Source organism: Larkinella ripae (assembly GCF_054780775.1).
Genome location: NZ_BAAGVR010000022.1, coordinates 288,358 through 346,028, shown reverse-complemented (window position 1 = coordinate 346,028; position 57,671 = coordinate 288,358). Strand labels below are relative to the sequence as shown.

At 53.6% G+C, this 57,671-nt stretch carries 51 protein-coding genes and 1 tRNA gene (2 of these 52 only partly in view); 30 read left to right on the top strand and 22 right to left on the bottom strand.

Annotated features, from left to right (window positions below; translation table 11 throughout):
• Positions 1-3,036, top strand: partial view of an amino acid adenylation domain-containing protein gene (locus ACYVHX_RS14270; protein ID WP_460672324.1) — the 3' portion only. Its footprint begins 2,949 nt before the window's first position; only the last 3,036 of its 5,985 coding nucleotides appear in the window; its start codon lies off the left edge, out of view; the stop codon is at positions 3,034-3,036.
• Positions 3,037-3,081: 45 nt separating this feature from the next.
• Positions 3,082-4,752, top strand: coding sequence for a non-ribosomal peptide synthetase (locus ACYVHX_RS14265; RefSeq protein WP_460672323.1), 1,671 nt, complete (start codon positions 3,082-3,084; stop codon positions 4,750-4,752).
• Between the two features lie 52 nt (positions 4,753-4,804).
• On the opposite strand, the gene ACYVHX_RS14260 is transcribed toward ACYVHX_RS14265, so the two are convergent.
• The 5 genes from ACYVHX_RS14260 to ubiE all read right to left on the bottom strand — a co-directional run bounded on the left by ACYVHX_RS14260 (position 4,805) and on the right by ubiE (position 9,053).
• On the bottom strand, positions 4,805-5,245 hold the full coding sequence (locus tag ACYVHX_RS14260; protein WP_460672322.1) for a MauE/DoxX family redox-associated membrane protein: 441 nt from the start codon (positions 5,243-5,245) through the stop codon (positions 4,805-4,807).
• Between the two features lie 30 nt (positions 5,246-5,275).
• A complete protein-coding gene (locus tag ACYVHX_RS14255) occupies positions 5,276-6,544 on the bottom strand; it encodes a WD40/YVTN/BNR-like repeat-containing protein (RefSeq protein WP_460672321.1) in 1,269 nt (422 codons plus the stop codon).
• Between the two features lie 861 nt (positions 6,545-7,405).
• Positions 7,406-7,480, bottom strand: a tRNA-Val gene (locus tag ACYVHX_RS14250).
• A 161-nt stretch (positions 7,481-7,641) separates the two neighbouring features.
• Positions 7,642-8,382 (bottom strand): type IX secretion/gliding motility protein PorT/SprT, encoded by a 741-nt coding sequence (gene porT, locus ACYVHX_RS14245; protein ID WP_460672320.1) that lies wholly within the window; start codon positions 8,380-8,382, stop codon positions 7,642-7,644.
• Positions 8,325-9,053 carry a bifunctional demethylmenaquinone methyltransferase/2-methoxy-6-polyprenyl-1,4-benzoquinol methylase UbiE gene (gene ubiE, locus ACYVHX_RS14240; RefSeq protein ID WP_460672319.1) on the bottom strand — a complete coding sequence of 243 codons (729 nt, stop codon included), beginning with the start codon at positions 9,051-9,053 and terminating at the stop codon, positions 8,325-8,327. The genes porT and ubiE overlap by 58 nt, the downstream gene beginning before the upstream one ends.
• Before the next feature lie 208 nt (positions 9,054-9,261).
• Here ubiE and ACYVHX_RS14235 point away from each other — a divergent pair, with 208 nt between their 5' ends.
• From ACYVHX_RS14235 to ACYVHX_RS14220, 4 genes are all read left to right on the top strand, one after another.
• Entirely contained in the window at positions 9,262-10,560 is a 1,299-nt protein-coding gene (locus tag ACYVHX_RS14235; RefSeq protein WP_460672318.1) for a Gfo/Idh/MocA family protein, read from the top strand.
• 124 nt (positions 10,561-10,684) lie between these two features.
• Positions 10,685-11,788, top strand: a complete 1,104-nt coding sequence (locus tag ACYVHX_RS14230; protein WP_460672317.1) for an LBF_2804 family protein — start codon at positions 10,685-10,687, stop codon at positions 11,786-11,788.
• Between the two features lie 33 nt (positions 11,789-11,821).
• Positions 11,822-12,826, top strand: a complete 1,005-nt coding sequence (locus ACYVHX_RS14225) for a nucleoside hydrolase (protein WP_460672316.1) — start codon at positions 11,822-11,824, stop codon at positions 12,824-12,826.
• A 90-nt stretch (positions 12,827-12,916) separates the two neighbouring features.
• A complete protein-coding gene (locus tag ACYVHX_RS14220; protein ID WP_460672315.1) occupies positions 12,917-13,243 on the top strand; it encodes a hypothetical protein in 327 nt (108 codons plus the stop codon).
• Positions 13,244-13,281: 38 nt separating this feature from the next.
• Here ACYVHX_RS14220 and ACYVHX_RS14215 read toward each other — a convergent pair whose 3' ends face one another.
• The 5 genes from ACYVHX_RS14215 to mutY form a co-directional block, all read right to left on the bottom strand.
• Complete coding sequence (locus tag ACYVHX_RS14215; protein ID WP_460672314.1) at positions 13,282-14,832, bottom strand: M20/M25/M40 family metallo-hydrolase; 1,551 nt, start codon at positions 14,830-14,832, stop codon at positions 13,282-13,284.
• A 318-nt stretch (positions 14,833-15,150) separates the two neighbouring features.
• Complete coding sequence (locus tag ACYVHX_RS14210) at positions 15,151-16,503, bottom strand: PrsW family glutamic-type intramembrane protease (RefSeq protein WP_460672313.1); 1,353 nt, start codon at positions 16,501-16,503, stop codon at positions 15,151-15,153.
• A gap of 30 nt (positions 16,504-16,533) precedes the next feature.
• Positions 16,534-17,874, bottom strand: a complete 1,341-nt coding sequence (gene gldE, locus ACYVHX_RS14205; RefSeq protein ID WP_460672312.1) for a gliding motility-associated protein GldE — start codon at positions 17,872-17,874, stop codon at positions 16,534-16,536.
• Positions 17,875-17,906: 32 nt separating this feature from the next.
• Positions 17,907-18,452, bottom strand: a complete 546-nt coding sequence (locus ACYVHX_RS14200) for a single-stranded DNA-binding protein (RefSeq protein ID WP_460672311.1) — start codon at positions 18,450-18,452, stop codon at positions 17,907-17,909.
• Positions 18,453-18,505: 53 nt separating this feature from the next.
• The gene (gene mutY / locus ACYVHX_RS14195) at positions 18,506-19,594 is read right to left on the bottom strand and encodes an A/G-specific adenine glycosylase (RefSeq protein ID WP_460672310.1); all 1,089 of its coding nucleotides are present in this window, start codon (positions 19,592-19,594) and stop codon (positions 18,506-18,508) included.
• A 142-nt stretch (positions 19,595-19,736) separates the two neighbouring features.
• Between mutY and ACYVHX_RS14190 the strand changes: the two genes are divergently transcribed.
• The 4 genes from ACYVHX_RS14190 (at position 19,737) to ACYVHX_RS14175 (ending at position 23,795) form a co-directional block, all read left to right on the top strand.
• Complete coding sequence (locus tag ACYVHX_RS14190) at positions 19,737-20,042, top strand: HU family DNA-binding protein (RefSeq protein ID WP_124875949.1); 306 nt, start codon at positions 19,737-19,739, stop codon at positions 20,040-20,042.
• 82 nt (positions 20,043-20,124) lie between these two features.
• Positions 20,125-20,967: a tetratricopeptide repeat protein gene (locus tag ACYVHX_RS14185; RefSeq protein ID WP_460672309.1), complete on the top strand. Its 843-nt coding sequence runs from the start codon at positions 20,125-20,127 to the stop codon at positions 20,965-20,967.
• A 391-nt stretch (positions 20,968-21,358) separates the two neighbouring features.
• Positions 21,359-22,921 carry an Rne/Rng family ribonuclease gene (locus tag ACYVHX_RS14180; RefSeq protein WP_460672308.1) on the top strand — a complete coding sequence of 521 codons (1,563 nt, stop codon included), beginning with the start codon at positions 21,359-21,361 and terminating at the stop codon, positions 22,919-22,921.
• 142 nt (positions 22,922-23,063) lie between these two features.
• Positions 23,064-23,795: a TVP38/TMEM64 family protein gene (locus ACYVHX_RS14175; RefSeq protein ID WP_460672307.1), complete on the top strand. Its 732-nt coding sequence runs from the start codon at positions 23,064-23,066 to the stop codon at positions 23,793-23,795.
• Here the strand turns inward: ACYVHX_RS14175 and ACYVHX_RS14170 are convergent.
• The 3 genes from ACYVHX_RS14170 to ACYVHX_RS14160 all read right to left on the bottom strand — a co-directional run bounded on the left by ACYVHX_RS14170 (position 23,788) and on the right by ACYVHX_RS14160 (position 28,359).
• Entirely contained in the window at positions 23,788-24,849 is a 1,062-nt protein-coding gene (locus ACYVHX_RS14170) for an NAD-dependent epimerase/dehydratase family protein (protein ID WP_460672306.1), read from the bottom strand. The two genes, ACYVHX_RS14175 and ACYVHX_RS14170, sit on opposite strands and share 8 nt — an antisense overlap.
• Before the next feature lie 68 nt (positions 24,850-24,917).
• Positions 24,918-26,861 carry a KUP/HAK/KT family potassium transporter gene (locus tag ACYVHX_RS14165; protein ID WP_460672305.1) on the bottom strand — a complete coding sequence of 648 codons (1,944 nt, stop codon included), beginning with the start codon at positions 26,859-26,861 and terminating at the stop codon, positions 24,918-24,920.
• A gap of 184 nt (positions 26,862-27,045) precedes the next feature.
• Positions 27,046-28,359, bottom strand: a complete 1,314-nt coding sequence (locus tag ACYVHX_RS14160; RefSeq protein WP_460672952.1) for an Nramp family divalent metal transporter — start codon at positions 28,357-28,359, stop codon at positions 27,046-27,048.
• 233 nt (positions 28,360-28,592) lie between these two features.
• On the opposite strand from ACYVHX_RS14160, the gene ACYVHX_RS14155 reads away from it, so the two are divergent.
• The 9 genes from ACYVHX_RS14155 (at position 28,593) to ACYVHX_RS14115 (ending at position 39,471) form a co-directional block, all read left to right on the top strand.
• Positions 28,593-29,246 (top strand): metal-dependent transcriptional regulator, encoded by a 654-nt coding sequence (locus ACYVHX_RS14155; protein WP_460672304.1) that lies wholly within the window; start codon positions 28,593-28,595, stop codon positions 29,244-29,246.
• Positions 29,247-29,276: 30 nt separating this feature from the next.
• On the top strand, positions 29,277-30,353 hold the full coding sequence (locus ACYVHX_RS14150) for an LptF/LptG family permease (protein ID WP_460672303.1): 1,077 nt from the start codon (positions 29,277-29,279) through the stop codon (positions 30,351-30,353).
• A gap of 82 nt (positions 30,354-30,435) precedes the next feature.
• Positions 30,436-31,356, top strand: coding sequence for a DMT family transporter (locus ACYVHX_RS14145; RefSeq protein WP_460672302.1), 921 nt, complete (start codon positions 30,436-30,438; stop codon positions 31,354-31,356).
• Between the two features lie 21 nt (positions 31,357-31,377).
• The gene (locus ACYVHX_RS14140; protein ID WP_460672301.1) at positions 31,378-32,817 is read left to right on the top strand and encodes a DUF6056 family protein; all 1,440 of its coding nucleotides are present in this window, start codon (positions 31,378-31,380) and stop codon (positions 32,815-32,817) included.
• A gap of 5 nt (positions 32,818-32,822) precedes the next feature.
• Complete coding sequence (locus tag ACYVHX_RS14135; RefSeq protein WP_460672300.1) at positions 32,823-33,572, top strand: glycosyltransferase; 750 nt, start codon at positions 32,823-32,825, stop codon at positions 33,570-33,572.
• Between the two features lie 6 nt (positions 33,573-33,578).
• Complete coding sequence (locus ACYVHX_RS14130; RefSeq protein WP_460672299.1) at positions 33,579-35,312, top strand: hypothetical protein; 1,734 nt, start codon at positions 33,579-33,581, stop codon at positions 35,310-35,312.
• Positions 35,313-35,360: 48 nt separating this feature from the next.
• Positions 35,361-36,308 (top strand): glycosyltransferase family 2 protein, encoded by a 948-nt coding sequence (locus ACYVHX_RS14125; RefSeq protein ID WP_460672298.1) that lies wholly within the window; start codon positions 35,361-35,363, stop codon positions 36,306-36,308.
• Positions 36,309-36,378: 70 nt separating this feature from the next.
• Positions 36,379-37,884, top strand: coding sequence for an MBOAT family O-acyltransferase (locus tag ACYVHX_RS14120; RefSeq protein ID WP_460672297.1), 1,506 nt, complete (start codon positions 36,379-36,381; stop codon positions 37,882-37,884).
• A gap of 108 nt (positions 37,885-37,992) precedes the next feature.
• Positions 37,993-39,471 (top strand): GDSL-type esterase/lipase family protein, encoded by a 1,479-nt coding sequence (locus ACYVHX_RS14115; protein ID WP_460672296.1) that lies wholly within the window; start codon positions 37,993-37,995, stop codon positions 39,469-39,471.
• A gap of 11 nt (positions 39,472-39,482) precedes the next feature.
• Here ACYVHX_RS14115 and ACYVHX_RS14110 read toward each other — a convergent pair whose 3' ends face one another.
• Both ACYVHX_RS14110 and prmC read right to left on the bottom strand, forming a co-directional pair.
• Complete coding sequence (locus ACYVHX_RS14110; protein WP_460672295.1) at positions 39,483-40,454, bottom strand: AAA family ATPase; 972 nt, start codon at positions 40,452-40,454, stop codon at positions 39,483-39,485.
• A 90-nt stretch (positions 40,455-40,544) separates the two neighbouring features.
• Positions 40,545-41,390 (bottom strand): peptide chain release factor N(5)-glutamine methyltransferase, encoded by an 846-nt coding sequence (prmC, locus tag ACYVHX_RS14105; RefSeq protein WP_460672294.1) that lies wholly within the window; start codon positions 41,388-41,390, stop codon positions 40,545-40,547.
• Between the two features lie 123 nt (positions 41,391-41,513).
• Here prmC and ribD point away from each other — a divergent pair, with 123 nt between their 5' ends.
• The gene (gene ribD / locus ACYVHX_RS14100) at positions 41,514-42,524 is read left to right on the top strand and encodes a bifunctional diaminohydroxyphosphoribosylaminopyrimidine deaminase/5-amino-6-(5-phosphoribosylamino)uracil reductase RibD (RefSeq protein ID WP_460672951.1); all 1,011 of its coding nucleotides are present in this window, start codon (positions 41,514-41,516) and stop codon (positions 42,522-42,524) included.
• A gap of 48 nt (positions 42,525-42,572) precedes the next feature.
• Here ribD and nagA read toward each other — a convergent pair whose 3' ends face one another.
• From nagA to ACYVHX_RS14085, 3 genes are all read right to left on the bottom strand, one after another.
• Positions 42,573-43,715, bottom strand: a complete 1,143-nt coding sequence (gene nagA, locus ACYVHX_RS14095) for an N-acetylglucosamine-6-phosphate deacetylase (protein WP_460672293.1) — start codon at positions 43,713-43,715, stop codon at positions 42,573-42,575.
• 11 nt (positions 43,716-43,726) lie between these two features.
• Positions 43,727-44,482 (bottom strand): shikimate dehydrogenase family protein, encoded by a 756-nt coding sequence (locus ACYVHX_RS14090; protein ID WP_460672292.1) that lies wholly within the window; start codon positions 44,480-44,482, stop codon positions 43,727-43,729.
• A 64-nt stretch (positions 44,483-44,546) separates the two neighbouring features.
• A complete protein-coding gene (locus ACYVHX_RS14085) occupies positions 44,547-45,095 on the bottom strand; it encodes a hypothetical protein (protein WP_460672291.1) in 549 nt (182 codons plus the stop codon).
• A gap of 158 nt (positions 45,096-45,253) precedes the next feature.
• Between ACYVHX_RS14085 and ACYVHX_RS14080 the strand changes: the two genes are divergently transcribed.
• The 7 genes from ACYVHX_RS14080 (at position 45,254) to ACYVHX_RS14050 (ending at position 51,390) form a co-directional block, all read left to right on the top strand.
• Entirely contained in the window at positions 45,254-46,474 is a 1,221-nt protein-coding gene (locus ACYVHX_RS14080) for a putative sugar nucleotidyl transferase (protein WP_460672290.1), read from the top strand.
• 66 nt (positions 46,475-46,540) lie between these two features.
• Positions 46,541-47,686, top strand: coding sequence for a DNA polymerase III subunit (locus tag ACYVHX_RS14075; RefSeq protein WP_460672289.1), 1,146 nt, complete (start codon positions 46,541-46,543; stop codon positions 47,684-47,686).
• A gap of 3 nt (positions 47,687-47,689) precedes the next feature.
• A complete protein-coding gene (gene hemC, locus ACYVHX_RS14070) occupies positions 47,690-48,613 on the top strand; it encodes a hydroxymethylbilane synthase (protein ID WP_460672288.1) in 924 nt (307 codons plus the stop codon).
• A 33-nt stretch (positions 48,614-48,646) separates the two neighbouring features.
• Complete coding sequence (locus ACYVHX_RS14065) at positions 48,647-49,090, top strand: GNAT family N-acetyltransferase (RefSeq protein WP_460672287.1); 444 nt, start codon at positions 48,647-48,649, stop codon at positions 49,088-49,090.
• Positions 49,091-49,105: 15 nt separating this feature from the next.
• A complete protein-coding gene (locus ACYVHX_RS14060) occupies positions 49,106-49,873 on the top strand; it encodes a peptidylprolyl isomerase (RefSeq protein ID WP_460672286.1) in 768 nt (255 codons plus the stop codon).
• Positions 49,874-49,892: 19 nt separating this feature from the next.
• A complete protein-coding gene (locus tag ACYVHX_RS14055; protein ID WP_460672285.1) occupies positions 49,893-50,795 on the top strand; it encodes an SDR family oxidoreductase in 903 nt (300 codons plus the stop codon).
• A gap of 154 nt (positions 50,796-50,949) precedes the next feature.
• Positions 50,950-51,390 carry a hypothetical protein gene (locus ACYVHX_RS14050; RefSeq protein ID WP_460672284.1) on the top strand — a complete coding sequence of 147 codons (441 nt, stop codon included), beginning with the start codon at positions 50,950-50,952 and terminating at the stop codon, positions 51,388-51,390.
• An 11-nt stretch (positions 51,391-51,401) separates the two neighbouring features.
• Here the strand turns inward: ACYVHX_RS14050 and ACYVHX_RS14045 are convergent, their stop codons facing one another.
• Positions 51,402-52,100, bottom strand: a complete 699-nt coding sequence (locus tag ACYVHX_RS14045; protein ID WP_460672283.1) for a TapB family protein — start codon at positions 52,098-52,100, stop codon at positions 51,402-51,404.
• A gap of 77 nt (positions 52,101-52,177) precedes the next feature.
• Positions 52,178-53,077, bottom strand: coding sequence for a geranylgeranylglycerol-phosphate geranylgeranyltransferase (locus tag ACYVHX_RS14040; RefSeq protein ID WP_460672950.1), 900 nt, complete (start codon positions 53,075-53,077; stop codon positions 52,178-52,180).
• Positions 53,078-53,292: 215 nt separating this feature from the next.
• Between ACYVHX_RS14040 and bshA the strand changes: the two genes are divergently transcribed.
• The 3 genes from bshA to ACYVHX_RS14025 all read left to right on the top strand — a co-directional run bounded on the left by bshA (position 53,293) and on the right by ACYVHX_RS14025 (position 56,723).
• Positions 53,293-54,429 carry an N-acetyl-alpha-D-glucosaminyl L-malate synthase BshA gene (gene bshA / locus ACYVHX_RS14035; protein WP_460672282.1) on the top strand — a complete coding sequence of 379 codons (1,137 nt, stop codon included), beginning with the start codon at positions 53,293-53,295 and terminating at the stop codon, positions 54,427-54,429.
• Positions 54,430-54,492: 63 nt separating this feature from the next.
• Complete coding sequence (gene purQ / locus ACYVHX_RS14030) at positions 54,493-55,182, top strand: phosphoribosylformylglycinamidine synthase subunit PurQ (RefSeq protein WP_460672281.1); 690 nt, start codon at positions 54,493-54,495, stop codon at positions 55,180-55,182.
• 167 nt (positions 55,183-55,349) lie between these two features.
• Complete coding sequence (locus ACYVHX_RS14025) at positions 55,350-56,723, top strand: DUF418 domain-containing protein (RefSeq protein WP_460672280.1); 1,374 nt, start codon at positions 55,350-55,352, stop codon at positions 56,721-56,723.
• Between the two features lie 7 nt (positions 56,724-56,730).
• On the opposite strand, the gene ACYVHX_RS14020 is transcribed toward ACYVHX_RS14025, so the two are convergent.
• On the bottom strand, positions 56,731-57,360 hold the full coding sequence (locus ACYVHX_RS14020) for a LolA family protein (protein ID WP_460672279.1): 630 nt from the start codon (positions 57,358-57,360) through the stop codon (positions 56,731-56,733).
• 190 nt (positions 57,361-57,550) lie between these two features.
• A protein-coding gene (locus ACYVHX_RS14015) for an FtsK/SpoIIIE family DNA translocase (protein WP_460672278.1) crosses the window boundary here: on the bottom strand, positions 57,551-57,671 show its end. The gene runs 2,384 nt beyond the window's last position; the window shows 121 of its 2,505 coding nt (coding positions 2,385-2,505); its start codon lies beyond the right edge, outside the window; the stop codon is at positions 57,551-57,553.

Here is a 57,671-nt window from a genome sequence, read left to right as displayed (position 1 = left end):
CCGGGGGAAGTTGAGTTCGCCCTCGGCCAGCATCCGGCCGTGAAGGAGACTTTTGTCGTGGTGGCAGAAACGCCTTCGGGCCAAAAAGAACTGGTGGCCTACCTGGTTCCCCAACCCCATGCCCGGGTTGTACCGGATGACGTACGGGCGTTTCTTCAGACCCGCCTACCCCAGCACCTGATTCCGGCGGCCTTGGTCCCGCTGGAATCTCTGCCACTGACCGCCAATGGTAAAGTGGCAAAAAATGGGTTGCCACCGGCATTTCCCCGCAGCCAAGCCGGAGGAGATGAGGTACTGACCGCAACGGAGCAGGTCCTTTTGCCCTTATGGAAGGCCTTGCTGAACTATCCGGATTTGAGCAGGGAAGATGATTTTTTTGAAACCGGCGGCAACTCACTATTAGCCATGCAGTTAGTTGCCCGCATTCAGCGGCAATTCGGTCGACCGCTGTCGGTGAAGGATGTCTTTGAGCACCCGACCCTGCGCCGGTTGAGTGCGCGCCTGGACCAGAATCCGGAGACCAGTCTGACGTTTCCGGCTGCGCAAAAACCGGCGTCGGAACACGAGCCCGGGCGGGGTGGTCCGTTGTCTTTCGCCCAGAACCGGCTGTGGATCATTCACCAGCTCCATGATTTGCGGGGCACCTATAACGTGCAGGTCATCCTCAAAATCCGGGGACCGCTCAACCTGCTGGCGTTACAGCAAAGTCTGGAAGAGGTTGTCCGTCGGCACCAGGTGTTACGAACTACCTTCGGTCATTCGAACGGCATCCCGTTTCAACAGCTTGTTTCGGATTTCTCCCTGCCTTTTGAGGTGACTGAACTTAACGACCGGAAAGAGGGGGCGGAGCGGGACTGGTCGCACTGGCTGCAAACCGAAGCCTACCGGCCCTTTAAGCTCGAAGACGGCCCATTGATGCGGTTTCGGGTGGCCCACCGGGGGCCGGATTCGTGGGTTTTGATGCTAGTTTTCCACCACCTGATTTACGACGGCTGGTCCAGTCGGGTGCTGGCCCGGGAGTTGAGTCAGCTATATACCTCGTTCGTGCGGCATCAGCCGGTTTCTCTCCCGCCTTTACCCATTCAGTACGCGGACTATGCCCGCTGGCAATTGGAACAGTTTACCCCTTCCGCGTTGCAACGGGATTTAACGTACTGGAAAAACCGCCTGACTGGCGCCCCCAGCTCGGTAAACCTGCCCATTGACAAACCCCGGCCGGCGGCTCAATCATTTGAAGGTGCTGATTACACCTTTCCCATCGCCGATGGCTGCTGGCAACAAATCCAGACGGGAGTGCACGAACCGGGGACAACGGTATTTCTCCGGCTTTTAACGGCATTTTCGGTCTGGCTCAGCCGGGTTACCCAGTCCGCTGACCTCGTAGTGGGCATACCCATTGCGGGGCGCAGCCGGGCGGATGTGGTGGACAGCATTGGTTTTTTTGTCAATACCCTGGCCTTACGCATTACTGTTTCCGGGGATTGGACGTTTCGGCAATTACTGCAACAGGTTCGTCAGTGGACACTCGAAGCGTATGACCACCAGGATCTGCCTTTCGAGCAGGTGGTGGAAGGGCTCCGGCTTCCCCGTACCCTGGCGTATGCGCCGTTGGTCCAGGTGATGTTCGATTTTCACGAAGATCAGACGAAAGACTGGCAACTCGATGAACTGGTTGTTGATACCCTGCTGCTTGACCAACAGGTGGCTAAATTTGATCTCCACGTTTCGTTTCGCGAAACAAATGGGGGCGTCAACGTAACGTTCAATTACCGGCCGGACCTTTTTTCTGCCACAGCCATCGTTCAGATGGCCGACGACTTTGTAGCGGTATTGAAGGCCCTAGTAGCCCATCCCGATCAACCAATCCTAAACGTGCTCGGGCTGGACCAGATTCAACCCACCCTACCCGCACTAAACCGTGATGCTTCGGAGATTGAAGCCAACAGTTTGGATGAACTTTGGGCGCCACAGTCCGTCGATGCTCCCCTGATCGACTGGCTGCAGACCACCTGGTGTTGGTTACTGGAGGTGCCCTCTCTGGGGCTGGATGATGATTTTTTTGAAATGGGTGGGCATTCTCTGCTGGCCTTCCAGATGATCGCCGAATTGCAGAAGAAGATTGGCCGTACCCTTCCTGTCGGTAGTGTTTTCGCTAATCCAACGATCCGAAAACTGGCCGCGTACCTAAAAACCAGGCATGCCGATCTGGTTTGGGAGTCACTGGTGGCGGTGAAACCCCAAGGGCGACGGGCCCCTCTTTATCTGGTCCACCCGGTTTCGGGTGATGTGGGTTATGCGTACCAACTCGCCCCCTACCTACCCGACGACCAACCGGTATTCGCCCTGCGCGCGGTGGGTCTGGATGGCATCGGCACTCCGTTCACAACCATTGAAGCGATGGCGGCCTATTACGTTAAATTAATCCTTGAAAAACAACCGGATGGGCCTTACGCCCTGGGGGGGTATTCGCTGGGCGGGATTGTCGCTTATGAAATGGCCCGTCAACTAAAACAGAGGGGGAAAGAGGTAAGCCTACTGGCCATTATTGATAGCTATCCGGTGAGCCCGACCCGGTCCCATTCCCATCCGATTCCCATGGGTCGGCTCCTCCATTATTATTACGACGTTTGGCGTTCACTGCCAAAACAACCCGGTTTTATTATGCGAACCATTCGGAATAAGGCACCCTTCGTGCGGGGCTATCTGATAAACCGGCTTCAGCAATCGTTTCGGCGCTACCCACCCAGCACCCATTCCGTCCAGACGGGAGCCGCTCAACCGGAAACGGCGATCGTAACCATCAACCAGATGGCCTACAGTGCGTATGTTTTTCAACCCTACGACGGAAAAATGGTCTTTCTACGCGCCGTTGGTCAAAATACCGGCAGCCGCACAACGGTAACCTTCGGCTGGAATCGGTACGCCCGGCGGGGCGTAGAGGTGTATCCCTTACCGGGTGATCATTATTCTCTTTTTAAACACGAAGCAACCATTTCAAACATTGCCGGTATTCTGACGGCCCATCTCCCCATCTAATTCCTGGGGGTGCTCCGCCCGGAATGCTTTACCATCTTTGCCTTTATGGTACAAAAAAAACCGTATATAGGTAGTTCCCCAACGGATTATCCCCGCGCCACCCCACTCCATGAACTGATTGCCCGCCAGGCCATGGAATCAGCCGATAAAGTGGCCTTGCTGGCGGGTGGCCGGGAGCTGAACTACCGCGAGCTGGACGAAACGGCCAATCAATTAAGTCATTACCTGATCCGGCAGGGCGTCAAACCGGGGGATCTTGTGGGCGTTGCGCTGGACCGTTCGCCCGAATTGATCTTGATGCTGCTGGCCATTATGAAAGCCGGAGCGGCTTACCTGCCCATCGACCCAACCTTTCCCCCGCAGCGGATTGAGTTCATGCTGACGGATTCGGCGGCTCAGGTGCTGGTTACCTCCAAAACCGTTCAGGGAAAACCGCCCGTCCAGGTTACCCCGCTATTGGTGGAAGACGCCCTGGTGGAATCAACCTCGTTAGGCAAATACGCCCCGACGCTTTCGGTTACCGGAGACGATTTGGTGTATGTGCTCTATACATCCGGCTCAACCGGCCAACCCAAAGGTGTATTGATTGAGCACCACAACCTGGTTAACCTGTTGACGAGCATGGTGCATCAGCCCGGAATTACGAACGCGGACCGCCTGTTGGCAGTTACCACCGTTTCCTTTGATATTGCAGCCCTTGAATTGTTTCTGCCTTTGTTGGCGGGAGCAACCCTGGTTCTGGCCGATACGTCCTCGACCCGCGATGGAAACGCGTTGCTGGGCCTTATTCAGGAACAGCGCATCACCATCCTGCAGGCTACGCCCATCACCTTTCGAATGCTGTTGGCGGCTGGTTGGCAACAGCCGCTTCCATTGAAAATCCTGTGCTGTGGAGAACCGCTACCGGAGAACCTGGCGCAGCAGTTAACGGCCCGGTGTGAGACCCTGTGGAATCTGTACGGCCCGACCGAAACCACCATCTATTCAACGGGAAAACAGATTCTGCCAACGGACCAGCTCATCACCATCGGAAAGCCCATTCAAAATACGCAGGTCCATCTGCTGGATGAAAATCAAAAACCGGTACCGGAAGGGCAGCCGGGTGAAATTTGTATTGCAGGTGAGGGGGTTGCGCGGGGGTATTTCAACCGACCCGAGCTGACGCAGGAAAAATTCTTGCCCAACCCCTTTGCTCCAACCGAACTCTTGTACCGGACCGGTGATTTGGGGCGATTAACACCGGAAGGCGAAATTCAATTTTTGGGGCGCATCGATCAGCAGATAAAAATCAGGGGATACCGCGTCGAGCCCGGTGAGATCGAACACGCCCTGGTCAGCCAGCCCGGGATTCGGGAAGCCGTTGTGGTTGCCCGGGAAGATCGCTCGGGAACGGCCCGTTTGGTGGCCTATCTGGTATTGGCCCATCCCTTGTCCAGTACGGAGTTTGCAGACTCGGCCCAGCGCTGGAAAGCGAGCCTGAAAAACACCTTGCCCGGTTACATGATTCCCGTGATGTTCATTCAGACCGCACAATTCCCCATCACGCTCAATGGCAAGGTGGATCGCAAAGCGTTGGCGGCCGGAACGGGCCCAGGCGGTGACCAATCTCCGGAACCCGTCCCGCAAAAAACGCCTTCACAAACCGGTGCGTCCAGTTCGAGTTGGCGAAACGTATTCTCCTGGTTGATGCCGGGTAGCCGGAAGAACAAACCGTGAACGGGTATCAATGGGCCCTGGCCAATCCGTTACGATTTGAATCGTAGTTAGCTTAGTTGCTGGTTCCCAGGAATAGTTGTTTCTCTTTTAGAAGTAACCAGCACATGCCTACTACGGCCAGATTAATGAACACATGCTGACCAATGGATAGCTGGTCAAAAAGTCCGTTGCATGGGCAGGGAACGTACTGTGAGCGCCGTACAATATACAAGCAATAGCCCGTAAACACGATGAGTAAAGCAATTGCCAGTTGGATTGCTTTTACTTTTGTTTGTTTAAAAAGAAGTAATATGGGAATTGATAATTCACAAATTGGTATTCCATAACTAATTAAAGAGAGGCTATATCCCGCCATTAAAGGAAGGGCATCAAGTTTAAGTACCCATCCATTGTAATCAGTAAATTTGACCATTCCTGCATAAGCGAACAGGGTACTGATCAGAAGTTCGGCCATAAAAAGACCCTGAGATTTTATGTGCTGAGCGGTGCTCATAGAAATCAAAATTTATTAAAAGCTAATTGGCTACTTTAATGTATGGTACAGAAGACCTTCATTCGTTCTAAGTACTACACAACTGGCAGGGTCTTCCACTTTTAAAGGAACCTCAAATCGATATTCACCTGCCTTTACATTATACTGTTTATACTTCTTTAAAAGAACGCCGGATTTATTGTAAATGTCAACCAAGACGTGCGTTTGCTGCTTGATAGAAAGCAAAACCGAAGCGATACCGTCTTTTTTATGATGTATTGATGACACCTTGTGAACAGGCTGAAAATGAGTTGTACTTTTTACCTCATTCTGCTGGGTTGAATATTTATAAATCTTATTTCCCGAAATAAAAGCGGTCGAATCATTGATTTTAACAAACCTGTTGTAAGCGTTGCCAATGCAGTGTCGATGCCAGGATTGGCCCCCATCTTTTGTTTCAAATAAACTCGAAGTTCCTCCTATCCAACCCTGCTGAGCGTTTAAAAAACCAATGGCCTGCGTATATTCATATGTATCATCGACTAATAACGTACGCCATTTTTGGCCTCCATCATTGGATAGCGCCATTCTGACATTATCAGAACCCGGCAAACCAGCAATGGAAGCATAAAGCATCCTGGGGCTTAAAGCCTGAATTTTCCAGACAAAATCGCCAGCGACGTTAGTTTGGTAAAACTGTTTCCATGTTTTTCCACCGTCGCTCGTGTGCAAGATAATTCCTCCATTAGCTTCCGGGTTACTTTTACCAACGGCAAATCCAGTTGTAGCATTAAAAAAATGGATGTCAACCAGTGCCGTAGCATATTGACTCATATCGATGTATTTCCAGGTTGCTCCTGCATCAACGGACTTTATTATGAAAGCCGGCCCGGTAAAAACGCCACATCCATAAATTGTTTTTTGATCCGGGGTTGCTAAACCGCATATGCCTACTGGCCTAGGAGAAATTTTGTGGCTAATATCTATCCAAGTTATTCCACCATCATTGGTTCGATAGAGCGAAGAATCTAATGACCCTGAAAAGCCGAGTGTATCATTCAGAAATTCAACGCTACGCAAGTACTTTTTGCTTTTAAATTGGAGAGACCAGGAGTCTCCACCATTTACTGTCTTATAAATTTCGCCAGAAGGACCACCGGCAGCCCATCCGGTTGCATCATTTACGAAATAGACATCATCATATCTTAAACCGGTAGGGATATTTTGTGCTTTCCAGTGAGATTCAGGCTTTACTAATGTCTTTACAACTAAAAAGCAGGGCAGAATAAACCATATACTTTTAAGCCATTTCTTATTCATATCTTACTGATATTTGCAACTAGGGTAGACCATCATTGATCTGTGAATTAGTTATGGATGAAAACCGCCCCTTTAATGTTGAAAAACCGTTTCGGATGGGTTCAACGGCTGTCCGATCAGAGCTGTAAGTGGCAAGCATTCCAACGAAATCCGGCCGGTTAAGGGCCTGGTTATGACCAATAGCGGGTCCATCTGTATCGACGGCCCGATCAGTAAATCCCGCTTCCGATATCGTCCACAGCGTTGGCTTAAAAATGGACTAAGTCATCACCCGTGAAGGGCCGATCTTGCCGGCCACTGTGAATAGATCCTTCAAGATTACCTATAGCCAGATCAGCTTACATCCGTCCGGGAGGTGGCTTCAGAAATGCCATATTCCCGACAAATTGCCCTTGTAAGAGTGCCATTCTCCTGCTATTTGAGGACCTTGATAATGACCTGGGTAACCCCGTTGAGATTTGGTGAATTAGAACGGTCGGCTATTGCCACCCTTTTCATAGGAATCAGTTTAAAATTAGCATTTTTCTCTGATTCTAAACTGGTCGAATTTTAGGGATATTTATAATGCCTCACTCAAAGTCGTTCAGCCTATCTAGCTTAGGCTGTCGTTTTCTATTTTACCTCACAAGAGGCAATCTTAATATTTAATCAGGTATTAGGGCCTTATTTTTTTGTAAAAGCTGCGTTAATCAAAAAGCCACCAATTATATGGATAAATGCTCCTGGTACGATAAATATGAAAAGAATGGGGAACGGTCTCGAACTTTCGACCTAAAGTTTGAAAAATTACATCCTCGTAAGCTGTGTATACCAAAAACAAAAAAGCACCTACCATTTCTAGTAAGTGCTTGATTTAAAGGGTGGGAGTTGACGGGTTCGAACCGCCGACCCTCTGCTTGTAAGGCAGATGCTCTGAACCAGCTGAGCTAAACTCCCCTTTGGATATGTTCCCATCGCCTATTTTCCGTCGTTTGGGAGTGCAAATATAGCCGCTTGAATCCGCATTCTGCAAGCTTTGCGACGAAAAAAAACAACTTATTTTGCAAATGGTTCAGCCTCAGGTGCTTTAATTGGCCCCTAAGAGCCATTTCGCCGGTTTATTCAAAGTTCAGGTACAACGTCACCGTATGGGTTCGGAGTTTCTGAAGGCCAATGTTAGCCGTGTTGCCCTGAACGGGTTCGAACAGGTTGACCAAACCGTGTGAAAACCGGATCTCGGGGGCAAACTTGAAAAATTCAAAAAACTGCTCGAAGCCGATGCCGTATTCCACCGAAAGATCCCGGTTTTTGGTCAGCAAGCGGCTCGACCCCGCCACTTCGCGCCGACGGACGTTGGCTTCCAGCCCGAGCGACCCGCCACCCACCACGTACATCCGCGAATTGGCGCGCCGTTTGGATTTGTATTTCAGCAAAACCGGAAACTCGACCCAGGTCGATTCGCGGATCTCTTTTTTAATGGTGCCGCCCGGGTAGTTGGCCTCCACCGACCGCGCATACAGCGACACGGCGGGCGTCACCCGAACGTCAAAATGCGGTCCCAGAATGGTATTCATAATGAAGCCTACCCGAAAACCGACTTTGTTGGGCGAATAAAGCTGGTAAGCCGAATCAGAACTGACGTAGGCATCGCTGTACTTGATGTTGAAGCGCGTAATGGGAGCCGCAAACAGAAAACCGTACCGGATGAGTTTGTCGTCGTAATCTTCGAGGTGAATCCGGCGGTAGCGCATCGACGACTGCGCCCGCAAGTCGGGGCAGAGCAGCGCTAGCAACAGACCAATCAGGATGCTTTTTTTCCGATGTAAATTGAGCAAATGCCAAATGTGAGCGGTATCCATTGTGTTTGCGTAAATCCTGCCTGTTCGAGAACCCGGATGAAATCAGGGCCGTCCGGAAACGCCTGCATCGATTCGGGCAGATACGTATAGGCCGAAGTATCTTTCGAAACCAACCGGCCAATCAACGGCAGCAGGCGGTTCGTGTAAAAACTAAAAAACTGTTTGAACGGAAACTTACGCGGTTTCGAAAATTCCAGCACCAGACAGGTGCCACCCGGCCGCGTTACGCGGTGCATGTCGGTTAACCCGTTCAGGAGGTTTTCGAAATTGCGTACACCAAACGAAACGATCACGGCGTCGAAAACATTGTCTGCGAAAGGCAATCTTTCCGAGTCGCCGGAGCGCAGTTCAATTTTATCCGCCAGCCCCAGCTTCCGGATTTTCTCCCGGCCAATTTTCAGCATCCCTTCCGAAATATCGACACCGGTTATTTTTTCGGGGTTCAGCTTGAGCGCTTCAATGGCAAAATCGCCCGTACCGGTAGCAATGTCCAGGACGGTTTTCGGCTTGACCGGTTGCAGGAGCCGAATGGCCTTTTTTCGCCAGGATATATCGATTCCGGCGCTGAGCAGGTGGTTCAGCAAGTCGTATTTCGGCGAGATGGAGTCGAACATTTCCTCAACCTGCTCGCGCTTGCTGGTATTTTTATCTTTATAAGGAACAACGGCCATAAGCGTGAAGAATGGTGGAATGGCTTTGATGGTTAAAATAGTGGCAGGGCTTTGAGGGTTGATCGATTACCCACCTTTAATCCTTTAACCCCTTCAGCCATTCAAACCGTCCATCCGGTTTTTACAAAGGTACGGCCCTTTGCCAGAAAGTTTGTGATTCCCTGTCAGATTCCGTAGTTTTCGCGGACTATTTCGTCCCTTTATTGTTATGAACCGTTCTGATTTTTTGAAAACATCGGCGCTTGCCGGTGCTGCGGTCATGAGCCGTCCGTTAATTACCCTCGCTCAGCAATCAACCTACCGCACGGCCCTGATCGGTGCGGGCTGGTGGGGAAATAACATTCTGCGCTGCGCCATGCAGTCCGGCCAGTCGAAACTGGTGGCCCTATGCGACGTCGATCAGCGCCAGCTCACCAAAACCGCCGAAGAATTTTCCAAGCTCACCAGCGACAAACCCAAAATATACCGGGATTTCCGGGAATTGCTTGCCCGCGAAAAACCGGAGATCGTCATTGTGGCCACGCCCGACCACTGGCACCCGCTCATCGCCATTGAAGCCATGAAACAGGGCGCGCACGTTTACGTCGAAAAACCGATTGGCCACACCATCAACGAAGGCCGGGCAATGGTCAAAACCGCCCGCCAAACCGGCAAAGTCTGTCAGGTCGGGACGCACCGGCGGGTTTCTCCGCACAACGTGTCCGGCATGGAATTTCTGAAATCAGGAAAAGCGGGCAAAATCGGAATGGCGCGGGCGTTTGTGCATTACGCCGGCGGGCCCGGTCAGATGGTTCCCGACGAGGAGGCACCGAAAGAGATGGACTGGAATTTCTGGTGCGGACCGGCCCCCCTGCGGGCCTACAACCGGACCATGCACCCGCGCGGTTTCCGGCAATACCTGGATTATGCCAATGGAACGCTGGGCGACTGGGGCATCCACTGGATGGACCAGATTTTGTGGTGGACCGAAGAAAAATACCCGAAAAAGGTCTTTACCGCCGGTGGCCGATCCATCAAAAAAGACAATACCGACGCGCCTGACCATCAGGTGACCAGCTTCGAGTTCGAGGACTTCACGGCGGTTTGGGAACACCGGACTTTTGCGGGCAATACGGCCGAAAAAACGCACCCGCAGCAGGCCGTCGGCGTTTACTTTTACGGCACCGAAGGCACGTTTCACATGGGCTGGCTCGACGGCTGGACATTTTATCCGGCCGATTCCAAAAAACCGGTCATTCACCAGGATGCGAAGTTGAACAAACCCGACGACCAGAATATTGCCCAGCTTTGGGACGATTTCCTGAAGGCCATCAAATCCAAAAGCCTGCCGACCAGCGACATCGAAATCGGGCACCGCTCCACCAACATGGCGTTGCTGGGCATGTTGTCGTACAAACTGGGTCGGAGTGTTGAATGGGATGGCGAAAAAGAGCAGATCAAAAACGACCCCGAAGCCAACAAGCTCCTGAGCCGCGAATACCGGGGCGAATGGAAATATCCGGTTTAAGGCGCCCCCGGACTCAAGGCCGTTGTCCTTTCAAATGGATTAAACGAACACGGACTAAAGTCCGGAAATACATAAACAGCTTGCCCCTCTATTCAGTTATAGGATAAGCAAGCTGTTTATGTTCATGTCCGACTCCACCGATTCCACTGGCGATTTCGACCAGGCCACCGCAGGCCGGACTACGCTTCGTTATCTGGCCCGTGCCATGCACACCGATCACCCCTCCGATGAGCCTTTTGTATTGAACAGCAGCGAACGACACGCCATCAATCGGATAAAAGGGGCTACGATGCTGGTGTCTTCGGCACTGGGTGTGCTGGCAATCTGGGTGTTTTACCTGCCGCACGTTCTATGGGCCGACTGGTTTGCTAAAACACATACCGCCCTGGGCGATTGGCCCCTGATCAGCCTTTTGTTCGGTCTTCTGATTATTTACCTGCTTTTACACGCCTTAATTCTGACGCATTCCGGCGCCATTCGACTGATCGAAATGACGTGCCAGTTCCCCCGGTTTCATGATTCGTCCTACAATCGGCATTTGAATGTGCTAGCCGATAACGGCCGCCGGCAGGGCCAGTTCCGCCCCCGGATGAGCCCCCGGCCTTTGTTGCCCTGGACCTTGTCGGGGTATCTGGTAACGGTATTGCTGCTGGCGTTCGTCAGCGGAGGATTGGTTCAACTGGCGCTCCGGCTCTGGAACGGTCAGCCGGTTTCGCCGATGGTGACGGTTTTGAGCAGCACCCTGGTGCTGGCCGTCTGGAATAGCTGGGCCACCTACCGGATTCTGCAACAGGCCCAGATTCGGGTGATGGTGCCACTAACTGTCCGGCAATTCATCAACGAGCTGGCCGAGGAGTTTGGCCGGGAACCGCACTTCCGCCAGGCCTCGCCCGGCATTTTGCAACAGGCCGGTATTTCCGCCAAACCGGATAATTATCCGCATTTGCTGCTAATGGAAGCGATGATTTCCCGGTTTTCCATCGAATCCGAAACCGTCACCAAATCGCCGTCCGAAACCGGGCCGGAACACTGGACAAGCTGCCCCAAACCGGTTCGGCAGGGACTGGAGCGGCTTTTTGTTTTCAGCCTGCTTATCGACGGGCATTTGTCATCCCCGGAAAAAAAAAGACTCCGGCAGTTGCAACAGACGGGGGGCTTCCGGACGTCCGTAGCGGATGCGGAAACAATGCGCAGAAATTTTGTGCGGGGAGAGGGGTTGTGGGTGTAATTTCGGAAATTGGTCCGTAAATCACCTCATCCTATGAAATCCCTTCTAACCGTTTGCCTATTAGCCTGTACCCTTGTCTCCTCCGCTCAAAACCGCCCCAAATCACCCGTTTCTATTATTTTAGATACCGACATTGGCCCCGATTACGACGATGTGGGGGCTATGGCGGTTTTGCACGCGCTGGCCGATAGGGGGGAAGCCCGCCCGCTGGCCGTCATTGCTTCCAACAAACACGAACTGGTGGTGCCGACCATCGACGTGCTGAACACGTACTTTGGACGTCCGAACCTGCCGACGGGGATGCCGAAAGGCCCGGGCGTGGTGGACGGGGCCTGGCAGAAATGGCCCGAAAAACTGGTGGCCACCTATCCCCACTCGATTCGTTCCAGCCAGGAGGCTCCCGACGCCGTTACAACCTACCGCCAGCTTCTGGCCAAAGAACCCGACGGCAGCGTGACCATCGTGACCGTGGGTTTTCTGACCAATATGGCGGATTTGCTGACCTCAAAACCGGACCACTATTCTCAACTGGATGGGCAGGCGCTGGTTAAACGGAAAGTGAAAGAACTGGTATCGATGGCGGGTGCTTTTCCGAAAGGGCGCGAATTCAACGTGTTTAAAGATTCGCTGGCTTCCGAAAAGGCGTTTACCAACTGGCCGACCCCCGTTATTTTCAGCGGGTTTGAGATCGGGAAACAAATCAAAACCGGTCCGCGTCTGGTGGCCGATCCAACCCTGAAAAGCCCGGTGAAAGAGGTCTTTGCGCATTGTATGCCACTGGCAAAAGAGGACCACGACGGGCGAATGAGCTGGGACCAGACCGCCGTCCTGGTGGCCATTCGGGGCGTCGAACCGTATTATGGACTGAAACGAGGGCGGTTTTTGTTGAACGGCGGTACGAATTCGTGGCAGGACGATCCCAACGGCCCGCATTATTACCTGACCGAAAAAAGACCCGTGGCGCAGGTGACCGAAGAAATTGAAACGCTGATGATGCACCAGCCGGGAAAAAGAACGATGAAAACCGGCGAAAAATAAAATGCAGGTAGTTGGATTTTTTTGCGAAGAGAATCTGGAATTTTAGCATGATGTTTGCTAAATTTGAGTTGCCCATCGTACCACTCAGCTATGTTCCGACAACTTTTTACCAATCTCGCTGGCCGTGTTCAGCTCCGAATCACCCGTTTTGGCCTTAAAGAATGGATTTTATTGATCTATTTTTTTCTTCAACCGATCGTATGGGAACAATGTATCGACGGTTTTGATTATGCCTGGCACCTGCTTCAGATCGCCAGTTTGTTTGCCACCGCCGATCTGGCTGAACACATCATTGGTACATTTCAAAGCCAGGTCGAGCGCAAACAGTTGATGACCCGCATCAAGGAGTGGGGGCTGATTATTTCGGCGGCCGCGTTTGTGATCCTGTTTGTCGAAAGCGTAACCGTCGGGTTGTAACGCAACGTCACAACCCGAACTCCGGTTTTAGCAAATCCTTACCGGCCCGACTCGGCGGTGGCGGTTTTTAACGGTATTTTCTGGTCCCGCATGGCGGCATTGTAAACGAACGACGCCACAATTGTCGATGCCTGTTTCAGATCGTCGGCAATCAGGTGGTCGTACGTGTCCATGTTCGTGTGGTGCGTGCGGGTGCTGTATTCGATGCCGTCCTGAATAAAGCCAAAACCGGCCAGACCGACCCGGTCGAACGAAACGTGATCGGTGCCTCCGCTGCTTTTGGGCGCGATGGTGGCGGCTCCCAAATCGTGGAACGGCTCGAGCCACTGGCTGAAAATCGGGCCGGCGGCTGTGTTGTTCTGGAGATAAATGCCCCGGATTTTACCGGTTCCGTTGTCCACGTTGAAGTAAGCCGCCAGTTGTTCTCCTTCCTTCGTGAGTTTGTTGGTGGCCGGATCGACAAAATGCTTCGTGACGTAATTTTTAGACCCGTGTAAGCCCTGTTCTTCGCCACTCCAGAGGGCAATCCGGATCGTCCGCCGGGGTTTCAGACCCAGCGTCTTCAGAATCCGGACGGCTTCCATCATCACCGAACAACCGGCGGCATTATCCGTTGCGCCGGTTGCCGCGTGCCAGGAGTCGAGGTGGGCGCCCAGCATCACCACTTCATCTTTCAGTTTCGGGTCGGAACCCGGTATTTCCGCCAGCACGTTGTACCCCTTCGTATCGGTCGTGTAGAACCTGGTTTTGACGTCCAGTTCCAGCTTGATCGGCACCCCGGCTTTCGCCATCCGGCTCAGGGACAGGTAATCTTCCACCGAAATCGTCAGGTCGGCCAGGTCGTCGTGGGCCGTTCCTTTGCCGGCATTGGCAAAATCGCCACTGACAAACAGCGTACCGTCTTTGCTCAGTTGACTGGTGTTCAGAATCGCCAGCGCACCGCCCTGTTTGGCCAGTTTCCGCATTTTCTGGTTGAAAGCGTTGCGGGTCCGCATGGCCTGAATCAGGCTGCGGTAGGAGGAATCGCGGGGCGCTGAATCATCTTTTGCCATTTTTTCCAGATCGGATTCCGAAAACCGTTTCGCATCCGGGTTAAACGAGGGACTGATGGCAAACGGCTGGTGCAACAGAATGACTTTATTTTTGAGCCTGCTGCGGTAGCCTTCCAGCGCGGTGGTGTCTGACTCGTCCACGTAGAGGATTTCGGCCTGTTGCAGTTTGTCGGTTCCCCCGCTCCAGGCCCGGGGCACGGCAATAATCGACTTGTAATACGGCGCCGTCATGGCGATGTAACTCCGCTCAATCTCCCAGCCCTTGCCCCATTCACCCCAGGATTCGAGCCGGGCGTTTTGCAAACCCCATTCCGTGAGTTTATTTTTCGTCCAATTGGCGGCTTTCATAAAACCGGGTCCCTGCAAACGGGGGCCGTTCACGTCAGTCAGGTAAAAGGCGGTTTCCATCACTTTGGACCGGGTGAGCCCTTCTTCCCGGATTTTTTTAACAACGGCCAGATCCGGTTTATCAGTTTGGGCCAATGCCGCCCAGGAAAAACCGCTCAGAAGGCTCAGGAGGAGAACGTGCCTTTTCATGCTTTAGAAATCGTTAGGTTGTACTACTAAAGTAACACTTTGGAAAACCGCAGCCTATGACAATCGGCTGGTCGTTTGATAATTACAATCGGATCTGTGAATAGGTCTACTTTTGATCGTAACAGATGCCCAAATCGGGCTGACAAAGTCCCTGACCGCCCGATCCGCAAAAACCGGTAAAGGTTCTTAGGGTGTTAATCAGGATCGGCAAGCCTGATCGGTTCTTGATTTGTCGTCCGTAGGAAAAGGCAGGATTTGAGCGGGTTGGATCGTGAAAGAACCCCCGGTTTTCGTTTGTAAGTGGTCTATTGTTCAGCATCAATACCGGACCTGCGTGGCCTCGCCATCTTTCTGGGCTTTTTTGATTTGCTTCAAGCCTTCCTGGATCAGGCTCAGAACAATCACCCAGCCCAGTAATCCCAGCAAAATGTGCTTGAACTGAATCCCGAAAATAGAGGGGAGCAGCGGCAGGTCGAAGCCCGCGTTCCACAGCATGTGCATAACCACCACGAGCAGAAACAAGCGAATAAAGGTTTTTTCCTGCAACAAGTCCCAGCGAAACGTTCCGAAACCTTTGAGCCGCCAGACTGCCGCGGCTGTGATGGCGGTCCAGATGATGTGACCGAAAGGAGCCATGATTCCCCGGGCGACGATGTTGCCCAGCGCCACGTCTACCGAACCGTATTCGAGCAGGGCGACAAAGGCATAACCGGCCGATTCGAAGGCGGCAAAACCGGTTCCGACGGCCGCGCCAAACAGCAAACCGTTCAGAATCCAGGGATACTTCTGTTTGTTGCGCATCAGGGCCAGAACCGTCAGTAATTTTCCGGATTCTTCCACAATCCCGGCGCTCGACGCACCCAGCCAACTGGACAAAAAACCGACATTACTGAAAAACAGCAATGAAATCAGGATGGATAAAATACCGCCCGTAAACAGCAATTTGACGGTTTGGTACAGCGAAACGTTCTGGGGTGCGTTCATTTCCCAGAAAAAAATCAGACACGCAAACGGCACGGCGAAGGCACCGACAAACAGCAAACCGGGAATGACAATGATGTTACTGAACTGAGCGGCACCGATGTATAAGCCCCAGAAAACCAGCAGGGCGGCAGCCGCGATCCGGCCGAACAACCAGGGCTGGGGCCAGGTAGCAGCTATGTTCCCGAGCGGTGGTGTCGTTTCGCGCGTGCCGACCGTAAATGCCTTCTCGATGTCTTCATCCGTTCGTTTTTCGCCGATGCGGGCGAAGATCGCCTTCAGGTTAAAATCCTTGTCGAGCTGGTCGATACCGGCGAAATTGGAAAACCGCTGGAATGGTTCGGAAAACTGGTTGTCGGTGCTGGGCGGCTGGTTTGATTTCAACAACCGCCAGAGCGAGGTTCCAATCTGGAGCGTGTCGGTTCCCCGTCCGATTTCACCCATCATCGCCGGCTCACCATTGAGCCGGATGTATTGATTATCAACCGTCTGAAACTGAATCCGGTTTCCGTCGAAAAACAAACTGATGTGCTGGTCAGCCACGTACGGATCGGCGAGCCGGTAGCTGCTCTGACTGCCGGTGCCCAGCAACAGCCGTAAATGGGGGGTCAGCGCGATGGTTTTCCCGGCGTCGGGGCCGGCATAACATTGAAAGGTAAACAGGTCGGGCGGGAGCGCTTGCGTATGCATAGCCGGAAGAACGAATTATAGCCTTGCTGATCAATTGGTTACCTCCTTTTCGGTCGTCTCATTCTTCGTAATCTCCACATGCTGAATCCGCTTGTCATCGGCGGAAAGTACCTTGAATGTAAACTCCCCATAGCTCACCTCCTGACCGGTTTGGGGAACGCGGGTAAACAATTCCAGCAGCAAACCGCCCAGCGATTCGCTTTCCCCTTTTACTTCGTCAAAGTACGTTAGGTCAACGTTCAGCGCCCGGCAAATATCCGTCAGCAGGATTTTTCCTTCCACCACGACGGTTTTTTCATCGATCCGTTGCAGGGGAATCGACTCTTCCTCGTCGAATTCGTCGTTGATGTCGCCGAAAATTTCTTCAATAATGTCTTCCAGCGTGATCAGACCGCGGGTTCCGCCGTATTCGTCCACCACAATGGCCATGTGCACCCGGCGCTTCTGGAAATCCTGGAGCAGGTCGTCAATTTTCTTGGTTTCCGGAATGAAAAAAACCGGTCGAATCAGGGTTTGCCACTGAAACGCATCGTCATTGTCCAGGTGCGGCAGTAGATCCTTCAGGTACAGAATGCCCTCGATTTCGTCGAGCGATTCTTTGTAAACCGGCACCCGCGAGTAACCCGACTGATTTATCTGAGCCATCAATTCGGTGAAGGCCAGATCCTCGCGAAAAGCCGTGATATCGACGCGGGAACGCATGGCCTGCCGGGCCGTCAGGTTGCTGAAATTGACGATTCCCTTGATCAGTTCGCGTTCTTCGTGGGTCGATTCGCTGCTGGTGAGTTCAACCGCGTGGTTGAGTTCTTCCATCGAAACTTTGTAACCCCGTCGCTGGATGCGCTGGTCGATGACACTGGTGAGACTCACCAGCAAAACCGACAGCGGCCGGAAGATGGCGGACGCCAGTGCGACCAAAGGAGCCGTCCGCCGGGCGACGGTCAGGCTATTCTGGCTGGCGTATACTTTCGGGATAATTTCGCCGAACAGGACGATCATCAGCGTGACAATGACCGTGACGCTGGCCAGCACCCAGCCGGAAGTAGGATCGAGCTGACTCAGTTTCCAGACCAGATACGTGACGATGACAACAATTGCCAGATTTAGTAAATTGTTGAAAATGAGAAGGGAAGCAAGCAGACGCCGGGGGCGGTCGAGCAGATTCATGATCCGGCGTTCGGCCGCATCCTCACTGCTGCGGCACATGGCCCGGTCGTTGGACGAAAGGGAGAAGAAAGCGGCTTCGGAAGCCGAAACAATGGCCGCCAGGGCCAGTAAGACAATCAGAATGGCGGCATAAGGGCCATAAAAACCAAGATAGGTGCTCCAGACATCGGCCTGAAGCACCTTACCCGAGGGATCGCTATCCATGTACTTGCTGATAGGTGAACAAAAACACAGGCTTAGAACGGTAAGTCGTCGTCGCCAGCGTTACTCATATCGTCGGGAACGGGTTCCGGTTTACGGGCGGCCGGCGCCTGTCGCGGAGCGGGGGCCGGTTGTTGAGCCGCCGGACGGGCCGGTTGCGCAGCGGGTGCCGGAGCCGCCTGTTGACGGGGTGCCGCTGCTTCGGACCGCGGAGCCGGTTCCTGGTAGTCTCCGCTGTCGCTGCCATCCTGACGACCGCCGAGGAACTGGAAGGTGGTAGCCCGGACCGTCAGCGAAAACCGCTCCTTGCCGTCGCGGTCGGTGTACGTCTCCGTTTTCAGACGCCCTTCCACATAAATCTGATTTCCTTTACGAACGTATTTTTCAATGGTTTTGGCCTGATCGTTCCAGACCTCGACCCGAAACCATTCGGTTTGATCAACTTGCTCTCCGGTGCGGGTGGTATAGCGTTCGTTTGTGGCAACACTAAATTTGGCAACAACCGATCCTCCATCAAGGTAGCGGACTTCGGGATCGTTACCAACATTGCCAATCAGAATCACTTTGTTCATGCTTGCCATAAAACGACGAAATAAAATGTTAAAATTGATAGTATCTAAGCAAGTAAAGTTAGTCAAAAAGAGAGACTTTTCAAATAGTCTACCACTAAAATTGGCTTTGGTAACCGTTCTATATCAGACGGTTTACAAAAAAATAAGCCGTTTGGCAGCTGTACGTTTCGATCCTCCGGAACATCTATTAGCCAGAACCGGGCGCGGATGCGCTGGTGGGATAAAACGTGCGTCCGTTCATCGGACAAACCCTTCAAAATCCCTTCCCGCAGAACCCAGTTCAGGACCTCGCCTTCCGGTATTTCCCGAAACGCTTCCAGCGGTTCTTCGGTTTCAACCAGACAAAAATCGTAGAGGTGCTGCCAGATGTCTTTCTGCGTCCGCTCCTTCAGAGCAATGCGGTCGCCCTGCCGGATCACAATGTAGTTAAAATACCGTTCGCGGACGGCGGATTTCTTACTTTTAACCGGCAAAAACCGCTGCCGCCCGGTCAGGTAGGCTTGGCAACTCTGTTGCAGCGGGCAGATCAGGCAATCGGGCGAGACCGGCGTGCACTGAATCGCGCCAAATTCCATGATGGCCTGGTTGTAGGTGGCGGGGTTATCAGACAGCTGGATGAGCGCATTGGCCCGGGTCGAAAACGTTTTCTTCGCCTGGGTGGTGGTGATGTCCTCGTCAATGCCAAAGACCCGCGCCAGCACCCGGTAAACATTGCCGTCGACCACGGCCACTTTCTCCTGGAAGGCAAACGACGCAATGGCAGCGGCCGTGTAGGTGCCGATTCCCGGCAATTTCAGCAGATCAAGGTAGGTGTTCGGAAATTGCCCCGCCAGTTGATTGGCAACATACTGGGCGGTTTTGTGCATGTTTCGGGCGCGGGAATAATAGCCCAGACCCTGCCAGAGCCGCAGCAGATCGCGTTCATCGGCCTGGGCCATTGCCTGGACCGTTGGATAATCCGCAGCAAATCGTTCGTAATAGGGACGGCCCTGAATAACCCGGGTTTGTTGCAGGATAACCTCTGATAACCAGATGAAATACGGGTCGCGGGTGTGGCGCCACGGTAAATCCCGTTTGTGGTGTTCATACCACCCGATCAGGGTTGCAGGAAAACCGGTATTTGTGCCGTCTGAGTCTGAAAACCAATCCAAAACTATTCGTAACTTGGTGTTGTTGAGAAGAAAAAACCAAGAATAGTGTTTTTTCTCTAACAGGAAAAATCTACCTTTGTGCTCCCAATTTGAAGAGGCTTTTTTTTCAACAACTGATTGAACCTTAAAGTTTAGTACGAACGTGACGAAAGCAGACGTAATCGCAGAAATTGCCGAGAAGACAGGAATCGACAAGGCAGATGTTCAACACACCATTGAAACATTCTTCACCGTAATTAAGAACAACCTGGCGAAGAATGAGAACATCTACGTGAGAGGGTTCGGCAGTTTTATCAACAAGAAGAGAGCCCGTAAAGTGGCCCGGAACATCTCCAAAAACACGGCGATGGTCATTGATGAACATTTTATTCCCAGCTTCAAGCCGGCCAAGGTGTTTGTTGAGCAAGTAAAAACGCAGGTTAAACGGAACGAAAACGTTTCTGCTTAATCGTTGTAAGACAAAAGGTGTGGGGGGTTGGACAAGGGAAAGTAAACTCGTATCTCTTGTCTGATTTCTCATATCTGTTACCATGAACAAATCAATTTATCTCGTCATCGGTGTCGGTGTACTGCTGACGGCAGGTCTGTATAGCCTGCCAAAAGTGGTGGTACGGAATGAAGACCGGAAACTGACCAACGAGCAAACAACGGATGCCAGTAAGGCGGTTCGGGACACGGCGGTGCTGCGCAACGACCGGACGGACCTGCATACGGCCAGCCTTTCGCCGGAACAGCAAAAGGAACTCAACCGTCTGAGCCGCCGTTTTCAGTCGGCTGATGCGGGGCAAAAACCGGCCGTGGGCACTGAATTGATTCAGGCGTACCGAAAGGTCAGCCGGTATGACAGTGCCGCCCACGTTGCGGAAGAGCTGGTAAAACTGGCGCCGACCGAAGCGAATCTGCTGCGAACCGGTGATTTGTATTACGAAGCCTACGGATTTGCGGTCGACAATCAGAAACTGGCGAATCTGGGTAAAAAAACCCGGGAGTTTTATCAGAAAGCACTCGATGGCAACCCCAATCTGCTGGCCGCCAAGGCGAATATGGCAATGACGTACGTCACGACCGAAACGCCGATGCAGGGAATCATGTTGCTGCGGGATGTTCTCAAGGAAGACCCAACCAATGAACTGGGGCTTTTTAACATGGGGCTGCTTTCGATGCGGTCCGGACAGTATAACCGGGCAGTGGAGCGGTTTCAGGCTATTTTGAGCAGTCATCCGGACAACACCAAGGCGCAGTTTTACCTGGCCATTAGCCTGAGCGAAATGGGCCGGAAAGATGAAGCCCGGCAATTGCTGGCCAAAGTGAAAACGCGGGAAAAAGACCCAACCATTCAGGCGGCCATCAAGGAACTGGAACAGAATTTGTAACCTGGATGATTGTATGGTTTAAAGGGCTAAAAATGGTTGGATGGTTCTGGTGGTTAAAACTTCTTGACCATTTAACCTGATAACCATTCAACCATCAAAACCAGCAGAATCATTCAGCCATTTTAAAACCATTTAACATATTTACTATTATGCCTTGCGGAAAGAAGAGAAAACGCCACAAAATTGCTACCCACAAGCGGAAGAAGCGCCTGAGAAAGAATCGCCATAAGAAAAAATAAGGTAAGCCACCTCAGCAGGTGGACTATTACCATACGGGCCGGTCAATCGGAGGACTTATTCGCTTGTGCAACAGGTGCTTAACCTGACTGCCAACGAACCGATTGCCCGGCTTTTTTCTTTATTTCAGGCCTCTTAACCGCACATTCATCTTGTGAGTAACGAATTAGTCATTAGTTCGACTCAGAAAGGTGATCGGATAGCACTTTTGCAAGACAAAAGACTGCTGGAATATCACGTTGAAGAGTCGGACAGCAGCTTTACCGTCGGCGATATTTACTTAGGAACTGTTAAAAAATTAGTGACGGGCCTCAATGCGGCATTTGTCGACATTGGGTACGAAAAAGATGCGTTTCTGCATTATTTGGACCTCGGCTCGAACATTAATTCGCTTAACAAATTCACGAAAGATGTCATCGCCAAACGGGTCAATACCGGGAAGCTGAATAACTTCAAGCTGGAACCTGAGATCGACAAACTCGGGAAGATCGACAAGGTATTGAACAAGAACGCACCCATTCTGGTGCAGGTTGTCAAAGAACCCATCTCGACCAAAGGACCGCGTCTATCCTGCGATATCTCCATTGCAGGGCGGTATCTGGTATTGGTACCCTTTGCCAGTACGGTCAATATGTCCAAAAAAATTACGGATAAAGCCGAACGGACGCGCCTGATGCGTCTGATGTCGTCGATCAAACCGCAAAATTTTGGCGTAATTGTCCGGACGGTGGCACAGGGCAAAGACGTCGAAGAACTGGACCGCGACTTGACCAATTCCCTCGAAAAATGGGAAAAGGGCATGGCACTCCTGCGCGACGCCAAACCCCGCGACCGGATTATTGGCGAGATGAACCGGGCTTCATCCATTCTCCGCGACATGCTGAACGAATCCTTCGACAGCATCACCGTCGATACGCGGGAGATGTATGATGAAATTAAAACGTACATTCACACGATTGCCCCCGAAAAAGAAAAGATCGTCAAGTTCTACAACAACAACAAGACGAAGGTTTTCGAACAGTTCGGGCTGGAAAAACAGATCAAATCACTCTTTGGCCGGTCGGTAAGTCTGCCCGGTGGCGGTTATCTGATTATCGAACACACGGAGGCTCTGCACGTCATCGACGTCAACAGCGGGAACAAGTCGAATTCTGAAGAAGATCAGGAAGCGACGGCCGTCAGTGTCAACAAGGAAGCTGCCAAAGAAATTGCCCGCCAGCTCCGGCTGCGCGACATGGGCGGAATCATCGTCATCGATTTCATCGATATGAAGAAGCCCGATAACAAGAAGATGATTTTCGACGTGATGCGGGAAGAAATGAAAACCGACCGCTCCAAATTCACCATTTTGCCGCTGACGAAGTTTGGTCTGATGCAAATTACGCGGCAGCGGGTTCGTCCGGAAATCAATATTGTTACCAAAGAAGTTTGCCCCACGTGTGGCGGTACCGGAACGATTCAGGCCAGTATCCTGATCACCGATGCCATCGAGCAGAACTTAGAATATATCCTGACCCGCCAGAACGAGCGGGGTGTTCAGATCATGATGCACCCTTATCTCTTCGCGTATTACACCGCGGGCTGGTGGTCGAAGCAAATGCAATGGTTCATGAAATACAAAACATGGGTCACGTTGATCAAAGACAGTTCGTTCGGCATCAACGAGTTCAAGTTCTACAACAAACAGGGCGAGGAGATTGAGGTGACGGCGGCCTAAGCCGGATTCTTTTCCTTCTGTACCGAAAGCCACTCGAAAGGGTGGCTTTCGGTGTTTAAGAGCGCGCGGTTCGCGGTTTCAGACCTTTCAATGAACCAAGACGAATGATTCCGGTTAGGATACTAAAACAAAAGCCTTCTTCATGCCCCAATCCGCTCCCCGGTCATCCTGGCTACAGCATCTTCCGCTGCTTGTTACCGGTTTTCTGGTAGCCGCCTTTGGACTGGCTTACGCCATCGCACCCGGTTTTCGGGAGTTTCTGCGGGAAGCCGTAGCAATTCTGTCGAGCGACGATGAACAGCGGATTACGCAGTGGGTCGCGCCGTTTGGCTGGTGGGGGCCGTTGCTGATCGTTGTAGCCATGATTGCGCAGATTTTTCTGGTTATTATTCCGTCCTGGGGACTGATGATCGTGTCGGTGCTGGCCTACGGTCCGGTTTGGGGGACGGTTTTGTCCCTGGTGGCCACCGCCGTGGCCGCAACGGTGGGCTATGCCGTTGGTAAATACGTGGGCGATGTGGCCGTGCGAAAACTGGTGGGCGATAAAACCGAGAAAAAGGTGGCTGCGTGGGTAACGGACTACGGTTTTTGGGCGGTCGTTTTTGCCCGGGCATCGCCGTTTATTTCGGGCGACGCCATTAGCCTGATCGGCGGTATTTCGCGCATCGGTTTTCCCAAATTCATTGGGGCAACGCTTTTGGGGGTTACTCCGCTGGCGGTTGCCATTGGCTATTTTGGCGACACCATAAAAAGCCTGAAAACCGGGTTTATCTGGATGACGGCCCTTAGTGTGCTGCTGTTTTTGGGCTATTACCTCTACCAGCGACGCAAAAAAAGGGCGGATCAGCGATCCGCCCCGCCTGGTTTTACTTGAGAATCGGTTCGAGCGCGGCCCGGTTTTCGTCGAGCCACTTTGTAATGTCCGTTACAATTTCCTTAATGCCCAGCTCCGGTGTCCAGCCCGTCAGTTTGGTTACCTTCGTGTTGTCGGTAACATAAAGCCGGATGTCGGCGGCCCGGTTTTCGGCTACGCTGTTGATCGGGATGGTTTTACCGGTAACTTCCTGGCAGATTTTTGTTAATTCCTGCAGGGAAGCACTGCTTTCGACGCCCCCGCCCGCGTTCAGGATTTCGCCGTTGACCTGGTCAATGTTGTGCAATTCCCAGTCAATCAGGCGGTAAAGATCGGCAATGTGGAGCATATCCCGGGTTTGCTTGCCGGTGCCGCCGTAGCCAATATACGCCAGCTGTTGCTCAAAATAATGTTTGGCAATCCAGAGGACCATCACGCCCTGATCGACCTTGCCCATCTGCCACGGGCCGGTGATCACCCCGCAGCGGTTGATGACGGTTTTCAGGCCAAAAAACTCCTGGTATTCCTGAATGATGAGTTCCGACGCCAGCTTGGTCGTGCCGTACAGCGAACGGGCTCCATCGAGCGGAAAATTTTCGGCAATACCCCGGGATGAAACCCCCGGAACCGGCTGATCATCGGTCAGTACAAACCGGCTATCGCTTTCCTCGAAATTCAGGGTTTCGATGGTTTTGATCGGATACACCCGGCTGGTCGACAGGAAGATAACGTTGGCCTTGGATTTCAGGGCGAAACTGAGGCAATTGACCGTACCGAACAGGTTCGTGTTGATCAGGTAGTCGGGCGTTCCGGTCAGGCCAGCCAGAACCGACGGTTCAGCCGATGCTTCGATCAGGGTATCAACCGGCGGAATGGGGTCAAAATCTTCCTTGTTCCGGATGTCGCCGTGCACAAACTGAATACCGGCCTGGGTCAGACGGGCCACGTTCAGCTCGGAGCCTTTGCGTTTGAGGTTGTCAAGAACAAAAATTTCGTAGTGTGGATAGTCTTTTTTGAGCGATAACGCCAGTGAGGAGCCCACAAAACCGGCTCCGCCGGTGATCAATAGTTTCATTCCAGTAAGAGATTAACCAGCGATCCGGTCAGGACGATTAAAAACCGCTACCGGATAACGGATGAACATTAAGTATCGATTCGTTTGAGTTTGACGTTTTCGACCGGCCGGATCACCAGCGGGACTTTTTCAATTTTGACGGCGCTGCTGTCGAGTCCAAACCAGCGGTCTTCGGGGGTGGTGTATCCTTTGATAAAGAAATAAACATCCATCACAATCCGCTCGGTTAACGGCAAATCGTTTTCGAACGAAAGGAATTTTTCGAGCACCACAAACCGGAAATCGCCGATCACGTTCTGGCGGCTGAGCGATTCGTACCGGCTGGTGATGTCTACTTCCTTGTTTTTCACCATGTCCTCGATCACGCGCCGGAAAAAGAGATTGATCCGCTGCTCGATCCGGAAACCCAGCCGGAACGTCACTTTATACACATCATCGGGCGCGATCGTATTCACCTTGTACTCCATGGTATACGGATCATCGGTGGTATCAACGTGGATAAACCAGTAGATATCCGCCCGCTTGGGCCGTTTCTGAAAAATGGAGTAGATGATTTTCGATTCAATTTCGGCCGCCCGGGCCGCGTTGCTCATAAAAACCAGGTGCGTTGCGTATTTCGGAATGCTGATATCCCGGCTGAGTTCTTTAAACGGCTGGATATACTGGTCAATTTTGACGTATTCCGTCAGTCGCAGCTTGATTTTGTTGGCGTTCAGCCAGATGATCATTACCCCCGCCATGATGCCCGCAATGAGTACCGACACCCAGCCGCCGTGCGTAAACTTCGCCAGGTTGGCAACCAGAAAACTTGCTTCAACCAGGAGGTAGAAGATCAGGAAGAACATGACGAACCAGGCGTTGTACTTGTGGGAGTACATGTAGTAGCTGAACAGAATCGTACTCATCAGCATGGTCAGCGTGATGGCCAGACCGTATGCCGCTTCCATTTTCGACGATTCCTGAAAGTAAAGAACCACGCCGATACAGCCCGCAAAAAGCAGCCAGTTGATGCTCGGAACGTACAATTGCCCTTTTTTATTGGTGGGATACCGCAGCCGTACTTTGGGCCAGAAGTTGAGCCGGATGGCTTCGCTGATGAGTGTGAAAGCACCGGTGATCATGGCCTGACTCGCAATGACCGTTGCCATCGTGGCAATGACAATGCCGGCAAACAGAAACCACTCGGGCATTAAACCGTAGAACGGATTTCGTTCGCCCAGTGGCTGGCCGATCATGCTTTCAATGTAAGCGCCCTGGCCGAAGTAATTGAGTAACAGGCACGATTTGACGAAAGCCCAGCTCACCCGGATGTTTCCCCGGCCGGTATGGCCCATGTCAGCATAGAGGGCTTCGGCGCCGGTTGTGGACAGAAAAACCGCCCCCAACAGCCAGAACCCCCCGGGATAATCATTCAGAAAATGGTAAACATAGGCCGGATTAACGGCCTGAAGAATGGATAAGTCATCGACAATGCTCATCAACCCCAGCGTACCCAGCATGGTGAACCAGAGCAGCATGATGGGGCCAAAAGCCGTACCGACCACGCTGGTGCCAAACGTCTGAATCAGAAACAGGAAAGCCAGAATACCGATCACGATCGGCACCGTCGGAATGTCCGGATACAGAATGCGAAGCCCCTCAATGGCCGACGAAACCGAGATCGGTGGCGTAATGATGCTGTCCGCCAGGAGCGCGCTGCCGCCGATGATGGCCGGAATGGTCAGCCAGCGGGCGTGGCGCCGGACCAGCGCATAAAGTGCGAACGTTCCCCCTTCACCCCGGTTATCCGCCCGCAGAATCAGGATGACGTATTTGAAGGTGGTCTGAAGGGTGATGGTCCAGAAAATGCAGGAGAGGGCTCCCCTGATGATGTTTTCCTGAATGGGTTGATCGGGGCCAACAATTCCCCGAAGCACGTACAGGGGCGAGGTACCAATGTCGCCGTAGATAATACCCAGTGCAACCAGCAGACCCGCTGCCGTTACCTTATCCAGGTGTTTTTTATCTTCCATAAAGAGTAAACGCCGTGCTAATTTCAGGAGCGGCTGGTAAAATCCGGGTAAAGATAACGCTAAAAAAAGCAGAAAGGAGAACGCTGAGACCGAAAAAGGCAGGGCGGTTTTTCAACCTTCCGGTTTGCGCCTTTTTGCTAACGGTTTTCGTCCTCTTCTATCACCGGATTTTTCAAAAAAACGCCTAGATGGTCCCGACCAGCAGCACGATGTTCAATACAATAATCAGACCAGCCACGGCCCAGCTCACGGCGGTCAGCCAGCGGGGGTTCACGAAGGAACCCATTTTGAATTTGTCACTCGTAAACAGAACCAGCGGCACCACGGCAAAACTCAGCTGAATGGAAAGAATAACCTGACTGAAAACCAGCAGCTCCGAGGTGCCGTGCTCGCCGTAGAGAATGGTAACGATCAACGCCGGGACAATCGCAATCAGCCGCGTGATGAGCCGGCGCAGCCACGGCTTGAGCCGGATGTTCAGAAAGCCTTCCATCACGATTTGCCCCGCCAGCGTGCCCGTGAGCGTCGAGTTCTGACCCGATGCCAGCAACGCAACGGCAAATAATACACTCGCTGCTGTGGCGCCCAGCAACGGGTCGAGCAGCCGGTGGGCGTCGGTAATATCGGCCACCTGGTGATTTCCGGTGGTATGAAAAGCCGCAGCCGACAGAATGAGAATACCGGCGTTGATGAAAAAGGCCAGAAACAGCGAAACCGTGGAGTCGATGGTGGCAAACCGGATCGCGTTCCGCCGACCGGATTCGGTGCGGGAAAAGTCGCGGGTTTGAACGATGCTGGAGTGCAGGTACAGATTATGCGGCATCACGGTGGCCCCCAGAATTCCGATGGCGATGTACAGCATACCGGGGTTCGTGACCACTTCTTTCTGCGGAATCAAACCGCCCAGAATGGCGGAAACTTCGGGCCGGGCCAGGATAATTTCGTAGGCAAAACAAAGCAGAATGATAAAAATCAGGGCGGCAACGAGACTTTCGAGCCAGCGGAAACCTTTGTGCTGCAAATAAAGCAGGAGCAGAACATCCAGCGCGGTGATGCAAACGCCCACGGCCAGCGGAATTCCGAACAGCAGATTCAGGGCCAGCGCCGAACCAATCACTTCGGCCAGGTCGCAGGCGGCTATGGCAATTTCGCACAGAAACCAGAGCCCGATGGCGACCGGACGGCTGTAGTGGTCGCGGCAGGCTTGGGCCAGATCGCGGCCCGTTGCAATGCCCAGCTTCAGCGCCAGGTGTTGCAGGAGCATGGCAAACAGGTTGGAAATCAGAATAACGGATAAAAGAGTGTAGCCAAACCGGGAGCCGCCGGCAATGTCGGTTGCCCAGTTGCCGGGGTCCATGTAGCCCACGGCCACCATCAAACCGGGTCCGGCAAAGGCCAGCAATCGTTTGTAAAAAGAACCCGTTTCCGGAACCGGAATGCTGGCGTGAACTTCGGGCAATGATTTCGATCGATTTTCAGATTTCCATCCCTGTCCCATTACGGTTGGCTTTTCATTCGTTACCATAGCGTTAGACGGCTATATATTTCCTTGAACCATTAACGCAACAAATGTATCAAATGTTTCTAAATAAAAATTTAGACAAGTCTAAAAATTTTTTGAACGGCAAGAAAAAACTAATTTTGTGGACTGTAACTGGTAGCCAACGCGTTGGTCCGTCTTTTGCCGGTTCTGTCTAAAGAGTTGAGAACGGGCCATTTGAAATCCGTCTTATGCATTCATTCACGGAAGAAAATTATTTAAAGACCATTTATTATCTGGCGGCCCGGCAGGAGGGGGAGGTTACGACCAATTCGCTGGCCGAGATGACGGCAACCAAGGCGGCTTCGGTGTCGGATATGTTGCGGAAGCTCGCGGACAAGCAACTGATTCATTACAAAAAATACCAGGGGGTCCGGCTGACCGAAGAAGGCGAGCGGCTAGCGCTGAAAGTAATCCGGCGGCACCGGATCTGGGAGGTGTTTCTGGCCGAGAAACTAGGTTTTGGCTGGGACGAAGTGCACGAAATGGCCGAAGAACTGGAACACATTCGCTCGGAAGAACTGGTGCAAAAGCTGGATGCTTTTCTGGGTTATCCGCAGTTTGATCCCCACGGCGACCCGATTCCCAGCCCGGCGGGAGACATGCCAACGGTTGAATATTCGAAGCTGTCGGAGGTTAGGGTGGGGGCCGAAGTGCAGGTGATGGGCGTGCTCGAACATTCGCCGGAGTTTCTGCAACACCTCGATAAAACCGGGTTGAACCTGGGCTGCCGGGTGCGGGTGCAGGATGTCAACGCGTTTGATAAATCCGTTTCTGTACAGATTAACCACGAAAAAACGTTGTTTGTCAGTAATGAAGTGGCCCGGAATTTATTGGTTAATTAATCGTTGCCGGGCTGGTTCTCGCAAACATTCATGAAACTTCTCGACTGGTATATTTTAAAGCGCTTTCTGCTGACCTACTTTTTTGTGGTGATGGTCATCGTTCTGGTGGTCTGTGTGGTCGATTACACCGAAAAAGTAGACGACTTCTACAAGCACAAGGCGCCCGGCGACAAAATTATTTTTGACTACTACCTGAATTTCATCCCGTACTGGGCCAATTACATCAGTCCGCTGATGGTGTTTATCGCGACGGTTTTTATGACCTCGCGGCTGGCGGCCAAATCGGAGATTATTGCCATGCTCAGCAGCGGGATCAGTTTTGTCCGGTTGATGACGCCGTACGCCGTCGGTGCGTTGATTCTGAGCGTGGCCACGTATTTTCTGGTGGGCTGGGTCGTTCCGAAAGCCAACCAGACCCGCATTGCCTTTGAATTGAAATACACCAAAGATCCGTATACCTATTCGGGCCGGAATATTCACATCAAAGTGGCGCCGAACGTGTATGCCTACCTGGAAAGTTACAACAACCAAAGCAATACGGGTTACAAATTCACGCTGGAAGAGGTGAAAGGCAATCAGCTCGTACAAAAACTGGCCAGCGACCGCATCGAGTGGAGTCCGGCCAAAAAGAAATGGACGATTTACGATTACAACGTTCGGAAAATCAGCGGTTTGCAGGAAACGTTGACGCGCGGGGAAAAAGTCGATACCTTGCTCAACCTCTATCCGTCGGATTTCGACAGTGACTTTAGCCTTTACGAAACGTTTACATTTCCCGAACTCGATAATTACATCAGCCTCCTCAGCAGCCGGGGGGCCGACGGGGTCGAAACCTACTTGCTGGAGAAGTATTCCCGCCAGACGCGCCCGTTTGCTATCATCATCCTGACGGCCATCGGCGTCATCATGTCGGCCCGGAAAAGCCGCCGGGGGGTGGGCTGGCAGGTGGCGCTGGGCTTTGTACTGGCTTTTGTGTACCTGCTCTTTTTCATGCTGGCCAAAGGCATCGCCGAGTCCGGCAACCTGAATCCGATCATCGCGGTCTGGTTACCCAATATGGTTTTCACGGGCATTGGTTTGATTTTATACCATACCATTCCCCGCTAGTACCCACGGACTAAAGTCCGTGAAGTCGTTTTGATCCGCTCGTATAATTGAAAATTTCACGGACTAAAGTCCGTGGGTACGCATGAACCGCCCGACAACTGCCGATTACCTGCACCTGCACTTTCTGGTCCTGATCTGGGGGTTTACGGCCATTCTGGGGCTGTTGATTTCCGTATCGGCCCCGGCGCTGGTGGTTTACCGGACGTTGCTGGCGGCCCTCGGACTGGGCGTGCTGCTTTATGCGCAGAATAAAATGGTGGTCGTAAAACCGGCCGACCGTCTGAAACTGCTGGCCACGGGTTTGGTTATTGCGCTGCACTGGATTCTGTTTTTCGGAGCCGCCCGGGTGGCCAATGCCTCGGTCTGCCTGGCGGGCATGGCCACCGGATCCCTCTGGACGAGCGTGCTGGAACCGCTTTTCTTCCGGCGCCGGCTGCGAATCATTGAAGTGGGGCTGGGTGTAGTGGTCATGGCGGGGCTGTATCTGATTTTTCGGTTTGAAATCGACCGCGCGCTGGGCCTGCTGATGGCGGTTTTTTCGGCCATGCTGGCGGCCATTTTCACCATTATCAACAGCCAGTTTACCCGCCGGTATCCGGCCCAGACCATAACCTTTTACGAAATGTCCGGGGCTTTTGGTGGTTCGCTGCTGTTTCTGGGAGTATATTTGGCGCTGGGTTTGGAAAAACCGTCGGCTTTGTGGCCCCAACTGACCGACTGGCTCTGGATTGCGATTCTGGCCTTTGTCTGTACGGTTTACGCCTATTCGGCTTCGGTCTGGCTGATGCGCAAGTTTTCGGCTTTTGCCGTTAACCTGACCGTCAATCTGGAACCGGTTTACGGCATCACGCTGGCGTGGCTGTTTTTGGGCGACCGCGAGCGGATGACCCCCGGTTTTTACGCCGGTACCCTGATTATTCTGGTGGCGGTGTTGCTGTATCCGCTCCTGAACCGTCTGAAACCGGCGGCCGACCTTGAAAACAAAACCGCCCACCCCGATTAGTCGTAAGTAACTGTTGATCGAATGAAGCAAACCGCTGCGAATTTATCATCGTTGCAGAACACCGTCGCCCTGCTGTTGTTTGGGCTGGCGCTGCTGCCGCTGCTGGTACTTTCGTTTTATAACCATCCCTCCGCCGTCGATGACTTCTGTTTTGCCGATACGGCCCTGAAATACGGCATCTGGCAGGGACAGAAATTTTATTACGACGGCTGGGCCGGGCGTTATTTCTCCAACCTCATTGTGCACGCCAGTCCGCTGGTCTGGGGCTGGTATGATGCCTACCGGCTGATTCCGGCTTTGCTGATCATTGCCTGGAATGTCGCCCTGTTTGGCCTGATCAGCGAACTGATGCCGACGCTGTCGGCCGGCACGCGGGCGGTGGCCGTCGGGGTGCTCTTCTTCCTGTATGTGCTGGTGTTGCCCAGCCCGGTCGAAAGTTTTTTCTGGCTGGCGGCTGTGGCTTCCTACACCATTCCGACGATTTTTTCATTTTACCTGATCACCGTCATCGTTCGCTGGTACGCGATTCGGCAGCAACCGCTGAAAACGCTCACGACCATCTGGGCCTGCTTTCTGGTGTTTGCCATTGTGGGGTCGAGCGAAACCAACCTGGTTTGGGTGTTGCTGGTGCTGGGCGGGTTGCTGGGCTACCAGCTCTTGTTTCTCCGGCGGATCGACTGGTTTCTCGGTGTACTGCTGCTCATGGCGCTGTTTTCGACCTGGCTGTTGTTCCGGGCGCCCGGCAACGCAATTCGGATGGGCGGGAATCCGGAGAGTGGCAATTTCCTTTTTTCCGTCGGGGCCGCCTTTGGGTATCTGGCAACCGAAATGCTCCGGTGGCTGATTCAGACGCCGGTTCTGGTGCTGGGCGTACTCTGGCTGCCGATTGTTCGGCGGCTGGCCCGCTCCGACAATCCGGCCCGTCGGTATTTTATGGTGCATCCGCTGCTGGCGCTGCTTTTCTGGCTGGGCCTGCTGGGCGGTCTGATCTTTCCGTCGTATTACGGAATCGGCATCGCTCCGGCGCCCCGCGTGATGAACGTCGTGTACACGTTTTTCCTGCTGGGCTGGTTTTACCTTCTGAGCGTTTGGGTGGTGCACGTCGAACGCCGAATCTGGTTTGACCGGCGGTTGAAAACGGCGCAATCGGCCGGGGTGGCCGGAATTGCCGTGCTCTGGATCGGCGTCAATGTGTACACAAGCACGGCCCTGCGGCAGATTTACGGCGACTGGCTGTCGGGCCGGGCGGCCGTTTACAACCGCGAGATGAACGCCCGTCATCGCATCCTGACCGACCCTTCCGTCGAAACCGCCCGCTTGCCGGTTTTGAGCGCCACTCCGCAGACTATCTTCAATAACGACGTCGAGCCGAACCCCCAGCACCTCTGGAACCGCTGTGAAGCCGGATATTATGGAAAAAAAGTGGTTATTTTGGACTCCTTAACGGCCCGGAAGCCGTGATAGTCATGTCCACAGTCTGCATCATCATTCCCTGTTACAACGAAGCCAGCCGGCTACCGGCTGATGCGTTCCTGTCCTACCAGCAACTTCATCCGAACGTGCGGTTTTGTTTTGTCAACGACGGAAGCAACGACCAGACGCTGACGGTTTTGAACCAGTTGGCGCAGCGCAATCCGGCGCAGAACGAGGTGGTGAATCTGGCGCAGAACCAGGGGAAAGCGGGAGCGGTGCGGGCGGGAATGCTCCACGTTCAGCAATCGGCGGTCGATTACATCGGTTATTTTGACGCCGATCTGGCCACCCCGCTGGACGCGATCAACGACCTGCAGCGGTTTTTGGACAACCACCCGGCGCACCAGCTCGTGATGGGTTCCCGCATTCAGCATTTGGGCACCCATATTCGGCGGAATACCTGGCGGCATTACCAGGGCCGGGTCATTGCCACAGCCATCAGTCTGATTCTGCAATTGCCGGTTTATGATACCCAGTGCGGAGCCAAACTGTTTCGCCGGGCTACGGTTCCGATTGCCTTTCAGGGGCCTTTTATCAGTCCGTGGCTTTTCGATGTTGAAATTCTGGCCCGGCTGATTCCGCAATTCGGACGAAAGCAGATTGGCGATTTTGTGGCTGAAATGCCCCTGCGGGAGTGGATCGAGCAGAGTGACTCGCGCATCAAGCTGTCGTATATGTTCCAGATGCCGATTGAGCTGTATAAAATTTACCGAACCTACCGCACTGAACCGTTCCGGCGTTAGTTAGCTATGATTTCGATTTCAGAACCGCTCCGGCGACTTTCTCCTTTCCTGGTTGCTTTTCCGCTTGTCTGTTTTCTGGCACTGGTGCTTCTTTTTGCCAGTAACATCCCCTGGATGGATGATCTGGAAGCGTTTGTCGGTTTTCTCACCCAGTATACGGCCGCTGATTCATTCGCCGAAAAATTTCACGGGCTGCTGGCGCCCAACAACGAACACCGCATTCTGTTTGCCAAACTGACGACGATTTTCTTTTATAAACTGACCGGAACGCTCAATTTTCGCTGGCTGATTCTGGTGGCCTTCGGGTGTTCGCTGGCTATTCTGCTGGTTTTTTACCGCGTTTTCCGGCTGTTTCGTTTGCCTTTGCTGGCCTTTTTGCCGGTAACGCTGCTTTTTTTGCAACCGCAATACCGCCTGACCAGCTTCTGGGCCATCACGGGTTTGCAGCACCTGGCGGTTGTCATGATGATTCTCTGGGCGGTTTACTGGCTGGCCAATCCGGGCCGTTCCGCCCTACTTTCGACCCGGTTTTTGGGCGCCATCGCCTTGCAGCTCCTGGCTTCGTTCTCCATGAGTAACGGCTTGTTCGGCTGGGTGGCCGGTGGGGCGGTTTTGCTGACGCAATGGCGGCTGGAAGGCCCCCGGTATCTCGGGCGGCTGGCGATCTGGCTGGGCGTTGGGGTGGTGGCGATTTTATTCTACTTCCACGATTTTGCCAATTTGCAGGGCAACGAAAGCAGCCTGGCCTTTTTGCTGAAAAAACCGCATCTGGTCTTTTTCGGATTTTTTACGTTTCTGGGCGGTGTGTTCGACTTTCTGCCGGGTGCCCCCATTCTCATTCGCAGCCTTTTACCCACGATGGGGGGCATGGTCCTCGTCTCGCTCCTGTTCGGACAGTTCAAAACCGCCCTGTGGCCCAGCCTGTGGCAAACGGACCGCAAACCAACGGAGCAGGGCCTGAATTACCGGCGGTATTTTTTCGTCGGCGCGTTCGGTTTTTTGCTGGTGACGGCAACGGTGGTGGCGGTTTTACGGCCCCGGTTTGGGTATGACGTCATGCTGGTCAGTAATTACATGCTGTACCCGGCCCTGTTTGCCAGCCTGTTGTACCTGAATGGACTGAGCGAAATCCGGGAACCGGAGCGCCGGAAACGCTGGATGCTGGGCGGCATTGGGTTCGGCTGGCTTATCTGGGGAATAATGTACTTTTTCAACCTGCCGATGCTCGCTGCGCAGAAAATGGCCCGCGAAACCTCGGCTTTCAACCAGAAACACAACAACCTGGGTTTTGGGGCCATCGTCGGGTCGGCTTACGCGGCTGCCAGCGAACAGTGGATGAAAACCGCTGCGCAGAAAGGGTTCTATTCCTATCCCGAAAACAGCTTTTACGCGCCTTACGAAGACGCACTGCTGCAACCGGTTTCAGCCCCGGATGCGTCGCTGCACCTGCGCGTGGAAGAGTCGGCGGATGAAATGCGGGTGGTGACCGACAACTGGCCGCTGCCCGACGGCATCCGCGAAGCCTGCATCGTGGTGAAATCCGACCGGAATACGTATTTGTTTCCGGCCGAAAACCGTTATTTCCCGGTTCCGTATTACCTCCGGCGCCGGCTGCCCAACCTCAGTGCGCGGGTGCTCAAGACGTTTTTACATCCGGGCCGCTACCGGGTGGGCGTGCTGATCGTGTCGGACGGGGCAGCCATCATCCGGTTTTCGAATCAATTGATAAACATACGGTAAGTGGCGAAATAATGTAATTTTGTGAATCCCAATCAACTTGTATACACTTTGTCTGAACCACAGATTTCGATTGTCGCTCCGCTGTATAACGAACGGGAATCGTTTCCACACCTCGTTGCCCGGCTTAATGCGCTGATGGATCAGTCACCGCTGTCGATTGAAGTTGTCCTGATCGACGACGGCAGCCGCGACAACACGGCGCAACTGATGCAGCAACTGGCCCTGACCGATGAGCGCTACCATTGTGTGTTTCTGGCCCGCAACTACGGCCACCAGATTGCGCTGACCGCCGGTATGGCGGCCGCCAAAGGCACCGAAGCGCTGTTTATCATCGACGGCGACCTGCAGGACCCGCCCGAATTGCTGACTGAATTCTACGCCAAATTCCAGGAAGGGTACGACGTTGTGTACGCCGTTCGGAAAAAACGGAAAGAAGGCTTTTTCAAGAAAACCGCCTATTTCCTGTTCTACCGGTTTATGAAATCCATTTCGTACGTCGATATTCCGCTCGATAGTGGTGATTTTTCGCTGATCAGCCGCCGGGTAGCCAACGTGCTGAACCAGATGCCGGAAGAAAGCCGGTTTATTCGCGGGATGCGAAGCTGGATCGGGTTCAACCAAATCGGGGTGGAATACGAACGCGACGCCCGCGTGGCCGGTGAAGCCAAATACACGTTTAAAATGCTGCGTCGGCTGGCCTACAACGGCATTTTCAACTTCAGCGAATTTCCGATCAAGTTCGTGACCAATCTGGGCATGCTTTCCATTGGCGTGGCCATTTTGTATTTTATTCAGACGCTGATCAAAAAATATTTCTTCGGGGGCGTTCCGCAGGGCTTCACCGCCTTGTTGTTCACCATCATTCTTTTCGGCGGTATTCAGTTGATCAGTCTGGGATTGATCGGCGAATATGTGCTCCGGATTTTCTTCCAGAGCAAAGGGCGCCCGCTGTACATCGTCCGGGAAACCATCCGTAAAAAAGAACGAATGCAATAGGAGGATCAGGGCGGAAAGAAAACCTTCGGAATCCATTTCTTTTCTCTCGCTTCTCCATTTTCAGACCAGAATGCTATTTAATTCGCTCCAGTTTTTATTGTTTTTTGTCGTTGTCACGCTGGCGTACTACAGTTTGCCGTGGCGGGGTCGATGGGTGTTGCTGTTGCTGGCCAGTTGTTATTTCTACATGGTCTTCAAACCGGCGTATATCCTGATCCTGTTTCTGACCATCGTGATCGACTACTACGCCGGGATCTGGCTGGAGCGAACCCAACCCGGTTCGTCGCGAAAATGGCTGCTGGTGGTTAGTTTGCTTTCCAATATCGGGATTCTGGCGTTCTTCAAGTATTTTGGATTTTTCAACGAAAGCATCGTCGGGCTCCTCGAACAGGTCAATCTGAACGGTATTGCGCAACGAATCAATTCGCTGGATGTTCGGGTGTTGAACAAAGTCCTGGCGTTTTTCGGGCAACCCACCGCCACGTCGTTCCAGATGGTTGACAAACTGGATATTCTGCCCATCGGCTTGTCGTTCCACACGTTTCAGGCCATGAGCTACACCATCGAAGTGTACCGGGGCAACCAGAAAGCCGAGCGCCATTTCGGGATTTACGCGCTGTACGTCATGTTTTACCCCCAATTGGTGGCCGGTCCGATTGAGCGCCCGCAGAACGTGCTGCACCAGTTTCATACCCATTTTCACTTCAATTTCGAAAACCTGAAAGCCGGTTTGATGCAGATGGCATTCGGTTTTTTCAAGAAAGTGGTCATTGCCGACCGAATGGCCGAAATTGTGGGCCATGCCTACAAAGATCCGACGCAACACAGCGGACTGACCCTGCTCGTCGCTACTCTGGCCTTCAGCATCCAGATATACTGCGATTTTTCGGGCTATTCGGATATCGCCATCGGGTCGGCCCGCACGATGGGCTTCACGCTGATGGACAACTTCAAAACGCCCTACTTCGCGCGCTCGATTGTTGAATTCTGGCGACGCTGGCACATTTCACTTTCCACCTGGTTTCGCGACTACCTGTACATTCCGCTGGGCGGAAACCGGGTCAGCCCGTCAAGGCGGTATCTAAACGTATTCATCGTGTTTCTAATCAGTGGGTTGTGGCACGGCGCCAGCTGGAATTACGTCATCTGGGGCGGTTTGCACGGCGCCTATCAACTCATGGCGGGCTGGCGCGACAAAGCGTTTACGCACTGGGGCATCAAATTTCCGGAGGAGAACAAGGCGTATCAGTTGCTGCAACTGATGCTGACGTTTGTGCTGGTGATGCTGACGTGGGTGTTTTTCCGGAACCACAAGGCGCCGGTCGAAAATGCCTTTCACATTCTGGGTAAAATCATCCTGACGCCCTTCGACGGCCCGCTCAACACCCCCTTTAATACGGCTGAGCTGTGGTTTTGTGTGTTGCTGGTGGCGGTTTTGGCGGTGAAAGAAAAATTCTACCTGACCATTCCGACGCGCAATACGGTTTTGTTTTTTATCCTGTTTCCGCTGATCTGCTTCCTCTCGTACCTGTTTGGCATTTTCACGTCGAACCAGTTCATTTATTTTCAGTTTTAGATCGTTTTTGATTCAGTCAGCAAAAGGGGACGGGCGTCTGGCTGGCTAACGCAACGAGTAAGAACCGGAATCCGGCGACTTTCCGGTCAGAATGCACTGGTGACCGTCATGAAGAAAAACCGCCCCGGCCGTAATGTTCCCCGCTTTTTTCACTTCTTTTTCCTGCTGACGATTGCGTTGGCCCGGCCGCTGTGGGCGCAGGAAGCCCGCTTTGAATCGGAAATCAACGCCTACGAAGACAAGTCCGTCACCGATCCGCCCGTTCCGGGCTCGACTTTTTTCGTGGGAAGCTCCACCTGGCGACTTTGGGGACAAACCCTGGAAGCGGATTTCAGCCGGTTTAACCCCGTTAACCGGGGCTTTGGCGGGGCCACCATTCCGGATGTGCTGCGCGTTATGGATCGGATCCTTCTGCCGCATCATCCGGCCCGCATCGTGTTTTCCTGCGGGGGTAACGACCTGGCCAGCGGTGACGAGCCCGAAACCGTCGTCAAAAATTTCAAAACCTTTCTGGCCCGCGTCTGGAAGGAAAATCCGCTGGCGGAAGTATATTTTGTTTCCAACCGGCACTCCCCGGCCCGGCAAAAATTCCGAAAACCGGTCGATCGGTTTAACCAGCAAATCAAGGCGCTAGCCGGGAAAGTAGACGGGTTGTACTACATTGACGTTGTTCCGCTGACGGACGGGAAAAACCGGGATCAGCTCTTTTTGGCCGACGGTTTGCACCTGAACCGCGACGGCCAGCAGCTTTGGATACCGGTCATTACGGCCGCGCTGGACCAGCAGGAGCGGGCGAGAACGAAACCCGACCCCGCTGCTCTATACCGGAAACGAGTGGCTGCGGGAATTTTTACGGCATCCGACACGGTTCCATCCCTTCGGCAAACGCTGAACCTTGTTTTCATCGGAAACAGCATCACGGCGGGGGCGGGTCTGCAGGATAGGCAGACGGAAGCACCGCCGGTTCTGGCAACGGCGTATCTGCGGCAACAGGCTGAGGCTGATTCCGTTGCGTTTTCCAACCAGGGTGTGGGCGGTTACACCACGGTCGATTTTCTGCCCGCAACCAACAAAGCATTTCCGAAAGTGGCCCAGGCCGCCGACGTGTTCAAAAACCGGGCCGGGCAGTTGGTATTTTCCATCGTACTGGGCACCAACGACAGCGCCATTCAGGGGCCCAACGGGTCGCCGGTTGCCCCGGAAGCGTACCGCGCCAACCTGAAAACCATCGCCGACCGGCTGCTGACCGATTATCCGGGTTGCAGGCTGGTGATTCATCACCCGATCTGGTACAGTCCGACGACCTACAACCGCTCGAAATATTTACAGGAGGGGCTGGACCGTTTGCAAAGCTATTTCCCGCAGATCGACGCGCTGGTGGCGAGTTACGAAGCGACGCATCCGGGGCAGGTCCGGGTTGGGGATACGCAGGGCTTTAACTACTTCAAAACGCATTACCTGACGGATTTTCAGCACGAAACCGGCCAGCAGGGGACGTTTTATCTGCACCCGAACAAAAAAGGCTCGGCCACACTGGGCCTTTTCTGGGGTGAAGCGATCCGGAAGGCGGTGCTGAGAAAACCGTAAGCTGGTATGGGTTACCGCCCAATCGCTACTTTCCGCAGGATCGAATCGATGATCTGCAGGGTCGTCACGCCGTCGGCTTCGGCTTCGTAATTGAGCAAAAGGCGGTGATTGAACACGTCGGGCGCTACTTCCTTGATGTCTTCGGGCAGCACATAATCGCGCTGATCGAAATAGGCGAGGGCTTTGGCGGCCCGGTTGAGGTGGATGCTGGCGCGGGGCGACACACCATACTGAATGTACCGGGCTTCGTCGCGGAGGTTATAATCGAGCGGTCGGCGGGTGGCAAACACCAGTTCGATGATGTAGCGTTCGAGCGTTTCCGAAATGGTGATTTTGTTGATTTCGTTCTTGATCGCGAAAATGTCTTCCTTATCCAGAACAGGCTGCACTTCGTAGTCAAAATTGAGGTTTGCCATCCGGCGCATCACCTCCAGTTCTTCGTCTTTCGACAGGTAGCCTACGAAAACCTTCATCATAAACCGGTCGATCTGGGCTTCCGGCAGCGGGTAAGTGCCTTCCTGCTCCACCGGGTTCTGCGTGGCCAGCACCAGAAAGGGTTTGTCGAGCACGAAGGTTTCTTCGCCGATGGTCACCTGCTTCTCCTGCATGGCTTCCAGCAGGGCCGACTGCACTTTGGCCGGGGAGCGGTTTACTTCGTCGGCCAGAATCAGGTTGGCAAACACGGGCCCCTGCTTCACTTCAAAATCACCCGATTTCTGGTTGAAAATCATGGTGCCCACCAGATCGGCCGGTAACAAATCCGGGGTAAACTGAATGCGCTGAAAATCCAGTTGTAAAGCCTTAGCCAGAGTATTGATCGTCAGGGTTTTGGCCAGACCGGGCACGCCTTCCAGCAAAATATGGCCACCGGTAAACAAGCCGATCAGCAAGCGGTTGAGCAGCGGCTGCTGCCCCACAACGACCTTGCTCATCTCGTCGAAAACCTGACGGATTTTGGTATGATAGGTACTATCGGAAGTCATAGTCGGAATGATGGGTTATAATTGATGAACGAAGAATCATAACGAGCGCAAGCCCCTTCATCGTCCATCCTTCATAATCCATCATTGTATTTATTTAACCGCTTTTACAAATCGCTCTTTTCCGTGAATGTCCTTGAATATCTGCACATGATGGTAGCCACGCTCTTCAAAGACCTGCTGGGTCTGGGGCCCAAACCGCTCGTTAATTTCCACGTAGCAGGCTCCGCCCGGGTTCAGGTGCTGACGCCCGAAGTCGGCGACGGCTTTGTAGAACAGCAACGGGTCCTGGTCTTCAACAAATAACGCCAGGTGCGGCTCATACCGCAACACATTCGCTTCCATGTGTTCCGCTTCCGACAGAGTTACGTACGGCGGATTGCTGACCACACACTCAAACCGGCGCTTTTCGTCACCCACGTTCAGAATGTCCCGCTGTTCAAATTCCACTTCGGCCAGCAGCGTCCGGGCATTCAACTGGGCCACTTCCAGCGCTTCCGCCGACAAATCCCAGCCCGACACGGATGCCTGGGGCAGAAACCGGGCCAGCGTGACGGCGATGCAGCCACTGCCGGTTCCGAGGTCGATGATCGTGAGTTGCCCGGTGGTTTCGGCGTAATCCCGGACAATCAGCCGGATGAGTTCTTCGGTTTCGGGACGCGGGATCAACACCGCCGGCGAGACCTGAAACTCCAGTCCGCAAAACTCCGTTGTGCCAATCAGGTGCTGAACCGGTTCGTGGTTGTTGAGCCGCCGGATCAGTTCGTTCCAATCGGGTTGGGGTGGATTGGTCGGAATGGGTTTACCGGCCACGACGTCGGTTCGGCGAAGCAGCAGGTAATGTTCCAGCAATAAAAACACAATCGCGCGGGCTTCTTCCGGGCGGTAGCCCTCCAATTGACCCACCAGCGAATCAAATAATGACTTGGCTGTACTCATGCGGACATAAAATTTGCGTAAATCTAACCGTTCGGAAGACAGATTTTACGGATTTTACTGATTTCTTTACTTCCGGTATTCACAACCTGTTCCTGAAAACCGTTGAACGACGACTTTTTGTTTATGGCCCGCGCCCTCCAACTGGCTCGTTTGGGGCGGGGGCACGTCAGTCCGAATCCGATGGTGGGCTGCGTGATTGTGCACAATCAGCGGATCATCGGCGAGGGCTGGCACCGGCAATACGGCGGTCCCCACGCCGAGGTGAATGCCGTGCGGTCGGTGGCGGACGAATCCCTGCTGCCCGAATCGACGGTGTATGTCACGCTGGAACCCTGTTCGCATTTTGGAAAAACGCCCCCCTGTGCCGATTTGTTAATTGAAAAAAAGGTCAGAAAGGTTATCGTTTGCAACGACGACCCGAATCCGCTGGTGGCGGGTCAGGGCCTGGCCAAACTGCGGGCGGCTGGCATTGCGGTGGAAACCGGCTTGCTGGCGGCAGAAGGGCGGGACTTGAACCGGCGGTTTTTCACCTTTATCGAACGGCAACGGCCGTACCTGATTCTGAAATGGGCCGAAACCGCCGACGGTTTTATGGCGCCGGGTAATTTGCGCCCGATTCCCATCAGCGGGCTGTTGTCGCGGCAGTTGGTGCACCACTGGCGGACGGAAGAAGACGCTTTTCTGATTGGCACGAACACCGCCCGGTACGATAACCCGCAGTTGAACGTCCGGCTGTGGAGCGGGCGGAATCCCGTCCGGATTGTGATTGATAAGCACCTGACCTTACCGCCCTCGCTGCACTTGTTCGACGGTTCGCAGCCGACGCTGGTGTATTCGACGGTGCCTCCGAAGGTTGAAAAATCCGGCCTGATCACGTCGGTTGCATTGAATCCGGATGCGGACTTTCTGGAGCAGCTTTTCGCTGATTTATACGAGCGGAAAATTCAATCGGTGGTGGCGGAAGGTGGGGCGGTTTTGCTGGAAAGTTTGCTGGCCCGGGGGCTTTGGGATGAGATTCGGGTGTTTAAAAGCCGGAACGTGCTGGGGGAAGGGCTGGCGGCCCCGAAAATTCGCGGGCGGCTGATGGAGTCCGAGCGGATTGGCGACGACTGGCTGATGACGTATCGAAACTAAGGTGAGCCCGGCCCGGCAAACCGGTCCGGTTTTTAAAACCTGGCGGATTTACAACAGTTTTCCGTTCGAAATGACTTTCGAAACCGCCAGATCTGCGTTCAACACAGCCAGGTTAGCGACAAAACCGGGTGCAATTTTTCCGATGGTAGCGCCGAATCCGGCGATTTCGGCCGGAACGGTTGATGCCATCCGAAACACCTCGGCGGGCTCCAGACCGACGTGCCGGATGCAGTTGCGGACCGCGTCCAGCAAGGTTATCGACGAACCGGCCAGCTTGCCTTCCTGATTGGTGTAGCGCCCGTTTTCGTACGTGATTTGCAGATCGTCGAGAACAGCCGTGGGCTGGGGTGGATTGGCGAACATCGCGTCCGAGATCAGAAACAGGCGGTCGCCCAGCAAGCGCCGGGCAATCCGGATGGCGGCCCAGTTGCAGTGAAAACCGTCGGCGACGATGCTCGCCCGAACCGCCGGATGGTCAAAAACCGCCCCCACCACGCCCGGTTCCCGGCTTTCCAGCGGACGCATGGCATTATACAAATGCGTTGCCAGCGGTATACCCGTGTTAAACGCCTGAATGGCTTCCCGGTACGTCGCATTGCTGTGGCCCAGCGACAGCTGGAGAGACGAGCTGGCGGTTTGGCTCACCAGGTGGGTAAGTTGCTGACCGGTAAAGATTTCGGGCGCTATGGTCAGCATCCGAACGGTATCATGGCCCTCTGCAATCAGTTCGTTCAATTCGGCTTCCGCGGGTTTCCGAACGTACGCCAAACTGTGGACCCCCCGTTTTTCGGGGTTGACATACGGCCCCTCGACGTGCAGACCCAGGATGCCGTTCGGATTGGTCTGGCGGACGGCCCGAATGGCTGCGATGGCTTGTAAAATCACTTCCCGCGAGGTCGAAAACAAGGTGGGCAGCACCGAGGTTGTGCCGGCTGGAAGGTGCGTTTCGTAGATATGCGCGACCGTTTCGGCGGTGGGGGCCTGATTCAGGCATACTCCAGAACCGCCGTATACTTGCAGATCGACAAAACCGGGCACCAGCCACTGACCCTCTACATCAATGCTGTCGGAATCAGTCGGTTGGGCGGCAGTCACTTCCTGAATCAACCCGTTGGCAACCCGCACCGATGCCCCCGACAGCACGGCTGTTCCGGTAAAAACCGTGGCATTGGTCAGGGAAAAGTCCTGCATAAACCGCTTTTTTAGCCTTGATTCCAGATTTCCCAGGCTTTTTCGGCCTGCAGGTGCAGCATCGGCAAACCGTTGTGCGTGGCCGCGCCCTGTTCCCGCCCTTTCTGTAAAAACCGGGTTTCGACGGGGTTGTAAACCAGGTCATACAACAAATGCCGGGCGGACAACATGCCGTACGGGAGGGCCGGGCTGTCATCGACATTCGGGTACATTCCAACCGGCGAGGTGTTGATAATCAGGCGGTATTCGTCCAGAATTTCCGGCGTCACCGCTTCGTACGCCAGTGCTTCGGCGGTTTGCTGGCGGGAGATCAGCCGCTGCCGGATTTGCAGGTCGTTCAGAGCCGCCACCACCGCTTTGGCTGCGCCCCCGTTGCCCAGCACCAGCGCCTGAAGCGTGGCCGGCTCAATAGCCAGAGAGGTGAGCCATGTTTCCAGCGACAGCCGAAATCCGTAATAATCGGTATTGTAGCCAATTTTTCGGCCGTCGGGCAGCAACCGGATGGTATTGACCGCGCCAACGCGCCCGGCCGAAGCCGGATCCAGCTCATCCAGAAAAGGAAGGATGGCCTGTTTGTGCGGAATCGTCACGTTCAGGCCGACCAGATCGGGCGTCGACGCGATCAACTGCGGAAAAGCCGCCAGATCAGGCAGTTCGAACAGGTCGTAGCGGCTGTTTAGAATGCCTTCCAGCCCAAATTTTTCCGTAAAATATCGTTGAGAAAACGAGTGGGTGAGCGGATACCCAATCAGGCCGTAGCGTCGCATACAAAGGGTTGAATCGAAAGCTCAAAGCTACGACCAAAACCCCTAATTCAGGCAGGAAAACCGATTAAATTGCACCCTTGACGGCGACGGAAAAGAGGGCATCGCGAATCCGGATGGTGTCGGGGCGCGAGCGGCCGGGCAGGTCGCTTTCGGGATCGATCACAAACGTAGCGTTCAGATGGCCTTCCACCTGGCGGGTCGTCGCGTTGTACGCATCGATCGTGATTTCATTTTTCTCCTTCTTCGACCCGTATAAATTGTACCGATCGCCGGTGGCGTTGTCGCCGATGCGGGTGTAGACCCAGGCCGAAAGCGGAGTGCCGTTCAGGACGTCCCACCGAATGGGACGCAGGGGATACGTACCCGGTTTGGTCGGTATCTGATTGATACTGAGCCAGTCAACTTCGCCCGCCGTGCGAAATGTCCCACATTCTTCGACCATGATATTGATGCTGTCGCGATGTGAAAACGTTGCCGTTGGGGCTGCCGACCACTCCTGATTGTTTTTCAGGGCCATGAAATTGCCACAGCCCGGCAGTTTGGGAACGCCCATCTTTTTATTGTCACAATTCAGCAAAAAACCAATCAAAGCCAGTATAAGAATATTTTTCATCTCGGTATGGCAGGTAATTTGAAGTTCTGTTTACAGGGACCATTTAGACACGCTAAGGGTTTAAATGGCTCCCGAAAAAATTAACTTATTTGCTAAAAGCCGGATTCTTACTTTCGCAATTAATCTCGGATATTTGCAACCAGACTGTTCAGTAACGTATGCACAACCTGGTTCTCTTTGACGACCCGACCATTCGGACGGCTTTGTTGCCTTTCACCTTTACCCGGCCGGTGAGTGAAATTCGGGTCGGTATCTGCACTATCACGGAAAAATGGGCGCTTGGCCGGCCGACAACCCCTTCGTTCTGGACGGAGCCCTACCTGCAAATAAAATACCCGAACCGGGCAATTCCCGGCAGTTTTTTCGTGAACGGTGCGGTTTGCCCGACCAAACCGCTACTTGATGCACTGGATGGTTTGCCGCCCGGTGGCGGCCTGGTGACCCCCGACGGTTTGCTGCTGGCGCTGCGTCCCGAAAAACCGCTGGAAAAGACCCCAACGGTTGAGGATGCCGCCACGATTCAGGTGTTCGAAAAACCGCTGACGATCATTCGAAGCCTGCCGGATATCTTTGCGCAGAACGGCGATCAGATTCGCCGGGATTTCGAACGCCTGACGGCGGGCCGGACCTCGCAACCGATCACCGATCCGCACACGCGCTGTTATGCACCCGAGAGTATTTTTGTGGAAGAAGGCGCCGTGATTCGGGCGGCCGTTCTGAATGCCGAAAGCGGCCCGATTTACATCGGCAAAAATGCCTTGATTCAGGAAGGAACGGTGATGGTAGGGCCGTTTGCTCTCTGCGACCATGCCACCGTCAACTGGGGGGGCAAAATGCGGAGCAACACCACCATTGGCCCCTACAGCAAAGTGGGTGGCGAAGTGGGAAACTCGGTTTTTTTCGGGTACAGCAACAAGGGGCACGACGGTTTTCTGGGCAATTCGGTGATTGGCGAATGGTGTAACCTGGGCGCGAACACCAACAATTCCAACCTGAAGAACGATTACTCAAACGTGAAACTGTACAGTTACGCAACCCGCCAGTTCGAAAACATCGAACGCTTGTTCTGCGGACTGATGATGGGCGACTACACCAAAGCGGGCATCAGTACGATGTTCAATACCGGCACGGTAGTCGGGGTCAATGTCAACGTTTTCGGAGCCGGTTTTCAACCGAAACACATCCCGTCGTTTTCGTGGGGTGGGGGAGCGGAAGGACTGACGGATTACCGGTTTGAAAAAGCGTTAGCGGTTGTCCGTGAAACCGTGAGCCGGCGCGGTATTGCTTTTGACGAAACCACAGAGGCCATTCTGCGGGAAGTACACCGGATCGAAAAAGAGCGTAAAGGAGAAGAGGACGAACGGAATATCGGAGATTAAACGCGGGGAAAGGAGGAGGAGAAAACGCATTTTCCTGATTTCCGCTCCTTCTTGCCTCCTTCCACTATGCAATTCAGCGAAATTATCGGACACGACGATACGAAGCGGGCGTTGATTCGGGCCGTACAGACCAACCACCTGGCCCACGCCCAGCTTTTTGACGGCCCGCCGGGCAGCGCGAATCTGGCGCTGGCGCTGGCCTTTGCCGCCTACATCAACTGCGAAAACCGGCAGGAGCAACCCGGGGGCCTGGGCGATTCCTGCGGGCGCTGTGCGTCCTGCACCAAAATGCAGAAACTGGTGCACCCGGATCTGTCGATTATTTTTCCGGTGGCGGGCAGCAAAGTGACGAGCGAAACGCTGATGGCGGATTTCCGCAAATTTGTGCTTCAACATCCGTACCGGGTGCTCGACGAATGGCTGGCGGCTGTCGGGATCAAACAGGGCAATATTCCGGTGGAGGAAGCCCGCGAGCTGGTCGGGAAACTGTCGCTGAAAGCCTACGAAGGCGAATACAAATTGGTGCTGATCTGGTGCGCCGAAAACCTGCACACCGCGACGGCCAACGCCCTGTTGAAATTGCTGGAAGAACCGCCCGCCCGTACGCTTTTTCTGCTAGTGACCAATCAGGCCGATAAGTTGCTGATTACCATTCTGTCGCGTACGCAGCGAGTGGCCGTGCAGGCGTTTACGGACGAAGAAGTGGCGACGCACCTGCGCCAGCACCTGAACATTGCCGAAAAGCGCGCCCGGCAGCTGGCCTACCTGGCCGACGGCAACCTGTCGGAAGCCATCCGGCTATCGGAGGAAGAACCGGAGCGGAACGAGACCGAACCCGGCGCCGACCGGCACGGCTGGTTTGCCGAATGGATGCGGTTTTGTTACCGGCAGGATTTGATCGCGCTCGTTAAGCAGGCCGACCAGTTCGATGCGCTGGGCAAAGAAAAGCAGCGGATGTTGCTGGACTACAGCCTGAGCCTGTGCCGGGATTTGTTTTTATGGAAACACGGCGTCAACGAGTTGTTGCGACTCCCCGACGAAGAACGTACGTTTGTGGAAAATTTTGGCAAAGTGCTCGAATCCGACCACCTCGAACGCATGGTGGGCGGCCTGAACGAAGCGGTTTTTCACATTGAACGAAACGTGCGGGCCAAGATGGTGATGATGGATTTGTCGCTGACCTTCAGCAGCTTGATCCGCAACGGGAAATAGGGTATGAAAATTACAATTGGAACACGCAGCAGCCGGCTGGCGCTTTGGCAGGCGTATTACATTCAGGATTTACTGAAAACCGCCGGGGTGGAGTCGGAACTGGTCCTCATCGAAACCAAAGGCGATCAGATTCTGGATCGTTCGCTGGCGAAAATTGGCAGCAAAGGCGTTTTTACGCAGGAACTTGAAGATCAGCTCCGCGCCGGTAGCATCGACATTGCCGTGCACAGCGCCAAAGACTTGCAATCGTCGTTGCCGCCTGATCTGGCCATCATTGCCTTCACGGAACGGGAGCGCGCCAATGATGTGCTGGTGAGCCACGACAAGAGCCTGTCGCTGACGAGTGGCCGCGAATTTGTGGTCGGTACGTCGTCGACGCGCCGGGTGGCGATGTTGAAGCATTTTTGTCCGCACATCAAAACCGTCGATATGCGGGGCAACCTCCAGACCCGGCTGCGCAAGCTGGAAGAAGGCCAGTGCGATGCGTTGCTGCTGGCCTACGCGGGCGTGCACCGGATGGAATACGACGGACTGATTGCCGAACACCTGCCGATGCAGGATTTCACCCCCGCCGTGGGGCAGGGGAGCGTGGCCATCGAAGCCGCATCCACACTGGCGATTGATAAACTAAACCTCATCCGCCGGGTGACGAATCACGAAACGACGGAAGCCTGCCTGAAAGCGGAACGGGCGTTTTTACGCCGGTTGGAAGGCGGGTGCAGCATCCCGGTTTTTGGGCTGGCGACCTGGCAAAACGACGAACTGAGTCTGACGGGGGGCGTGGTGAGTCTGGACGGTGCGGAGTTGCTGCGCGACCAGTTTACTGGGCCGGCCCACGAAGCCGAGCCACTGGGTCATGCGCTGGCGGAAAGCATTTTAGCCAAAGGGGGCGACGAAATTTTGCGGGTGGTTCGCCAAAACTTGTAACTTGTTGGCAAAAGGTCCACCCACGATCCGACTATGGTTAAGATTGCCCAAACGGAAGCCGAGGTCCGGCGTTGTCTTCCGGCGCTCATTACGTTGCGGCCCCACCTGACCGAAGTGCAGGCCCTGGAACAAATTTTGCTCTTACAGAATGAAGACCGGTACGTAGTGGCCTACATCGACCATTCCGATCCGGATTCGGCGGAAACCGCAGCACCGGCGGCCATCGGCTACCGGTATATGAACCTGTTGTTCAGCGGCAAAACGCTGTATATCGACGACTTATCGACCCTGCCCGATCAGCGGGGGAAAGGCTACGCGGGACAGCTGGTGGATTTTGTGATTGCCGAAGCGCGGAAAGCCGGTTGTTCGGTCGTCACGCTTGATTCCGGCCATAATCCGCAGCGGTACGACGCTCACCGCCTGTATTTGAACAAGCGGTTTAACATCGTCAGCCACCATTTTGCGTTGAAATTGTAAGTAAAGAAAAACCGAATGCAGAAAAAAAAGAGAATTTCTCTGGTTTCAACGGCGGGTCAGTTCATACGACAGGCATCCGTTTTGCTGCTTGTTGTTTTGGTGACCGGGCCGGGTTGGGCTAAAAAACCGCCTAAACGCAAAGATTTTCTGGTGACCATCAACACCGATTTTGGTCCGATGCGGCTGATTCTGTACGATCAGACCCCCAAACACAAGGCGAATTTTATCAAACTGACGCAGGATAAATTTTACGACGGCCTGCTGTTTCACCGGATCATTCAGAACTTCATGATTCAGGGCGGTGATCCGGAATCGCGGACGGCCAAAGCGGAACAGATGCTGGGCAACGGCGATGTCGGCTACACGGTTCCGGCGGAGTTCGTTCCGGAGTTATTTCACAAGAAAGGGGCGCTGGCGGCTGCCCGCGACAACAACCCCGAAAAAGCGTCGAGCGGTTGCCAGTTTTATGTCGTTCAGGGCCGGGTCTGGAACGAAGAGGACTTTCAGAAGCAAACCGAACGCATTGCCCAGATGAAAGGTCGCCAGCCGACCGACGCGCAAAAACAGGTCTACCAAACCCTGGGCGGAACCCCGCACCTGGACGGAAACTATACGGTTTTTGGTGAAATCATCGACGGTCTGGCCGTGGTCGACAGTGTGGCCAGACAGCCCGCCAATCCGCTCAACCGCCCGAATAAAGACCTGAAAATGACGGTTTCGGGCGAGTGGATGAAAAAGAAAAAAATTACGAAACAGTTTGGGTATGCCTACCCGAAGCCATGACAGTCCCGCTTTCAACTTTATGAAAAAACGCATTCTTATTACCGGTTCCAACGGCCTGCTCGGGCAGAAACTGGTCGATTTATTGGGCCAGCAGCCAAACGTTGAACTCATTGCCACGGCGCGGGGCGCCAACCGGCTGCCGGCGTCGGAAAGCTACACCTACCAGTCGATGGACATTACGAACCGGCAGCAGGTGCTGGAGGTGGTGGGAACGACCCAGCCGGATGTGGTGATTCACACGGCGGCCATGACCAACGTGGATCAGTGTGAAGCCGAAAAAGAAGCCTGTTGGGCGCAAAACGTGTTGGCGGTGGAATACCTGATTGAAGCGTGCCGGGCCACGAACGCCTTTCTGGCGCACGTTTCGACGGATTTTATTTTCGACGGCTCCGCCGGGCCCTACGATGAAGACGCCGAAGCCAACCCAATCAGTTTTTACGGCTGGAGCAAATATGCCGCCGAAAAAGCCGTTATCCATTCGGGCATTCCGTGGGCCATTGCCCGGACGGTGCTGGTCTACGGCATTGCCCACGACATGAGCCGGACCAACATCATTCTCTGGGTGAAAAAATCGCTGGAAGACGGCAAAACGATCAAAGTGGTGACCGACCAATGGCGGACGCCGACGCTGGCCGAAGACCTGGCGCTGGGCTGCTGGCTGATTGCCGACCAGAAAGCGGAAGGCATTTTTAACATTTCCGGCAAAGACTTTCTGACGCCCTACGAAATGGCGATCAAAACCGCCACCTATTTTCAACTGGATCAGTCGCTCATTTCGCAGGCCGACTCATCGACTTTTTCGCAACCGGCCCGGCGGCCACCCCGCACCGGTTTTGTGCTGGATAAACCGCGTCGGGTGCTGGGCTACGAACCAAAAAGCTTTGAAGAAGGCATTGCGGTTCTGGCCGGACAGATTGGATAACGTTACGGTATACGGTTTTCCGGTTTCGCCGGGCCGACGTTTCGGTAGGCTGGCGCATGCTGCAACCAGGATGCCCGGTGGGCCGCCGAAAACCGTACACCCAAAACCGTATACCGTAAACTGAAAACCGTAAACCGATTAAATCCTGAACCGTATGAAATGGACCCTGTTTTTTGTTTTTACCTGCCTCTCGCTGACTAGTCTGGCACAATTGCCCGCATCCGGAAAGAAAGTTAACGGACCGGTGACGACAAAACGCGGTCTTGTGCTGAAAGTCGGTGACAGTATTCGATTTGGGGCAGGCGGTTTACCGTCGGGCGGGTATCAGTCAATTTACACATCGTTCGACAAATTTGGCCAGAAAGCCGAAGCTTCCCACCTCGAAGAAGGGTATGCGTATAAATACGCCACCATCAAAGAGTTTCGCGAAGTGGAGTCGGGTACCGATAAGCGATTCGTCGCGCTGGTCAAGCCCAAAGGCGGGATTAGCGTGAATTTCCGGGCCATTGACCTGGAGTCGGCCATTGATTCCAAAGAGATTATTTCCGTCAACGGCACCGCCATCAGCAAATTGCTGGCGAAAAAGCCCATCTAACCGAAAACCGCTCAGTTACTTAGTTTGCTCAAAACCGTATACCCTTTCAGCTTCCCATTTTTGTTGTACGTTTCGGTTTTGATGTCGAACAGCACCTCATTGGTCCGGTAGCTGACGGAGCGGAACGTGGCCCGAATCGGAATGCCCATTGCCCGGTTGGTCATGTTAACTTCCGAGCTGATTTTGTATACATCGAATGTCCCGGCGGGTGTGGTCAGACTCTCTTTGCCGTCGACCAGCCGGTTGACGATGTTGAGATTCATGTCCATCATTTTGCTGCCTTTGTTGTACATTTCGGCGGTCAGTTCGCCATCGGGTAGTTTGTTGCCGGCGCCCAGTTGCTTGGGGTAAATCAGCTTGTTTTCTTTTACCCGAACCTCCATGTCTTTCATAGCGTCGTTGGTCGCCATGATCATGCCCGACAGATCGGCGATCAGTTCGGAGCCCGTACAGGTGTAGGTAACGGCCATTTCGGGAGCCGGTTTGTCTTTTTCATCGAACGATTGCATCGTAACGCTGATCCGCGTAGAACCGCCCTCGGTTTTGGCATCTTTGATGGTGTAAACCAGCCGGTTAACGAGCTTGTCTTTGGGGCTGAACGATTGCATTTCGTAACTGGCCCCCGGTTTGAATTTCATGCTCAGACAGTCCTGAGCCGAAGCCGTTAACGAGGTTACACCGATGACGAACAGAAGAAAAAGTGTTTTCATGAACCGGAAAAAGGGTTATCGTCCCAAAAAGTACGGAGAATTTACGAAAAGTAAGCAGATGGTTGAGTGAACGGATATCAGACCCAGGCCATACTAACGACCCCAATCAGCATGATTAGTTTGCAGAGCGAACTCAGGTAAGAAAAGTCGCGTTTGGTGTCGGCTTTGACCAGCCGGTAGACCAGCCACGCAATAGGGATCAGCAGGATGACGAAAATCCAGAACAATTGCGGGTTTTGCAGCGAGTGCGCAATGAAAAACAACGAAAGAATGAAGGTTGCAATGATGCCATAGAGCACCTGCTTGGTTCGGCGGAGACCCCAGATGATGGGCAGCGTCCGGCAGCCAAACCGCGCGTCGCCTTTCACATCCTCCATGTCTTTGATGATTTCCCGAACCAGCGTAATGACAAACGAGAAAAGGGCGTAAATGAGCAGTAAATCAACTTGTTGCCGGTAATAAACCGCCAGGAGGATCAGTGCCAGCGCCGTTAGAAAGGCCACGACAAAATTGCCGATAAACGGCTGCCGCTTGAAGGTCGAGGAGTAAAACCAGAGCAGCGTGGCCGACAGCACATTCACGACAAACACCCATTTGCTCAGGTACAGACCGATCACGACACCCAGCAGATTAAGGGCCTGGTGGGCACCCATCGCAATCTGCCGCTTCAAATACCGCCCAATGATGACCCGTTCCGGTTTATTGACAATGTCGATCTTGATGTCAAAATAATCGTTGATGATGTAACCGGCAGCGGCAATGCAAATCGTTGAAAGGGAAAGCAAAAAAAGTTTGGGGTCCAGCAAGAGGCTGGTCCAGTTGTCGCGCGGGCCGATGAGCGTCACGCGGGCAAAATACTGCGTTCCCACGATGATCAGCAGGTTTTGCACCCGGATCAACCGCAGAAATCCCAGTACGAATACGTAAAAGGGCGGAGTCGTCGCGCGGGTCGCTTTGCTCCGGACTTTTGGGGTCATGACCAGACAGGAATTCAGGAGGTCAAAGATACGGTTTTCGGGCCGAAACTGCGGTGGCCTGAAAATCTTTCTCCGCCCCATCGAAACCGTGAACACAATGGACGCCAATTCGTGTTATGTGAAGTGATGGCAGAAGCAGGCACCTGAAAAACCGGCACGGCAGTGTGGCACGCAGGGGCGCCAATTCTTCAGTCGTTCAAGCACTTAACTACTTTATGAAAATTGGCATCGTATGTTACCCGACCTTCGGGGGAAGTGGCGTTGTGGCGACTGAACTGGGCAAAGCCCTGGCCAAAGCGGGTCACAAGGTTCATTTTATCACCTATCAGCAACCGCCCCGGCTGGATTTTTTCAACGAGAATGTTTTTTACCATGAAGTAAATATACCGACCTACCCGCTGTTTCAGTTTCCGCCCTATGAATCAGCACTTTCCAGCGCCATTGTTAATGTGGTGCAGTATGAAAAGCTGGATCTGCTCCACGTTCACTACGCCATTCCGCACGCATCGGCGGCTTACATGGCCAAGATGATCCTGCGGGCGCAGGGTCGCAACGTGCCGTTTGTCACCACGCTGCACGGAACCGACATTACGCTGGTGGGCAAGGATGCTTCCTACGAACCGGTCGTCACGTTCAGCATCAACGAGTCGGACGGCGTCACGGCGGTTTCGGAACAACTGCGGCAGGAGACCCTCGATCAGTTTGCGATCCGCCGGGAAATTGAGGTGATTCCGAATTTCATTGACCTGGAGCGGTTCAAGCGGCAGAAGAAAGAGCATTTCAAGATGGCGATCTGCCCGAACGGCGAGAAGCTGATCGTGCATACGTCGAACTTCCGGCGGGTGAAACGCATCGACGATGTGGTGCAGGTTTTCCATAAGATCAACCAGCAGATTCCCAGTAAGTTACTGTTGTCAGGCGACGGACCGGAGCGGGTGCGCATCGAGAAATTGTGCCGCGATATGGGCATTTACCAGGATGTGCGGTTTTTGGGCAAACTCGATGCCGTCGAGGAAGTGCTGTCGGTGGCCGATCTGTTTCTGATGCCGTCGGAAAACGAAAGTTTCGGACTGGCGGCTCTGGAAGCCCTGGCCTGCGAAGTGCCGCTGATTACGTCCAACGCGGGCGGTTTGCCCGAATTGAACGTGCAGGGCGTAACCGGTTTTCTGAGCAACGTGGGCGATATTGACGATATGGTGAAAAACGCCCTGTTCATACTGGACGACGAAAACCTGCCGACTTTTAAACACAACGCGCTGGAACGGGCCAAGGAGTTTGAGATTTCGCGCATTCTGCCGCGCTACGAAGCCTATTACGAAAAAGTGGTGCAGGAAAGCCGGGCCCTGGTTTGAAACCGTATTTTTTACCGACTTTCTGCCCGATAAGTATTAACTTTGTGCGTAAATAAAGGACTTATGAAATTCGGCGTAGTAGTATTTCCCGGTTCCAATTGCGACGACGACGCGGTGCACGCGCTGCGCGATCAACTGAAGCAGGACGTTGTTAAACTCTGGCACAAAGATCACGACCTGCAAGGCTGTGATTTTCTTATTCTGCCGGGCGGTTTTTCCTACGGTGATTACCTGCGGACGGGGGCGGTGGCCCGGTTTTCGCCCATCATGAACGAGGTGATCAAACACGCTGAACGGGGCGGTTACCTGATGGGCATCTGCAACGGTTTCCAGATTCTGGCCGAAGCGCGGCTGGTGCCCGGTGTGCTGCTGCGGAATACGAGCCAGAAATACACGTGTAAAAACATCTACCTCCGTCCGCAGTCGAAAAGCGCGCTGGTGACGGCGGAACTGGACGATAGAGCTTACAAAATCCCCATCGCCCACGGCGAAGGCCGGTATTTTGCCGATGCTGATACCCTTCAGCGCCTGAACGACAACGATCAGATCCTGTTCCGGTATTGCGACGAAGCCGGAAACATCATCGACGAAGCCAACCCGAACGGCAGCCTGGACAACATCGCGGGTGTCTCGAACGAACGCAAAAACGTGTTTGCCATGATGCCACACCCCGAACGGGCCGCCGATCCGATGCTGGGCAACACCGACGGACGCCTGATTCTGGAGCAGCTGCTGAACGCGGTTTTGGTCTGAGAACTGACAGTCATAGAGCAGGCAAAAAGTCGGCCCGTGGCCGACTTTTTGCTTTTTAAGAACATCCGCCGGTTTACCGAATCCTAAAATCCCCCAATCCGTCATTGGCTTTCCCGGAAAACGTTCGCTATTTTCAGGAGTACGAACGTCATTAAATTCCGCCGGTTATGGAAGCTCCTGAGCCAATCGCTTCAACTGACACCTTGCGTCCGGTTTCGCATACCGAGCGGATTCGCTCCATTGACGTCATTCGCGGAATGGCCCTGCTGGGCATCCTGATGATGAACATTCCGTATTTCGGGCTGCCGGAAGGCATTTTGCCTTCTCTGAAATTTGATCATCCCGGCGACACCAATTTCATCACGCACCAGGTAATCGACATTGCTTTTTCGGGCAAAATGCGCGCTTTGTTTTCCATGCTTTTCGGCGCGGGCGTCATCCTGCTGACCACCCGGAAAGAACATTCGGCTGGGTTGTCGGTGGCCGATATTTACTACCGCCGGATTTTGTGGATGATTCTGTTCGGCGTGGTCGATGCGTATGTCCTGCTCTGGGCCGGCGATATTCTGTATGCCTACGGGGTGTGCGGTTTATTTCTGTTTCCGTTTCGGAAGCTGGCTCCCCGATACCTGATGCTGGCCAGTCTGGTTTGTTTCGGCGTGCTGATCGTTAAAAGCAGCCTGCGGTTTCAGGAGACGAAGACCAAACGGACGGCCTACCTGAAAACCGTAGCGCTGGAAAAACAGAACAGGAAACTGACCGACGAGCAAAAAGCCGACAAGGAAGCCTGGGAAACGCTGCTTAAAAACACCAAACCGGATCAGAAAAAAATTGACGAGGAGGTTGAAAACGTGCGTTCCGGTTATTCAACGGTCTGGTCTCACTTTCAGCCCATTAATAACGAGATTCAGTCGCGGGTGATGTACAATTTTTACTTCTGGGATGCCATTGGCATGATGCTGCTGGGCATGGCGCTGTATAAATTGGGGGTTTTTACCGGACGGCTCCGGCGACGCGGCTATCTGGCCTTGCTGCTGGTTGGCTACGGGATTGGCTTCCCGCTCGGCTGGCTGGCTCATCACCTGCAACTGGAAATACACGCTGATTTCGCGCAGTACGTTGACAGCCATGCCTTTAGCCTGATTCGCACCACCTACGACATTCGCCGGGTGACGGTGGCGCTGGGGCATGTCGGGTTGATTATGCTTATTTATCAATCCGGCTGGCTGGGCGGACTCATGAAGGCGCTGGGGGCCGTCGGGCAAATGGCGTTTACCAATTACGTGCTGCAAACGCTCATTTGTACCTTTATCTTTTTTGGATACGGTTTGGGCTACTTCGGCAAACTAGCCTATTACCAGCTCTTTTACGTCGTGGCTGGCGTCTGGATTTTTCAGTTGATTGCCAGCCCGTTGTGGTTGCGGTTTTTTTATTTTGGACCGCTGGAATGGGCCTGGCGTTCGCTGACCTACTGGAAACGGCAGCCCTTCTTACTCCCGCGGTCCAGCCCGGAAACCGTGTTTCCCGCGGCCCGGGTCTGAGGCTGATTTACCGCAGATCGACAACCTCGACACCGGGGTACTTGCTTTTGTCGAAGACGAAAAAGTTGTCCGCAACCGCGACATTCGGGGCAAACTTGTCAATCGAATAGCTGGTGACTTTGCCGCTTTTGTCGGTCAGTTTCCAGCCTTTTACCGATTTGTCTTTCTTGTTGACCGAAATCTGTACTTTCGTAATCTGCGTGTTTTTCTTCTCCGGGGTTAGTTCCACCACTTCAACGGGCTGACCACCCTGTTTCTGTTCGCCGATGTACTTGTAATTATAGCCCTGTTTGTAGATCGAGTAAATTTTGGTCGGGTTGAAATCCCCCCCACCGCTGGCGTCGTAATCCTGCACGTTAACCTCGTTGGTTTCCTTGATGTAGGTGGACATGGTTTTGCCGTCGGTAAAAACCTCCTGACCTGCCAGTTTCAGCCGGAACGCGTTTTTTTTCACCGTCAGATCGCCTTTGTAGTTGCCGCCCTCGCCCGCGTAGCTAAACGCGGCTTTGTAGGAGTTCAACGCCTGGTATTTTTTACTCATGGCGTCCAGAACCTCCGACGCTTTTTTGTCTTTCTGCGCTACCGACGGGAGTGTGAATCCCACAACCAATGCCCATAACAAGGCTAATTTTTTCATGTGTTCGTCTTTTATAGAATCCTGGATTGCAATCTCGAAAACCGCCCGCAAAGTTGCTGACGGTTTCCTAGGTAGACAAGATTTACAGGAAAAAGTTTAAAGAAAGGAAGGAGAGGAGGAAAGGAAAAAAGGAAAAAGGAGAGGGCCGGCGGTTTTTCCATCATCTGCTCTGCCTTTCCTCCCTTTTCCCTTAATTCATACTTTTCAGCATTTCCTCCAGCGCGTTGATGTCCTGGACGAGCACTTCACGGGCTTTGCTGCCTTCAAAAGCACCTACAATACCGGCGGCTTCCAGTTGGTCGATGAGCCGG

Excerpts from the sequence above, each read along its gene's own strand:
- ACYVHX_RS14265 (WP_460672323.1), top strand. The coding sequence starts at position 3,082 with ATGGTACAAAAAAAACCGTATATAGGTAGTTCCCCAACGGATTATCCC.
- ACYVHX_RS14260 (WP_460672322.1), bottom strand. The coding sequence starts at position 5,245 with ATGAGCACCGCTCAGCACATAAAATCTCAGGGTCTTTTTATGGCCGAA.
- ACYVHX_RS14255 (WP_460672321.1), bottom strand. The coding sequence starts at position 6,544 with ATGAATAAGAAATGGCTTAAAAGTATATGGTTTATTCTGCCCTGCTTT.
- porT (WP_460672320.1), bottom strand. The coding sequence starts at position 8,382 with ATGGATACCGCTCACATTTGGCATTTGCTCAATTTACATCGGAAAAAA.
- ubiE (WP_460672319.1), bottom strand. The coding sequence starts at position 9,053 with ATGGCCGTTGTTCCTTATAAAGATAAAAATACCAGCAAGCGCGAGCAG.
- ACYVHX_RS14235 (WP_460672318.1), top strand. The coding sequence starts at position 9,262 with ATGAACCGTTCTGATTTTTTGAAAACATCGGCGCTTGCCGGTGCTGCG.
- ACYVHX_RS14230 (WP_460672317.1), top strand. The coding sequence starts at position 10,685 with ATGTCCGACTCCACCGATTCCACTGGCGATTTCGACCAGGCCACCGCA.
- ACYVHX_RS14225 (WP_460672316.1), top strand. The coding sequence starts at position 11,822 with ATGAAATCCCTTCTAACCGTTTGCCTATTAGCCTGTACCCTTGTCTCC.
- ACYVHX_RS14220 (WP_460672315.1), top strand. The coding sequence starts at position 12,917 with ATGTTCCGACAACTTTTTACCAATCTCGCTGGCCGTGTTCAGCTCCGA.
- ACYVHX_RS14215 (WP_460672314.1), bottom strand. The coding sequence starts at position 14,832 with ATGAAAAGGCACGTTCTCCTCCTGAGCCTTCTGAGCGGTTTTTCCTGG.
- ACYVHX_RS14210 (WP_460672313.1), bottom strand. The coding sequence starts at position 16,503 with ATGCATACGCAAGCGCTCCCGCCCGACCTGTTTACCTTTCAATGTTAT.
- gldE (WP_460672312.1), bottom strand. The coding sequence starts at position 17,874 with ATGGATAGCGATCCCTCGGGTAAGGTGCTTCAGGCCGATGTCTGGAGC.
- ACYVHX_RS14200 (WP_460672311.1), bottom strand. The coding sequence starts at position 18,452 with ATGGCAAGCATGAACAAAGTGATTCTGATTGGCAATGTTGGTAACGAT.
- ACYVHX_RS14185 (WP_460672309.1), top strand. The coding sequence starts at position 20,125 with ATGAACAAATCAATTTATCTCGTCATCGGTGTCGGTGTACTGCTGACG.
- ACYVHX_RS14175 (WP_460672307.1), top strand. The coding sequence starts at position 23,064 with ATGCCCCAATCCGCTCCCCGGTCATCCTGGCTACAGCATCTTCCGCTG.
- ACYVHX_RS14170 (WP_460672306.1), bottom strand. The coding sequence starts at position 24,849 with ATGAAACTATTGATCACCGGCGGAGCCGGTTTTGTGGGCTCCTCACTG.
- ACYVHX_RS14165 (WP_460672305.1), bottom strand. The coding sequence starts at position 26,861 with ATGGAAGATAAAAAACACCTGGATAAGGTAACGGCAGCGGGTCTGCTG.
- ACYVHX_RS14160 (WP_460672952.1), bottom strand. The coding sequence starts at position 28,359 with ATGGGACAGGGATGGAAATCTGAAAATCGATCGAAATCATTGCCCGAA.
- ACYVHX_RS14155 (WP_460672304.1), top strand. The coding sequence starts at position 28,593 with ATGCATTCATTCACGGAAGAAAATTATTTAAAGACCATTTATTATCTG.
- ACYVHX_RS14150 (WP_460672303.1), top strand. The coding sequence starts at position 29,277 with ATGAAACTTCTCGACTGGTATATTTTAAAGCGCTTTCTGCTGACCTAC.
- ACYVHX_RS14145 (WP_460672302.1), top strand. The coding sequence starts at position 30,436 with ATGAACCGCCCGACAACTGCCGATTACCTGCACCTGCACTTTCTGGTC.
- ACYVHX_RS14140 (WP_460672301.1), top strand. The coding sequence starts at position 31,378 with ATGAAGCAAACCGCTGCGAATTTATCATCGTTGCAGAACACCGTCGCC.
- ACYVHX_RS14135 (WP_460672300.1), top strand. The coding sequence starts at position 32,823 with ATGTCCACAGTCTGCATCATCATTCCCTGTTACAACGAAGCCAGCCGG.
- ACYVHX_RS14130 (WP_460672299.1), top strand. The coding sequence starts at position 33,579 with ATGATTTCGATTTCAGAACCGCTCCGGCGACTTTCTCCTTTCCTGGTT.
- ACYVHX_RS14120 (WP_460672297.1), top strand. The coding sequence starts at position 36,379 with ATGCTATTTAATTCGCTCCAGTTTTTATTGTTTTTTGTCGTTGTCACG.
- ACYVHX_RS14115 (WP_460672296.1), top strand. The coding sequence starts at position 37,993 with ATGAAGAAAAACCGCCCCGGCCGTAATGTTCCCCGCTTTTTTCACTTC.
- ACYVHX_RS14110 (WP_460672295.1), bottom strand. The coding sequence starts at position 40,454 with ATGACTTCCGATAGTACCTATCATACCAAAATCCGTCAGGTTTTCGAC.
- prmC (WP_460672294.1), bottom strand. The coding sequence starts at position 41,390 with ATGAGTACAGCCAAGTCATTATTTGATTCGCTGGTGGGTCAATTGGAG.
- ribD (WP_460672951.1), top strand. The coding sequence starts at position 41,514 with ATGGCCCGCGCCCTCCAACTGGCTCGTTTGGGGCGGGGGCACGTCAGT.
- nagA (WP_460672293.1), bottom strand. The coding sequence starts at position 43,715 with ATGCAGGACTTTTCCCTGACCAATGCCACGGTTTTTACCGGAACAGCC.
- ACYVHX_RS14090 (WP_460672292.1), bottom strand. The coding sequence starts at position 44,482 with ATGCGACGCTACGGCCTGATTGGGTATCCGCTCACCCACTCGTTTTCT.
- ACYVHX_RS14085 (WP_460672291.1), bottom strand. The coding sequence starts at position 45,095 with ATGAAAAATATTCTTATACTGGCTTTGATTGGTTTTTTGCTGAATTGT.
- ACYVHX_RS14080 (WP_460672290.1), top strand. The coding sequence starts at position 45,254 with ATGCACAACCTGGTTCTCTTTGACGACCCGACCATTCGGACGGCTTTG.
- ACYVHX_RS14075 (WP_460672289.1), top strand. The coding sequence starts at position 46,541 with ATGCAATTCAGCGAAATTATCGGACACGACGATACGAAGCGGGCGTTG.
- hemC (WP_460672288.1), top strand. The coding sequence starts at position 47,690 with ATGAAAATTACAATTGGAACACGCAGCAGCCGGCTGGCGCTTTGGCAG.
- ACYVHX_RS14065 (WP_460672287.1), top strand. The coding sequence starts at position 48,647 with ATGGTTAAGATTGCCCAAACGGAAGCCGAGGTCCGGCGTTGTCTTCCG.
- ACYVHX_RS14060 (WP_460672286.1), top strand. The coding sequence starts at position 49,106 with ATGCAGAAAAAAAAGAGAATTTCTCTGGTTTCAACGGCGGGTCAGTTC.
- ACYVHX_RS14055 (WP_460672285.1), top strand. The coding sequence starts at position 49,893 with ATGAAAAAACGCATTCTTATTACCGGTTCCAACGGCCTGCTCGGGCAG.
- ACYVHX_RS14050 (WP_460672284.1), top strand. The coding sequence starts at position 50,950 with ATGAAATGGACCCTGTTTTTTGTTTTTACCTGCCTCTCGCTGACTAGT.
- ACYVHX_RS14045 (WP_460672283.1), bottom strand. The coding sequence starts at position 52,100 with ATGAAAACACTTTTTCTTCTGTTCGTCATCGGTGTAACCTCGTTAACG.
- ACYVHX_RS14040 (WP_460672950.1), bottom strand. The coding sequence starts at position 53,077 with ATGACCCCAAAAGTCCGGAGCAAAGCGACCCGCGCGACGACTCCGCCC.
- bshA (WP_460672282.1), top strand. The coding sequence starts at position 53,293 with ATGAAAATTGGCATCGTATGTTACCCGACCTTCGGGGGAAGTGGCGTT.
- purQ (WP_460672281.1), top strand. The coding sequence starts at position 54,493 with ATGAAATTCGGCGTAGTAGTATTTCCCGGTTCCAATTGCGACGACGAC.
- ACYVHX_RS14025 (WP_460672280.1), top strand. The coding sequence starts at position 55,350 with ATGGAAGCTCCTGAGCCAATCGCTTCAACTGACACCTTGCGTCCGGTT.
- ACYVHX_RS14020 (WP_460672279.1), bottom strand. The coding sequence starts at position 57,360 with ATGAAAAAATTAGCCTTGTTATGGGCATTGGTTGTGGGATTCACACTC.